53 protein-coding genes, 1 tRNA gene and 1 pseudogene (2 of these 55 cut by a window edge) are annotated in these 56,213 nt (G+C 51.0%); 27 read left to right on the forward strand and 28 right to left on the reverse strand.

From position 1 onward, the window contains the following. The 3 genes from CFLAV_RS11065 to CFLAV_RS11075 form a co-directional block, all read left to right on the forward strand. On the forward strand, window positions 1–296 hold the 3' portion of the coding sequence (locus tag CFLAV_RS11065) for a YcxB family protein (RefSeq protein ID WP_007414805.1). Its footprint begins 253 nt before the window's first position; 296 of the gene's 549 nt are visible here — the last part of the coding sequence; the start codon falls outside the window, past its left edge; its stop codon occupies window positions 294–296. 62 nt (window positions 297–358) lie between these two features. Beyond that, window positions 359–622, forward strand: a complete 264-nt coding sequence (locus tag CFLAV_RS11070; RefSeq protein WP_007414806.1) for a DUF7336 domain-containing protein — start codon at window positions 359–361, stop codon at window positions 620–622. 373 nt (window positions 623–995) lie between these two features. Beyond that, window positions 996–1,298 carry a hypothetical protein gene (locus CFLAV_RS11075; protein WP_007414807.1) on the forward strand — a complete coding sequence of 101 codons (303 nt, stop codon included), beginning with the start codon at window positions 996–998 and terminating at the stop codon, window positions 1,296–1,298. A gap of 221 nt (window positions 1,299–1,519) precedes the next feature. On the opposite strand, the gene CFLAV_RS11080 is transcribed toward CFLAV_RS11075, so the two are convergent. The 3 genes from CFLAV_RS11080 to CFLAV_RS11090 all read right to left on the reverse strand — a co-directional run bounded on the left by CFLAV_RS11080 (window position 1,520) and on the right by CFLAV_RS11090 (window position 4,090). Continuing rightward, window positions 1,520–1,810 (reverse strand): hypothetical protein, encoded by a 291-nt coding sequence (locus CFLAV_RS11080; RefSeq protein WP_007414810.1) that lies wholly within the window; start codon window positions 1,808–1,810, stop codon window positions 1,520–1,522. A 248-nt stretch (window positions 1,811–2,058) separates the two neighbouring features. Then, a complete protein-coding gene (locus tag CFLAV_RS32180; RefSeq protein WP_007414811.1) occupies window positions 2,059–3,177 on the reverse strand; it encodes a prepilin peptidase in 1,119 nt (372 codons plus the stop codon). Then, window positions 3,167–4,090 carry a shikimate dehydrogenase family protein gene (locus tag CFLAV_RS11090; protein WP_237712392.1) on the reverse strand — a complete coding sequence of 308 codons (924 nt, stop codon included), beginning with the start codon at window positions 4,088–4,090 and terminating at the stop codon, window positions 3,167–3,169. Before CFLAV_RS11090 ends, CFLAV_RS32180 begins: the two co-directional genes overlap by 11 nt. Before the next feature lie 182 nt (window positions 4,091–4,272). Between CFLAV_RS11090 and CFLAV_RS11095 the strand changes: the two genes are divergently transcribed. Further along, window positions 4,273–5,121 carry a hypothetical protein gene (locus CFLAV_RS11095; protein ID WP_040548021.1) on the forward strand — a complete coding sequence of 283 codons (849 nt, stop codon included), beginning with the start codon at window positions 4,273–4,275 and terminating at the stop codon, window positions 5,119–5,121. Window positions 5,122–5,258: 137 nt separating this feature from the next. Here the strand turns inward: CFLAV_RS11095 and glnA are convergent. The 4 genes and pseudogenes from glnA to CFLAV_RS11115 form a co-directional block, all read right to left on the reverse strand. After that, window positions 5,259–6,691 (reverse strand): annotated as a pseudogene (gene glnA, locus CFLAV_RS11100) (type I glutamate--ammonia ligase). 209 nt (window positions 6,692–6,900) lie between these two features. Further along, on the reverse strand, window positions 6,901–7,119 hold the full coding sequence (locus CFLAV_RS11105; RefSeq protein ID WP_007414816.1) for a hypothetical protein: 219 nt from the start codon (window positions 7,117–7,119) through the stop codon (window positions 6,901–6,903). A 69-nt stretch (window positions 7,120–7,188) separates the two neighbouring features. Continuing rightward, complete coding sequence (locus tag CFLAV_RS11110; protein WP_007414818.1) at window positions 7,189–7,527, reverse strand: P-II family nitrogen regulator; 339 nt, start codon at window positions 7,525–7,527, stop codon at window positions 7,189–7,191. Window positions 7,528–7,591: 64 nt separating this feature from the next. Continuing rightward, entirely contained in the window at window positions 7,592–9,508 is a 1,917-nt protein-coding gene (locus tag CFLAV_RS11115) for an ammonium transporter (protein ID WP_202796884.1), read from the reverse strand. Window positions 9,509–10,054: 546 nt separating this feature from the next. Here CFLAV_RS11115 and CFLAV_RS11120 point away from each other — a divergent pair. Next, entirely contained in the window at window positions 10,055–11,320 is a 1,266-nt protein-coding gene (locus CFLAV_RS11120; protein WP_007414820.1) for a sodium:proton antiporter, read from the forward strand. A gap of 171 nt (window positions 11,321–11,491) precedes the next feature. Beyond that, window positions 11,492–12,493 carry a magnesium transporter gene (locus CFLAV_RS11125; protein ID WP_007414821.1) on the forward strand — a complete coding sequence of 334 codons (1,002 nt, stop codon included), beginning with the start codon at window positions 11,492–11,494 and terminating at the stop codon, window positions 12,491–12,493. A 16-nt stretch (window positions 12,494–12,509) separates the two neighbouring features. On the opposite strand, the gene CFLAV_RS11130 is transcribed toward CFLAV_RS11125, so the two are convergent. Beyond that, window positions 12,510–14,363 carry an amino acid permease gene (locus CFLAV_RS11130; RefSeq protein ID WP_007414822.1) on the reverse strand — a complete coding sequence of 618 codons (1,854 nt, stop codon included), beginning with the start codon at window positions 14,361–14,363 and terminating at the stop codon, window positions 12,510–12,512. Between the two features lie 227 nt (window positions 14,364–14,590). On the opposite strand from CFLAV_RS11130, the gene CFLAV_RS11135 reads away from it, so the two are divergent. Further along, the gene (locus CFLAV_RS11135) at window positions 14,591–15,607 is read left to right on the forward strand and encodes a glycosyltransferase family 9 protein (protein ID WP_007414823.1); all 1,017 of its coding nucleotides are present in this window, start codon (window positions 14,591–14,593) and stop codon (window positions 15,605–15,607) included. A 129-nt stretch (window positions 15,608–15,736) separates the two neighbouring features. Here the strand turns inward: CFLAV_RS11135 and CFLAV_RS11140 are convergent. Continuing rightward, window positions 15,737–15,813 (reverse strand) — tRNA-Pro (locus CFLAV_RS11140). Between the two features lie 118 nt (window positions 15,814–15,931). On the opposite strand from CFLAV_RS11140, the gene CFLAV_RS11145 reads away from it, so the two are divergent. Beyond that, complete coding sequence (locus CFLAV_RS11145; protein WP_007414824.1) at window positions 15,932–17,155, forward strand: 4-hydroxy-3-methylbut-2-enyl diphosphate reductase; 1,224 nt, start codon at window positions 15,932–15,934, stop codon at window positions 17,153–17,155. 67 nt (window positions 17,156–17,222) lie between these two features. Continuing rightward, complete coding sequence (locus CFLAV_RS11150) at window positions 17,223–18,374, forward strand: deoxyguanosinetriphosphate triphosphohydrolase (protein ID WP_007414825.1); 1,152 nt, start codon at window positions 17,223–17,225, stop codon at window positions 18,372–18,374. A 14-nt stretch (window positions 18,375–18,388) separates the two neighbouring features. Here CFLAV_RS11150 and CFLAV_RS11155 read toward each other — a convergent pair whose 3' ends face one another. The 6 genes from CFLAV_RS11155 to CFLAV_RS11180 form a co-directional block, all read right to left on the reverse strand. After that, the gene (locus CFLAV_RS11155) at window positions 18,389–18,982 is read right to left on the reverse strand and encodes a TlpA family protein disulfide reductase (protein WP_007414826.1); all 594 of its coding nucleotides are present in this window, start codon (window positions 18,980–18,982) and stop codon (window positions 18,389–18,391) included. Window positions 18,983–18,990: 8 nt separating this feature from the next. Next, a complete protein-coding gene (locus CFLAV_RS11160; RefSeq protein WP_007414827.1) occupies window positions 18,991–19,665 on the reverse strand; it encodes a hypothetical protein in 675 nt (224 codons plus the stop codon). Window positions 19,666–19,729: 64 nt separating this feature from the next. Continuing rightward, a complete protein-coding gene (locus CFLAV_RS11165) occupies window positions 19,730–20,563 on the reverse strand; it encodes a carbonic anhydrase (protein WP_007414828.1) in 834 nt (277 codons plus the stop codon). A 19-nt stretch (window positions 20,564–20,582) separates the two neighbouring features. Beyond that, window positions 20,583–21,323: a J domain-containing protein gene (locus CFLAV_RS11170; protein WP_160164556.1), complete on the reverse strand. Its 741-nt coding sequence runs from the start codon at window positions 21,321–21,323 to the stop codon at window positions 20,583–20,585. Window positions 21,324–21,726: 403 nt separating this feature from the next. Then, complete coding sequence (locus CFLAV_RS11175) at window positions 21,727–23,298, reverse strand: flotillin family protein (RefSeq protein WP_007414830.1); 1,572 nt, start codon at window positions 23,296–23,298, stop codon at window positions 21,727–21,729. Between the two features lie 13 nt (window positions 23,299–23,311). Further along, window positions 23,312–23,872, reverse strand: coding sequence for an NfeD family protein (locus tag CFLAV_RS11180; RefSeq protein ID WP_007414831.1), 561 nt, complete (start codon window positions 23,870–23,872; stop codon window positions 23,312–23,314). 197 nt (window positions 23,873–24,069) lie between these two features. On the opposite strand from CFLAV_RS11180, the gene CFLAV_RS11185 reads away from it, so the two are divergent. Together CFLAV_RS11185 and CFLAV_RS11190 are read left to right on the forward strand one after the other, a co-directional pair. Next, on the forward strand, window positions 24,070–24,600 hold the full coding sequence (locus CFLAV_RS11185) for a phage regulatory CII family protein (RefSeq protein WP_202796886.1): 531 nt from the start codon (window positions 24,070–24,072) through the stop codon (window positions 24,598–24,600). A gap of 9 nt (window positions 24,601–24,609) precedes the next feature. Continuing rightward, window positions 24,610–26,193, forward strand: coding sequence for an FAD-dependent oxidoreductase (locus tag CFLAV_RS11190; protein WP_007414833.1), 1,584 nt, complete (start codon window positions 24,610–24,612; stop codon window positions 26,191–26,193). Between the two features lie 11 nt (window positions 26,194–26,204). Here the strand turns inward: CFLAV_RS11190 and CFLAV_RS11195 are convergent, their stop codons facing one another. Continuing rightward, the gene (locus CFLAV_RS11195) at window positions 26,205–27,107 is read right to left on the reverse strand and encodes a D-hexose-6-phosphate mutarotase (RefSeq protein WP_007414834.1); all 903 of its coding nucleotides are present in this window, start codon (window positions 27,105–27,107) and stop codon (window positions 26,205–26,207) included. A 94-nt stretch (window positions 27,108–27,201) separates the two neighbouring features. Between CFLAV_RS11195 and CFLAV_RS11200 the strand changes: the two genes are divergently transcribed. The 4 genes from CFLAV_RS11200 to CFLAV_RS11220 all read left to right on the forward strand — a co-directional run bounded on the left by CFLAV_RS11200 (window position 27,202) and on the right by CFLAV_RS11220 (window position 32,288). Beyond that, window positions 27,202–28,236, forward strand: a complete 1,035-nt coding sequence (locus CFLAV_RS11200; protein WP_007414835.1) for a TIM barrel protein — start codon at window positions 27,202–27,204, stop codon at window positions 28,234–28,236. 132 nt (window positions 28,237–28,368) lie between these two features. Next, a complete protein-coding gene (locus CFLAV_RS11210) occupies window positions 28,369–29,715 on the forward strand; it encodes a hypothetical protein (RefSeq protein WP_150107363.1) in 1,347 nt (448 codons plus the stop codon). A 60-nt stretch (window positions 29,716–29,775) separates the two neighbouring features. Continuing rightward, window positions 29,776–31,593 (forward strand): sensor histidine kinase, encoded by a 1,818-nt coding sequence (locus CFLAV_RS32185; protein ID WP_007414838.1) that lies wholly within the window; start codon window positions 29,776–29,778, stop codon window positions 31,591–31,593. Window positions 31,594–31,595: 2 nt separating this feature from the next. Continuing rightward, the gene (locus CFLAV_RS11220) at window positions 31,596–32,288 is read left to right on the forward strand and encodes a response regulator transcription factor (RefSeq protein WP_007414839.1); all 693 of its coding nucleotides are present in this window, start codon (window positions 31,596–31,598) and stop codon (window positions 32,286–32,288) included. A 2-nt stretch (window positions 32,289–32,290) separates the two neighbouring features. Here CFLAV_RS11220 and CFLAV_RS11225 read toward each other — a convergent pair whose 3' ends face one another. From CFLAV_RS11225 to CFLAV_RS11240, 4 genes are all read right to left on the reverse strand, one after another. Then, window positions 32,291–32,905, reverse strand: coding sequence for a DUF4337 domain-containing protein (locus tag CFLAV_RS11225; protein ID WP_007414840.1), 615 nt, complete (start codon window positions 32,903–32,905; stop codon window positions 32,291–32,293). Between the two features lie 66 nt (window positions 32,906–32,971). Beyond that, the gene (locus CFLAV_RS34055) at window positions 32,972–33,298 is read right to left on the reverse strand and encodes a rhodanese-like domain-containing protein (protein ID WP_007414841.1); all 327 of its coding nucleotides are present in this window, start codon (window positions 33,296–33,298) and stop codon (window positions 32,972–32,974) included. Between the two features lie 23 nt (window positions 33,299–33,321). Next, the gene (gene trxB, locus CFLAV_RS11235; protein ID WP_007414842.1) at window positions 33,322–34,251 is read right to left on the reverse strand and encodes a thioredoxin-disulfide reductase; all 930 of its coding nucleotides are present in this window, start codon (window positions 34,249–34,251) and stop codon (window positions 33,322–33,324) included. A gap of 71 nt (window positions 34,252–34,322) precedes the next feature. Next, complete coding sequence (locus tag CFLAV_RS11240) at window positions 34,323–34,718, reverse strand: hypothetical protein (protein WP_007414843.1); 396 nt, start codon at window positions 34,716–34,718, stop codon at window positions 34,323–34,325. A gap of 20 nt (window positions 34,719–34,738) precedes the next feature. Here CFLAV_RS11240 and CFLAV_RS11245 point away from each other — a divergent pair, with 20 nt between their 5' ends. Further along, on the forward strand, window positions 34,739–35,428 hold the full coding sequence (locus CFLAV_RS11245; RefSeq protein ID WP_007414844.1) for a methyltransferase domain-containing protein: 690 nt from the start codon (window positions 34,739–34,741) through the stop codon (window positions 35,426–35,428). Between the two features lie 5 nt (window positions 35,429–35,433). Here CFLAV_RS11245 and CFLAV_RS34060 read toward each other — a convergent pair whose 3' ends face one another. Continuing rightward, on the reverse strand, window positions 35,434–36,120 hold the full coding sequence (locus CFLAV_RS34060) for a glycosyltransferase family 2 protein (RefSeq protein ID WP_007414845.1): 687 nt from the start codon (window positions 36,118–36,120) through the stop codon (window positions 35,434–35,436). Window positions 36,121–36,291: 171 nt separating this feature from the next. Between CFLAV_RS34060 and CFLAV_RS11260 the strand changes: the two genes are divergently transcribed. Further along, complete coding sequence (locus CFLAV_RS11260) at window positions 36,292–37,317, forward strand: radical SAM protein (protein ID WP_007414846.1); 1,026 nt, start codon at window positions 36,292–36,294, stop codon at window positions 37,315–37,317. A 48-nt stretch (window positions 37,318–37,365) separates the two neighbouring features. Here CFLAV_RS11260 and CFLAV_RS11265 read toward each other — a convergent pair whose 3' ends face one another. Both CFLAV_RS11265 and CFLAV_RS11270 read right to left on the reverse strand, forming a co-directional pair. Next, a complete protein-coding gene (locus CFLAV_RS11265; protein ID WP_007414847.1) occupies window positions 37,366–38,937 on the reverse strand; it encodes an NAD(P)/FAD-dependent oxidoreductase in 1,572 nt (523 codons plus the stop codon). 16 nt (window positions 38,938–38,953) lie between these two features. After that, window positions 38,954–39,544, reverse strand: coding sequence for a hypothetical protein (locus CFLAV_RS11270; RefSeq protein WP_150107364.1), 591 nt, complete (start codon window positions 39,542–39,544; stop codon window positions 38,954–38,956). A 119-nt stretch (window positions 39,545–39,663) separates the two neighbouring features. On the opposite strand from CFLAV_RS11270, the gene CFLAV_RS11275 reads away from it, so the two are divergent. The 5 genes from CFLAV_RS11275 to CFLAV_RS11295 are packed head-to-tail and all read left to right on the forward strand — an operon-like array spanning window position 39,664 to window position 44,239. Next, window positions 39,664–40,905, forward strand: a complete 1,242-nt coding sequence (locus tag CFLAV_RS11275) for a beta-ketoacyl-[acyl-carrier-protein] synthase family protein (protein WP_007414849.1) — start codon at window positions 39,664–39,666, stop codon at window positions 40,903–40,905. Next, the gene (locus CFLAV_RS11280; RefSeq protein ID WP_007414850.1) at window positions 40,902–41,936 is read left to right on the forward strand and encodes a beta-ketoacyl synthase N-terminal-like domain-containing protein; all 1,035 of its coding nucleotides are present in this window, start codon (window positions 40,902–40,904) and stop codon (window positions 41,934–41,936) included. The genes CFLAV_RS11275 and CFLAV_RS11280 overlap by 4 nt, the downstream gene beginning before the upstream one ends. A 14-nt stretch (window positions 41,937–41,950) precedes the next feature. Further along, complete coding sequence (locus CFLAV_RS11285; protein ID WP_007414851.1) at window positions 41,951–42,682, forward strand: SDR family oxidoreductase; 732 nt, start codon at window positions 41,951–41,953, stop codon at window positions 42,680–42,682. A gap of 8 nt (window positions 42,683–42,690) precedes the next feature. Further along, a complete protein-coding gene (locus CFLAV_RS11290; protein WP_007414852.1) occupies window positions 42,691–42,969 on the forward strand; it encodes an acyl carrier protein in 279 nt (92 codons plus the stop codon). 13 nt (window positions 42,970–42,982) lie between these two features. Then, window positions 42,983–44,239 (forward strand): NAD(P)/FAD-dependent oxidoreductase, encoded by a 1,257-nt coding sequence (locus CFLAV_RS11295; RefSeq protein ID WP_007414853.1) that lies wholly within the window; start codon window positions 42,983–42,985, stop codon window positions 44,237–44,239. A gap of 59 nt (window positions 44,240–44,298) precedes the next feature. Here CFLAV_RS11295 and CFLAV_RS11300 read toward each other — a convergent pair whose 3' ends face one another. Genes CFLAV_RS11300 through CFLAV_RS11315 form a run of 4 tightly spaced genes read right to left on the reverse strand, consistent with a single transcriptional unit; the run spans window position 44,299 to window position 49,158 of the window. Next, the gene (locus CFLAV_RS11300) at window positions 44,299–45,513 is read right to left on the reverse strand and encodes a DUF4340 domain-containing protein (protein WP_007414854.1); all 1,215 of its coding nucleotides are present in this window, start codon (window positions 45,511–45,513) and stop codon (window positions 44,299–44,301) included. 49 nt (window positions 45,514–45,562) lie between these two features. After that, window positions 45,563–47,425 (reverse strand): GldG family protein, encoded by a 1,863-nt coding sequence (locus CFLAV_RS11305; protein WP_007414855.1) that lies wholly within the window; start codon window positions 47,423–47,425, stop codon window positions 45,563–45,565. Between the two features lie 21 nt (window positions 47,426–47,446). Beyond that, a complete protein-coding gene (locus tag CFLAV_RS11310) occupies window positions 47,447–48,196 on the reverse strand; it encodes an ABC transporter permease (protein WP_007414856.1) in 750 nt (249 codons plus the stop codon). Next, complete coding sequence (locus CFLAV_RS11315; RefSeq protein ID WP_007414857.1) at window positions 48,193–49,158, reverse strand: ABC transporter ATP-binding protein; 966 nt, start codon at window positions 49,156–49,158, stop codon at window positions 48,193–48,195. The genes CFLAV_RS11310 and CFLAV_RS11315 overlap by 4 nt, the downstream gene beginning before the upstream one ends. A 152-nt stretch (window positions 49,159–49,310) precedes the next feature. Between CFLAV_RS11315 and CFLAV_RS11320 the strand changes: the two genes are divergently transcribed. The 4 genes from CFLAV_RS11320 to CFLAV_RS11335 all read left to right on the forward strand — a co-directional run bounded on the left by CFLAV_RS11320 (window position 49,311) and on the right by CFLAV_RS11335 (window position 54,446). Beyond that, on the forward strand, window positions 49,311–49,844 hold the full coding sequence (locus CFLAV_RS11320) for a hypothetical protein (RefSeq protein WP_007414858.1): 534 nt from the start codon (window positions 49,311–49,313) through the stop codon (window positions 49,842–49,844). Further along, window positions 49,841–53,203, forward strand: a complete 3,363-nt coding sequence (locus CFLAV_RS11325; protein ID WP_007414859.1) for an LpxL/LpxP family acyltransferase — start codon at window positions 49,841–49,843, stop codon at window positions 53,201–53,203. Before CFLAV_RS11320 ends, CFLAV_RS11325 begins: the two co-directional genes overlap by 4 nt. 202 nt (window positions 53,204–53,405) lie before the next feature. Next, window positions 53,406–53,969, forward strand: coding sequence for a LolA family protein (locus CFLAV_RS32190; protein ID WP_160164557.1), 564 nt, complete (start codon window positions 53,406–53,408; stop codon window positions 53,967–53,969). Between the two features lie 21 nt (window positions 53,970–53,990). Further along, complete coding sequence (locus tag CFLAV_RS11335; protein ID WP_007414861.1) at window positions 53,991–54,446, forward strand: 3-hydroxyacyl-ACP dehydratase FabZ family protein; 456 nt, start codon at window positions 53,991–53,993, stop codon at window positions 54,444–54,446. A gap of 22 nt (window positions 54,447–54,468) precedes the next feature. On the opposite strand, the gene CFLAV_RS11340 is transcribed toward CFLAV_RS11335, so the two are convergent. Further along, on the reverse strand, window positions 54,469–55,737 hold the full coding sequence (locus CFLAV_RS11340; RefSeq protein ID WP_007414862.1) for a class I adenylate-forming enzyme family protein: 1,269 nt from the start codon (window positions 55,735–55,737) through the stop codon (window positions 54,469–54,471). Window positions 55,738–55,787: 50 nt separating this feature from the next. On the opposite strand from CFLAV_RS11340, the gene CFLAV_RS11345 reads away from it, so the two are divergent. Further along, window positions 55,788–56,213, forward strand: the beginning of a protein-coding gene (locus tag CFLAV_RS11345; protein ID WP_007414863.1) for a hypothetical protein. 438 nt of this gene lie beyond the right edge of the window; the window shows 426 of its 864 coding nt (coding positions 1–426); its start codon is at window positions 55,788–55,790; its stop codon lies off the right edge, out of view.

The raw sequence follows: 56,213 nt of genomic DNA on the forward strand, positions 1-56,213 counted from the left end.
TCGGTTCGATCACCATGGTGATGCTGGCTTGCGTCGTCATGTTCAAAAAATTTCGCGGGTCTCTGTGCGATCACGAATTGGAGATCAAGGACGAGGGACTGGTTGAACGTACCGATGTAAACGAGACCTTACATCGCTGGTCAGGCTTTCATAAGATCGTCCGCACGGGCCGATATCTCTACATCTACGTTACTGATAACAACGTTCGCATCGTTCCCCGACGTTACTTCTCGTCAGAGCAACAAGAACGGGCATTTCGAGAAACCCTTGAAAGCCACATGCGTTCGGCAAAATGAGCGCGTCGCAAGCTCTGAGATAATGTGAATCCAATACTGAAAAACCTTCACCGTTGCCGCATATGAACAGCCAATCAACAAACACTGTCTTCGTTGTTCAACATCTGCATAGCCTTCTAGGAGGAAATGAAGACATCAAATTGATTGGTATCTATCGCTCAGCTAAATCCGCGCAAGCAGCCGTTGAACGCCTGAAGATTCAACCCGGATTTCGTGATTACCCGCGTCTCATCAACCCGGATATTGATGAGGACGAACAAGGCTTTTACATTGATGAGTATACTCTGGACTCAGACCATTGGCCTCTTGGCTTCGTCACGATATAATGTGAACAAAATTCTCAAAGACCTTCATCCTTGTGAGTTGATGACTTCACCAATCCCGCTTTAGACAAACCAACGACCTCCTAAGGCCCGGGGGACCGGCCTGTTTATAGTATCAGTTGCAAAAAATTTCCCGCTTCGGCCTACGACTCCAAACAACTCAACCCACGCAACCCGAAGCGGAACCAATCAATGCAACAAAAAAGTCAGGCGCAGGAGCTAGAAAGGCAAATGCTTCCATCCGGATCAGTCCATCAACAACCAACCAAAAATCTTGCTGCTTGTGGGATATAAGTGATCCGCACAAGAACGCACTTGCGTTTCCAATGAAAGGCCTAAATTTACTTAAGTTGGTTATCAACCAAAGGAGGTAATTATGTTTGCAAGCATCAGACGTTACAAAGCCACTGCTCCGGCCGAAGCCGCCCAACTCGTCCGCGAGGGGCTGCTGCCTTTTATGGGTGAGATTGAAGGGTTTGAAGGATATTACTGCCTGGACTTTGGCAACGGGGAGATGGCATCCGTCAGCTTGTATGATACACGAGCAGGTGCGGAGCAATCCAATCAACTCGCCAAGGAATGGGGGTCCAAGCACACTGTCTCACTGGTCACCGAAAAAGCTGCGCCCCAGGTCGGCGAAGTCGTCGCCCACAGATTGGCCCCACACGCCATCGCCTGAAATCAAAACAACCGACAACACTCCGGCAAAAATAACTTGAGTCCAGGCTAACTCGAAAAAAAATGCTGCCGAATCCAAAACTGACCCGGTTTCACCCCACCGGGCCATTTTTTTAAGGCCCAACGTGCCGCACTCATCTCAGCCCAGACCATCGGTCTTGAAATCTGGGAACCGTCCCACAAAATTCCCGGCGGTTCCGCCCACGATATTAACAGCATCACTTACACGCATCCGAAGTGGAACTCACCCAACCGCAAATGCCCATCAGGCATTCGCCCTATTGCTTCAATTCCACTCAGGGCTGATTTTTCATCAACAAGGAGGTACAAAAAAATGAAAATTACCGCAATAATGATGTTGCTCGCATTTGGGATATTGGGCTGCAAATCCTCACATTCCGGCGCTCCGCCTTCTGGCTCTGAAACCACCAGCGGAATGGGTGCAAGTTCAACTGCAACTACTACAACTGAAACGTCAGGCTCAACCAGTGCTGGCACTAATGGTGTGGTCATTGAACCCCCGGGCAAGCAATTTCACTTCGGACCCTACTAATCGCTAAATCGATCATGTGATTTTAACTCTGTGTGTGGCGTTAATTCAAAGACCAGTTTCAAAATGGAACTGGTCTTTTTTGGTCGCTCGCTATCCGATCCTTGGCGTCGCACCCCACCACCTGCAATAGGGCGTGCTAAATCGCACACACTCGCGTAGGCGGCTTTACATCACCCCATTCCAACTCCCTTGAGACGGTCCGCAAAGTTTAATGCAAATACCGCGCCACCCACCATTGCACAAAGTGCATTCCGCCGAACAACCAGATGGCGGCTGCCAGTGCAATGTATGGCCCGTACGGTAATCTGCTCGACCACGCCTGCTTTTTGAAGGCAATTAATGAAACTCCGACGATCGAGCCAAGAATCGAGCTGACCACCAGTGAAAAAATAACTGCCTGCCATCCCAGGAACGCGCCGATGGCAGCCATGAACTTCACGTCTCCAAGTCCCATCGCTTCGCGTGGCAGCACGACTTCGTTGGTCACCACCTCCAGGTACGGAACGTCATTTGTCGCCAGTACATCCTCACCAATCTGCAACTTTACAGGGGTCAGCCGCACATTGACGTCACGATAACAACGATCAGTCAGCTCGACCTTCGCCGCCACAAGTTTGATAACGTCGGAATCCCGGTAAAATAGATCTTCGTAGAGCAACTCCTGCCCCGGAAGTATGATCGAAGTCTCTGTGAATAAAATTTTCGTGTCTGCCTGCAGCTCCAGTTTTTGCCGGCCAAAGGCCAGTTTTCCCAGGCGAAGAATGCCATAGATAAGACCGCCGCCGACCAGAGCTCCCACGAAGCTTTGCTTCATCGAATCAGGAATGCTTTTGGTGTGATGCATGGCAGGCACAATAAAGGAGCAAAAGATACCCACTGCAATTCCACCAATCGTAATCTCATCGGGAATAATAAAATGTTCGAAGTCGATGAAGGTGGCTGCGATCAGTCCGGCGAGAAAGAGGCAGTACACCAATGCCAGCATGGCGGATTGTGAGCCGTAAAACAGCCAGCAACTGAGAAAGACCAACCCGGTCAGTAACTCAACCAGGAAATAGCGAATAGAGATCGGCGCGCCACAATTGGCACATTTTCCACTCAGGTAAAGCCACGTAACCAACGGAATGTTGAGAAACCACGGAATGGAATATTTGCAGTGGGGGCAATGAGACGGAGGCCTTACAATGCTTTCACCGATTGGCATCCTATGAATGCAAACATTCAGAAAACTCCCCACCATGCTTCCGAAAACAAAGAAGACCACCGACCAGAAATGAAATGGCACAGCAACCCAATTCCGTGAATCGAAAATGGCGTTAATTCCCATAAATATTTTTGACTAATGCCGCACGCATAACCTCGACCGGCGCCTTCTGACCCGTCCAAATTTCCAAAGCCTTCGCCCCCTGATAAAGTAGCATTCCCAATCCATTCGCCACGCGACATCCGGCTTCTTTCGCTGCTTTAAGAAATGGCGTTTCCGCCGGACGATAAATCATGTCATACGCCGCGGAGGCATTTCTGAGTGAAAATTTCTTTTCATCAAGCGGTGAAGCATCGCCCGGTCTCAGCCCCAGGGAAGTGGCGTTCAAAACAAGATCAATGCTCCCCGCTGGATAACCAACTGCAACTCTGATTTGCGGGAAAAGCCTTTTGATTTCAGCAGCAATGATTTCGGCTTTGCTGCTGGTGCGATTCACGAGGTATAACTCAGCGACCTTTTCCGCAGCCAGTTTCAGCGCAGCCACCCGCCCTGCTCCGCCAGCTCCGAGTAGTAAGACTTTTGCACCCGCCAGATTCATCCCCAGATCTTCCCGCAAAGAACGGGTGATCGCATCGGCATCCGTATTGAATCCCCGGGTCCGTATCTTCTCTGGAATCGAATCCCCAAAATGCACCAATGGCTTCCATTGACCATCCAAGTCCTGCGCTTCAAAGCGAATCGTATTCACTGCTCCCCAGATGCGCGCGGACTCATCCAGCACATCCACCATCTCCATGGCCAGCAGCTTATGCGGGACTGTAAGATTCAGTCCCATATACTTCATGGCCTTCGCCCCCTGGATTGCGTCTCGTAAATGATCCGGATGCACTTCATGAGCGATATAACACCAGTTGAGCCCCAATGTTGCGATTCCTGCATTTTGCATCGCCGGCGATGCCGAGTGCTTGATGGGATGCCCCAGCACCGCGCAAAAGCGCGTGGCAGCGTTGATTGGTTGTTTCAAAACTTCCAACACGCGGTGGTTATAAGGTTCTCCGGGAAAAGTTCAAAGCCCAAAGTCCGACACACTTGGCATCCAAAATGTTATAAAATATTGCCGGATTGACTTTATCGGCACGCGGTCGGTATGCTGCCGGCCGTTCCGTAAGCGAGATTCACAATAATTCAGAACCATGAAAACCATTCTTCGCTCCATGCTTGTCGTGGCTGTGGGCCGCGCTCGGCACAAATGCATTCGCAGCCTCGTCTATCGATGCCGCAAACCGCTATGCTTATGGCGCGAACATAGGTTGGATGGATTTTCGTGGAGATACCGCTAACGGGGTTGTCCTGGGTGAGTATGTTTGTTCCGGATACATCTACTCAGCCAACGTGGGCTGGATTAATTTAGGAAGTGGTTCTCCTACGAACGGCGTGCAATATTTGAATCTATCCTCTAGCGATTTTGGAGTGAATCATGACGGACTCGGCAACCTTCGTGGTTACGCCTATGGCGCGAACATAGGTTGGATCAACTTTGAGAATACCGGTGCGCCGAAAATTGATTTAAAAACGGGAAAACTCAGCGGCTCCATTTACTCCGCCAACGTCGGTTGGATCGGTTTGAGCAATGCCTTTGCTTTTGTGCAGACAGATTTCATTCAAGGTGGTACCGACTCTGACCATAACGGTCTGCCCGACGCCTGGGAAATTCAACACTTCGGTCATATTGGCGTGAATCCTGCCGCCGATGCCGACGGCGATGGCATGTCCAACTTGCAGGAGTACCTGGCGGATACAGACCCGCTGAATTCCAATGACAAGTTGGTCATCACCTCCTATGCCACCTCATCGGGTGGTACCAGTGTGAATCTAAGCTGGTCCAGCCACCCCACGCGCTCTTACTACGTCCAAAAACGGTTGGACCTTAACCCTTCGACTCTTTGGTTTGATAGCGGTCTGTCACTAGTTTCTGCCACTGGAACAACTACCAGCGCGGGCTTCGGTGATACCAACGCTCCTTCCCGATTACATCGTGTTCAGGCCATCCGCCCCTTGGCTCCGTAGTTTTTGTTCAGCAGAGCTTGGTATGGTTCTGGGCGACAAAAGCCTTCCAGCCAACCTTCCTTGACCTTTCAAAACTAAAACGGCGTGAGTTTTCACTCACGCCGTCTCGTTCTCATTACCCTTCTGAGGCAATTATTCTACACGTCGTAGTAGAGGAAGAATTCGTACGGATGGGGGCGCAGGCGCAGGGCATCATGCTCCTTGCGCTTGTGGGTGACCCACATTTCCAGGAAGTCCTTCGTGAACACATCCCCCTTGAGCAGGAACTCGTGGTCCTTCTCCAGGTGATCCAGGGCCTCACCCAGGCTGCCGGGCACATTGGGAACTTTTTTAAGCTCCTCGGGCGGCAGCTCATAGATGTTCTTGTCCAGGGGCTCGCCGGGATCAATTTTGTTGAGCACCCCGTCCAAGCCCGCCATGAGCAGGGCCGTGTAGGCCAGGTACGGATTGGCCGCCGGATCCGGCGGGCGATACTCAATGCGCTTGGCCTTGGGGCTCTCGCTGAAGGTGGGGATGCGGATGGCCGCACTGCGGTTGCGGGCCGAATAAGCCAGGTTCACGGGGGCCTCATAGCCGGGCACCAAACGCTTGTAGCTGTTGGTGGTCGGGTTGCAAATGGCGCAGAGCGCCTTGGCGTGCTTGAGAATGCCGCCAATATAGTAGAGGGCCATCTCCGAGAGCCCGGCGTATTCCTTGCCGGCAAAGAGGGGCTTGCCCTTCTTCCAGAGGGACTGGTGGGTGTGCATCCCGGAGCCATTGTCCCCAAAGAGGGGCTTGGGCATGAAGGTGACGGTCTTGCCGTGCTTGCGGGCGACGTTCTTGATGATGTACTTGTAGAGCATCATCGTGTCGGCCGTCTTGACCAGCGTGTCAAAGCGGAAGTCAATCTCGGCCTGCCCGGCCGTGGCCACTTCATGGTGCTGGCGCTCGACCTTGATGCCCAACTGCTCCATGACCAGGCACATTTCCGTGCGGATGTCCTGCTGGGTGTCGGTGGGGGCCACGGGGAAGTAGCCCTCCTTGTAGCGGGTCTTGTAGCCCAGGTTGGGCATTTCATCGCGCCCACTGTTCCAGATGGCCTCCTCGCTATCCACGCTGTAGAAGGTGCCGTTGGCCTTGTGGTCATACTGCACGTTGTCAAAGATGAAGAACTCGGCCTCGGGACCAAAGACGGCCGTGTCGGCCAGCCCCGTGGAGGCGAGGTACTTTTCCCCCCGCTGGGCAATCCCGCGGGGATCGCGGTTGTAGGCCTCCTTGGTGCCGGTCTCGGCAATCGTGCAGGTCAGGCTCAGGGTGGACACGGCGCAAAGGGGTCAATGAAGGCCGTGCCCGGGTCCGGCATGGCCAGCATGTCGGAGGCTTCTATGCTCTTCCAGCCCCGGATGGAGGAGCCGTCAAAGCCAAAGCCCTCGGCAAAGACCTCCTCGGTGAGTTCGGCCACCGGCACGCTGAAGTGCTGCCAGGTGCCGAAGGTATCCACAAACTTGATGTCTACCATCCGGGCCCCCTGCTTCTTGGCCAGATCGATGACTCCCTTGGGAGTCGCTGCTTTTACGTTTTCGTTTGCCATATTTTGTTATGAGTTGGTTAGGAAGATCGCGGGCATCCTGCCAACCACTCTGTAGGCTGGAGTGGCGACAAGAGCCGCGAAAATTATATTTGGTTGTTACTGGATATAGGACAAAAATGCTCCGAGGCGATATTACAGAAGGTATTATACTTCATTTAAAAAATGAACTGGGAACCATTCTGCTCACTGTGCCTGCTCAAATTCGCGTCTCACGATTTGGCGGCATAATAACGACGCATTCCCCTCACGAACGTGCGGACGAGAATCACGTTGACGAACCATCCAATGGCACGGTGGCCCCAGGCCGCCCGGTCGGCTGGCCAGCCCATGTTGTATTCCAAAACCATGGTGATGGTTGCCCAAGTGATAAGAACTGCGCAAACCGTCCAGAAAATGGTGTGCGGATAAGATGCTTTTTGTGCGGTCATAAGAAAAATTGGTTAGTTCTGTTGGTTAAGGTGGCGGAGCTTTTCTCCGCCACCTTTTGGATTCGGGAATTAAACGGCTTTTTCGCCTTTTTCTTCAGTGCGAATACGTATGGCATCCTCCACTGTGGAGATGAAGACTTTTCCATCCCCAATCTTTCCAGTCTTGGCTGCCTTGACGATGGCACTGACCGCTGTTTCGACGAGGGCGTCCGTTGTAACCAGCTCAATCTTTATCTTGGGAAGAAAATCAACCGTATATTCACTCCCGCGATAGATTTCGGTGTGGCCCTTCTGACGGCCAAAACCTTTGACTTCGACCACCGTCATACCCTCAATGCCGACTTCGGCGAGGGCGTCTTTAACTTCTTCCAACTTGAAAGGCTTAATGATGGCTTCAATTTTTTTCATATTAAGTTATTTCGTGTGAAGCAGCCCGGCCCGGAAATCCGCAACCGGGCTGCCTCGTTTAAGGTTAGTTGCTCACGCGTGGCGAGGACTTATCGGTCAATTGGTAGTCAGGATAAGCTTCAGCACCCATTTCCGGCATGTCACAGCCGGCGAGTTCGTCTTCACGCTTGGAGCGGATTGGGATGATCAAGTTGGAAATCTTGAAAAAGACGTAGGCGAAAACACCCACGAATACGATACAGGTAAGAGTTCCAATGGACTGAGCCATCAGTTGTGATCCGTCGTTCATGGGCGAACCAAACAACTTGCCGAAGAGGCCGCTGACGCCCACATCCGTCCAGCCACCAGCCACGAGCTTGTTGTAATCAGCAATGGAGGCGGCTCCATCGTTGTTGATAATTTTGACCACGCCGTCCTTGATGAGCTTGTGCACACCACCCCAGCCCTGGCCGTAGCTGCCATTGGCCAGCAACCCAACGCTGATTACGCCCCAGGCACCGTTCACACCGTGCACGGAAATCGCACCGACCGGATCATCAATCTTCAGTTTGCCTTCGACAAAGAAGACCGCGAAAACGACTAGCACCCCGGCAACCGCGCCAATAATGCAGGCGCCAATGGAGTTAACGAATGCACAAGGTGCAGTGATGGCGACCAACCCAGCCAGCATGCCGTTGCAAAGCATCGAAGGATCGGGTTTGCCGAACTTCATCATCATGACGATGTAAGTGGCGAGCGCTCCAGTGGCCGAGGCCAACATCGTGTTCACCGCCGCGACAGCAATGCGGTTGTCAGTGCCAGCCAAAGTGGAACCGGGATTGAAGCCGAACCAGCCAAAGGCCAGGATGAATGTGCCCAGGATCACGTATACAATGTTGTGGCCGGGGATTGGGCGGGGCGTGCCGTCCGGGGCAAACTTGCCCAGGCGCGGCCCGATTACCGCCGCACCTGCGAGGGCAATGACACCACCACACAAATGCACCACCGATGAGCCGGCGAAGTCGACGTGACCGTGGCCCAGTCCGAAATTCATGCCGAGTTGGGCCAGCCAGCCGCCACCCCAGACCCAGTTGCCGAAGAAGGCGTAAGGAAGCGCGCCCACCCAGAAACCGTAGATCATGAAGTTACTGAATCTCCAACGTTCCGCCATGGCACCAGTGGGAATCGTGGCAGTGGTATCCATGAACACCATCTGGAACAGGAATAAGGTGAAGATGGCAGTATCAAATACGCCCGACCCAAGGAAGAATCCTTTCCCACCCATGATACCGCCAAGGTGAGGAATGGAGATTTCCTTGTCGAGAAGCATCAAGCCTTGCCCCAAACTCGGCTGCCAGCCAATAGCCACCGGCCCGGCAGCATAGCCGCCGAACATGATGGCAAAGCCGCAGACATAGAAACCAAGCATGCCCAGCACATAAATCATGAAGTTCATCGTCATAACGTGCGCGGCATTCTTGGCTCGGCACAGGCCGGTTTCCACCAAGGCAAAGCCAGCCTGCATGAACATCACCAGAAAGCCGGTAACCAAGGTCCATACGACGTTAATGGAAACCTTGTTGTGGGCCACGTTTTGGATCAGCTCATCATTGCTCGGTTTTGCATACAGAGAAGCGGGCGCATTGGTCATCGCCAGATTCTCAATGGTCTTGGCCGGCACGGGCCAGGTCAGGTCCTGTTCATTGCCGGCATTGGCACCGCCCGAAGCGATGGAATCCGGCTGTTGTGGTGCTGGTGCAGGCGCTGCAGCGGCAGCCGCATTGGTGGTAGCTGAAGTTGCGGCCGTAGCGGCGCTTGCAACAGCATTGCTTGCACCGGTTGCTGGCTCATCGGCCGCCTGGACAAGAAAAGGCGCGGCGGCAATAACAGCCAGCAATGACCATTTCATCGTTGCACACCGGATACGACCAAGCGCTGTCGACCTGCTTTTTAGAGCCGGGCCACCCTGCTCCGCCAAAGCGTCTGGCTTTAGTCTTGGCATCCTGATTTCTAGGTTCCCTTCGGGATTTTTCATAGTTTGGTTAACGAATATTTCACTGCATTTAGGTTGGTTTATTAAGTAGGTTGGCGCGGGAAGAAATTTTAACATTGTTAAATGAGGGACATGTTCGGAAATATTCTTTTTGTTCGTGTCACACCTCCATAGCACTCACAATGCCACCCGTTGTTTTACAACTGCACGACTGCATTAAAGCCCTTTATTCACAAGGGTTTTGTGCGTAGTTTTTTTTCGTCCAGATTCATTTCACCGAGCTGCTTCTATGACGAATTGACCACACTGCATCCTTTTAACCACATTAAAATCTTATTAAAATTTAATTTATTTTAAGCGTGTTTAGCCTCCACAAACTCGCCGTGATACTTGACACCGCAATCTGGAATCTATCGAATGTTCTGAAACAAATAGCCTTGCTGAGCAGAATGCTGTTCCCATTTAGAAACGTCTGCGTGATGACTCCCAGCGGTCTGTCAGTACTCGCGAACGCTTTGAATACCCCGGAGGCATGTAAAATGCTTCCCGCCAAACATGGAAAATGCAATCGTCCCACATCCACTGGCCATGCTGCCATTCAGTCTCCTTTTGGCTGCCATTGCGCTGGCCCCCCTGTTCTTTGCCGATTGGTGGGGAAAGCACTATCCAAAAATCTGCCTTATCCTCGCTTCAATAGTAGTGGTCTACTACTGTGTTGGACTTAATGCGTCCTCGAGTGTTTTACACACAGCCAGGGAATACATAAGCTTCATTGCTCTCGTAGGTTCACTATTTGTTGTTTCCGGCGGCATTCACATTGGAGTAAAGGGAGAGTCGACACCACTGGCGAACGTTCTGTTTTTATTAGTTGGTGCATTGCTGGCAAATGTCCTCGGAACAACGGGCGCTTCGATGCTTTTGATCCGACCATGGATTCGGATGAATAAGTACCGGATTACGACTCATCACATCACCTTTTTTATTTTCATCATTTCAAATGTGGGTGGTTGTCTGACCCCCGTGGGAGATCCACCGCTCTTCCTCGGTTACCTCAGTGGAGTGCCATTCTGGTGGGTGATGCTACAAGGCTGGCCGATCTGGCTGACCGGAGTCGGCATTCTTTTGGTGATGTTTTACTTTGTTGATTCCCACAACTATCATCGCGCACCCAAGCCCGTCCGTGAGCATCTCACCGGGCATGAAAAGTGGACTATCACCGGCACCACCAACCTGCTCTTCCTCGCCATAATTTTCGCAGCCGTATTCGTGAGCCGCCCATTTCTGTTGCGTGAGATGCTGATGGTCGCCGCCGCGACTGCCTCCTATTTCATCACCCGAAAGGAGGTTCACGAAGCGAATCATTTCAACTTAAATCCAGTCAAGGAGGTCGCGATCCTTTTCATTGCCATTTTCGCCACCATGCTGCCAGCGCTGGATTGGTTGGCGGCAAATGCCTCAAAAATCTGTGGCGCCGCACCTGCCACATTCTATTTTGGCAGTGGAACTCTTTCCAGCGTCCTCGACAACGCACCGACTTATTTAAGTTTTCTAAATGCACTGTTTGGAGTCACCGGAACCCATGATGTTCATCTCTTGCTTGCTCAAAGCCCAAAAGTAATTCTAGCCATCAGTATCGGCTCGGTCTTCTTCGGAGCCAACACCTACATTGGCAATGGCCCGAACTTCATGGTCAAAGCCATTGCCGATCAACAACACGTGCACACCCCAACATTCGGGGGCTATATCCTGCGGCACACAATTCCCTTCATGTTGCCAATGATTTTGATTGTTTGGTTCATCTTCTTTCGCCATGCCAATTGAACATTTGGCGGGTGTTGTATAAGGTTCCAATTGCCACGAGCAGACACCTTGAACCTTAATAGGGGCAGCAGATAATTACTCTCAAGGCTGAACGAAGGCATTTAAGGATCAATGCCTGGCAATGGAGGTTTTGAAAGGTTCGGGTCCTGTGCGACAATAGGATTGAAGTGTATGACCCGGGAAGAAGCACATTTGGAAGAGCCGATCCTGCTGCACGTGCGCAGGGATTTCCCATTGCTCAAGCAGCAACAAACTATTCAGGCTGCATTGGACACAATCCGTCAGGAAGGCATAGGAGAAAAAATCATTTATTTTTATGTGGTCGACGAGCACGGGCGCTTGCAGGGTGTACTGCCAACCCGGCGGCTTTTAACCTCCCCTGCGGAGAAAAGGATTTCGGACTTGATGATAACCCGCATTATTGCCATTCCATCCACCGCAACTCTGTTGGAGGCGTGCGAATTGTTTGCGCTGCATAAATTCCTCGCATTTCCCGTGGTGGATGCAGAACGTCACGTGGTGGGGATGGTGGATATTAATTTGTTTACCGAGGAGGTGCTGGACATGCCGGAACCGAAGGAAGGCGACGATTTATTCGAAGCGTTGGGTTTTCACATTTGGGAAATTCGAGGCGCCTCACCATTCAAGGCTTATCGTTTTCGATTCCCCTGGCTGCTCACCACCATTGCGAGTGGCACTGTTTGCGCCCTGATCGCGGGTGCCTACGAAGCGACTTTGGCTCAAAGCCTGATCCTGGCTTTTTTTCTGACGCTGGTTTTGGGTTTGGGTGAAAGCGTCAGCATCCAATCCATGAGCTTGACCATCCAGGCTTTACGGGTGACACAACCAACATTGCGATGGTATTTGAAAACGTTAAAACGCGAATTCCAGACCGCGCTGATGATTGGCCTGAGTTGCGGACTGGTGGTGGGATTGATTGTTTGGATTTGGAGGAGAGACGCAATGGCCAGCCTTGCGATTGGAACCAGCATTCTTCTATCCCTGTTTATGGCAAGCTTGCTCGGCCTAAGCGTTCCATCCCTGCTCCATGCTTGCAAATTAGATCCCAAGATCGCAGCCGGGCCAATCACACTTGCGATTACCGACATGCTTACGCTGCTGTTTTATTTCAGCCTGGGAACGTGGCTTTTATTGAAACCACTCACTCACTAGCAACGGCGTAAACAGTTTAACCATGAATCACCAACTGAATGTTGGGGGGCAGATTGTTGGCAACCTCCGTTACGACGTTGCCCTTCAGGAGCATTGCCAGGGTCTGACGATGTGGCGCACCTAAAATCAGCAAATCGATTCCCAGTGTCGCTGACAAATCCAAAATGGACATCGAAGGGTTGTCGCTGACGGTATATACGGGAACCACCTGCACTCCGAGTTCGCGGCCCAACTCAAGCATCCCGTACATAATTTCAGCGGCACGCCGATCCTCCTGCCAACGGGGGCGTTCGGTAGTACCAACCGGACCAGGAAGATTGACTGCCAGCTCCTTGACATAGAGAACGTACAATGGCCCCTGCCTCAACTTCGATTCCTCCAGCGCGAATCGGAGTACCGGAGTAATCCCACGCGCAGCCACCATGACGGATTGTCCGGAAGAACTAAAATTCAGACGGATATTTTCCCATCTTTCTGGCACTACGGCCGCAGCCAGTTCCTTCTTCACCGTGAGGGTTTCCAAGCCTGCTCGTTTCATTGAATACGCCCGCAACGCAAAGCCGATGCCTACAACACAAACCGCGAAAAACAATGCTGCCGGCTTGGTTTTTGCAATAGTGATTTCAATGGCGAACAACATCAGGAACGTGATCCCCATGATGGCACGCTCGTACCAACTGAGCCCAAGCTTTTTATTGTACCAGCAGGAACCCAGGTTTACAGCAATGGCTCCCACTACTCCGATGGCATACATATCGGCCAGGGAATCCAAATCCTCTGTGAAAAGTGTCAACACGAGTGGCAGTCCAACCGCAATGAACAAAGGTGCCCACGGAACTCCATGCGAATTTAATTTGGTGAAGGACTTCGGCATTTCGCCATCACGGGCGAGCATGTAAATGAGCCCAATCATGGCGCTGACGGCAGTATTGACAGCGCTCAAGAGCAGCAGTCCCACCACAATGCCGATGAGAAGTCCCACTTTATGGCCGATAAAGGCACCGCTCCAGCCGAAGAGCCCGCCTCCATATTGATTCCAGGTCAGTTCACCGTAATGCTCACCGAGAAAATTGAGCATGACTTCGTAATTCTTCTTAATTTCAGGAGTGTAGCTTGGTGGTATGGAAAGCATCGCCCATCCAAGGAGAGCTGTTCCACATACTACTTCGATTGCGACTGGAAGAATCGCCTTGCGTGCTGTTTTAGCCACAATCGGCACCTCATGACTTGATCCCTCATCCAACTTCAAGACGCCGGTTAAGTTTGCAATTGCTTCCACACCGCTAAGAGCAAGGATTACACCAACGAAAGCGACCCAGTTGGCTTTGGTTACCAGTCTCGCTCCATGATCCATGAATTGAAAGGTCAGATGCGGAAGGGCCAGCAGAATGATCAGCACCACCACAAAAACCATCGGAATGGCCAGGGAAACAGCCAGGCTGCCGCTGTGCTTGGGACCAAAATAATTGAGAAATCCGATGAGAACGATAACACCCAAAGTCGAGATCTTTACATATTGCGGCGGCACATGCAGGTAGCGCATGGCATCCCATCCACTTAACGCCGCCGTCACTATGAAGTCTGCCAGCAGCAGCAGGGAACCTAACACCGCCAGCACTCTGCTCTGGTCACGCGCCGCCGAATAAACTCCCCCGCCATCCGGGAAGTGCTTGCAAACTACAATGTAATTATAGCCCACCAAACCTGTGAACAGACAAACTGCCAGGATGATTGGAAAGGACGAAAACTGAACAGTTAGAAAAGCCAGGCCGATAACGTAGGCCTTGCTGGTGCCCCAGTCACCGTAGAGAAAGGACGCGGCTCGAGCCCAACCGACGTTGCGGGGACGATGAACACCGGGCGCACTCATCAGTGACAACCCCGTAGTAGGTTAGGGGCGATAAAAGCACGAAACAACATTTTGGCCGTAGATAGTTGCGGAAAAACTTATGCCACGTCAATTCATTCCGAAAATACCTGCATTGCGATAACTTCAATATCGAATACTTTCATTTACAATTCCCCCCTGCCGACTATTATCAGCGATGGTTCCGTCGAGGAACCTAAATTGCGCCCAGGAACGATGTGCTAAACTCGATGGAAAATATTCTTTTGATCAAGCTAAAGTGCATGGGCGATGTGGTTTTCACCATTCCCGCCGTGCATCTGCTCCGCGCCAATTTTCCCAAGGCTCGGATCACCTATCTTACCTCCCAGGAAAACCGTGCCATTGTGGAGCAATTCGACGGCGTGGACGAAGTCTGGTCAATTGATCGAGCAGTGTTCAAACGTGGCGACCTGAAATGTGCGTTATCATCCATGTTGAACCTGCTGGGGCGGCTTCGCAGAGCGAAATTTTCCCTGGTCATAGATCTCCAAAGCTATGGGGAAACTGCTTTGCTAACCCGGCTGACCGGGGCGAATGAACGTTGGGCCTGGGTTTTAGGCGATAGATTTCGTCGCCATGCTTATACAAAAGTGATTCCACGACAGGATCATCGGCACCCGGTCGACGTTAACCTCGACTTACTGACTCAATTCGGACTTAAAACAGCTCCCGTTTGTAATAAACTTTCAGTAGTCGGAGAAGGCCAGGACGCGGCTTATCAATTCTTTGCCCGCAACCAGCTCGATCCTTTGAAGCCGACAGTGGTTATTCAGGCATTTACCAGTGCGGCGCACAAGAACTGGCCTTTGGAACATTACCTGGCTGTTGCAAAGCACTGGAGGAATCAAGGAGTTCAAATAATTTTCTCCGGGGGAATGAAGGAGAAACATTTGTTCGGAGCTGTGGAAGCCGAAGGCTTTCCTGTCTGTATCGGAGAGTCCTTTCGCACCCTGTCTTGGATCATAAAACTTTCAAAACTCGTTATCGGTGGAGATACAGGACTTCTGCACTTGGCCTTGTCAATTGGAACCCAGGTGGTGGTGTTGATGGTTCCGTCAGGCACAGGCTCGCCCATTCCTTATAGCCATCCGGAATGTGTTGTGAAGCCAACTGTTGGTGACGATCTGAAGACTATCACCATCCAGATAGTCAACGATTCCATAGGGAGGGTATTACTCTGTAGAGAGCTGTCAGCGAACCTTCCAAACCAACCGAGAGTCTGGTAAGTTAATCAGACTGAGAATATTTCTTCGAATTTTGAAATGTAGGAGCAAGCGGTAGTAAAAGTATATCTGCGCGTCGAGGAACAATTTGCACAATCGATTAAAACGCAGAAACGGATCTTTAGAAGAAAGTGGTCGGAGCGACAGGATTTGAACCTGCGACGTCTTGGTCCCAAACCAAGTGCTCTACCAGGCTGAGCTACGCTCCGATAATGTATCGGGGTGTTAATAATCACCAAAACGCGCGGTTACGCAATCTATATTTCAAAAATTCGCAACCGGCTTTCCACTGGACGCGCTTTTTATGCATGTTAGAGTCTCCTAAGTATGTCAACTGAAGCGCCTTCGACGCCACAAAAAATCAACCTTCGCCGTCCGGATATTATGGAGGCGGTTCAGGCACAGGTACTTTCCCATTATCGGAGTGAGTTGGTGGAACGTATTCGTGCTAACGGCAACGTCGTGTCCGCGGGTGGATTAACAGTGAAACTCGCCAAAGAATTTGGTTTTTGCTACGGCGTCGAGCGAGCCATTGATTTGGCGTATGCAGCCCGCAAAGTCTTTCCAAACCAGCCAATCTACATTCTTGGAGAAATCATCCACAACCCCGAGGTAAATGACCAAATTCGTGCCATGGGTATCAAGTCTTTGTCCGGTAAGGAAAAGGACGCGGATGTGGATGATCTTAAAAAAGATGACATTGTTATCATCCCTGCTTTTGGGACTGAAGTTGCCACGCGTGAAAAGCTTCAGGCTAAAGGTTGCCGCTTCGTGGATACAACCTGTGGAGACGTAATGAGCGTTTGGAAGCGTGTTCGTCAGTATTCCAATGATCGCGTAACCAGCATCATTCACGGAAAAGCCTGGCACGAGGAAACCAAGGCGACCAGTTCCCAGACCACCAACCGTGGTGGACATTATCTCGTCGTTTTCACGCTTGCAGAGACGGATTACGTCTGCAATTTCATCTTGAAAGGTGGCAGCAAGGAAGAATTTCTGAACAAGTTTAAGGGTGCCTATTCGGAAGGCTTTGATCCCGACGTGCATCTTCAGGCCATCGGTGTTGCGAACCAGACCACGATGCTGCGTGGCGAAACCGAGGAAGTCCAACGTCGTTTGCGCAATGCGATGACGGAAAAATACGGTACTGATAAAGTGGAGCAGCATTTTCGCTTTTTCGATACGATTTGCGGCGCGACGCAGGATCGGCAGGATGCGCTTGAAAAGTTACTGCGCGTTCCCATTAACCTGTTGCTGGTGATTGGAGGATATAATTCCTCGAATACTTCGCACCTCGCCGAAATGGGTGAGGCCAAACTTCCAACCTATTTCATCAAGAACGCTGCGAAGATGGTTTCAGACAAGGTAATTTTCCATTACAATCAGCACATTGGCAAGGAAGTGGAAACCAGCGATTGGTTACCCTCCGGAAATATTACAGTGGGAATTACTGCTGGAGCTTCCTGTCCAAACAATCTCATCGAAGATACTATCCGCCGTTTGTTTGAACTTCGCGGCATCTCCGTTCAGGATCTTCTTGGTGCCAAGTAATAGAAGGATGCGGACATTCACAAGTTAAACTCCGGTAATTTTGGTCTGGAGGAAGAATTCAAAGATTATGCCTCGTACGCGTGCAGAATTAGAGCAGATTGAAAAACAGACTTTGGCTCCTTACGCCCAATTCAGTGCCGATTCCCGTGGGCGCAAATACAAGGAAGCTCCGCCTGAATGGCGCACCCAGTACCAACGTGACCGGGACCGGGTCATCCACTCACGGGCCTTTCGTCGTCTCGAATACAAAACCCAGGTGTTTTTGAACGGCACGGGAGATCATCTCCGCACGCGTCTAACTCACACGATTGAAGTTGCTGCCATCACGCGAAACATCACACGTGCATTGCGGTTGAACGAAGATTTGGCCGAGACGATTGCCCTGGCTCATGACCTGGGACACTCTCCATTCGGTCATAAAGGAGAGGTGGTTTTGAACCGCCTGATGAAAAAACATGGCGGCTTCGAACATAATCGGCATAGCTTGCGCATCGTTGAAGAAATCGAACAGAAATATCCCCTCTTCCCCGGTTTGAATCTGAGCTGGGAAGTCCGCGAGGGTTTGATCAAGCACTACACCAGTTACGATCATCCCAGCAAGCGCAAGGGTTTCGATGCCAAATCCTCTGCCTTGGAGGCGCAGGTGGCCAATCTCGCTGACGAAATTACTTACTACAGTCATGATCTGGATGACGGGTTGGATTCGGGCCTGCTCTCTGAAAAACAGTTGAACAAGGATGTCCGCATCTGGCGCCAGGCGACACGGACCGTGGAAAAGCAGTTTGGTGATTTGGCCGACGAATGCCGCCGTTACTTTATTATCCGCTGCATTATCGACATGCAGGTCAAGGATGTGGTTGAAACCACAGAAGAGAAAATCCGACGCGCCGGAGTGCAGAGCGCCGATGACGTAAGGCTCCAATCCAAATCTCTCGTCCAATACAGCCCCGAAAGACGCGAGCTGAATCTTGAACTCCGGGATTACCTTTACCAGAATCTCTATTACAATCCGGTGGTTCACGGCCCCAACCTGCGCGCCGTCAAAATGCTGGAGGAATTATTTAATTACTACCTGAAGCATCCTGAGCAAATTGGCGATCAAGCTCGCAAGCGGATGCGCAAGGAAGGCAGGCGGCGGGCCATCTGTGATTATCTCGCCGGAATGACGGACCGCTACGCCATGCAGGAACATGAAAGAATTTTCGGCCCCAGTCCCTAGCCCGGTGAAGCGGGCTAATGCTCCTTTAACAACTCCTCAATTTTTGCCTTCAAACGAGCATAGTCCTTATCGCCTTTGACATATTCGCCGCCGGGGTGGATGTATCGAATGACGCCTTTCCGATCAATAAGGAAACTGACACTGGTAAAGTCTCTTTTTTCAGCATCCAACCACCATCGGTGCAATGTCTTCCAGTCTCGGTCGATCGCAACTGGAAATTTAAAATTATATTCTCCTGAATATTTTTTAACCCAGTCCTGCGTGAGCGGTTCGTCAGATTTGTGATGGTAAAAGCCAATCACCTCCAACCCGGTCTCACGATACTTTTCGTAAAATTCGTTCAAAGCCGGAGCAGTCGCGCGACAAAAAGGACAGGTTGGCGCTGTCCACCAGCGCACCAGAACCACCTTGCCTTTTAAGTCACCCAGCTTTAATGGAGCAGAGTTGATCCAATCAGTTGCTTCCCATTCTGGCGGGACGGTTCCAATCAGCTTATCAGCTCCCAGCACAGGAAATACCTGGACGAGCAGCAACAACACCAACGCGCTCCAGCGGATCCTCCAACCAGATGCCTTAACGCGAGGCTTGGCCACAAGTTTAATATCCATAATGCGCCTCAATGCTGTTTGGGATAAATAACCACGGTGCCGTTGGTGACCTCAACCCTCTCGTATTCCTTCATATAAAGCCGATTCGTGGGATTTTCATTTAAGCTCTCAGCAAAATTTACCTGCTGAAGCTGTTGCATATATTGCGACGGCAGCGGATTGCCTTTCACATCGACCGAGGACAGGCCAATAAATAAATCGTCATTGGTCTTAAAGACCCGGAACAAACCACTGCCGTTCAGGTAGCGACCTTTTGTATCTACATAGGGGATTCGAAAAATGTTCTCCAAAGGCAGGCTCAGCTCGCCACGAACCTGATTGTTGGAAACCGTGATATAAAACTTATCCCTCAAATCTTTCATCTCGGGTGAGTTTGCCAATAGAACATTAATGTCGGGACCAGTCAGAATGAGCGGCGGAGTATTTGATTGTGAAGTCACTGCCGTGTTGAACTCCGCTATTCGTTTTTTCAAACTTTCACGATCAGCAGCCGACACTTCGGACTTTGGAAGTGGCATGGGCTTGGAGTCAGTATATTCGGCAATAGTGGAATTAATGCGCTTAAAAGCCAGTCGGAATCCCAAAAACACTGCGGTGCCAAGAAGTATCAAAAACACCAGGGAAACAATACAACCGTAGAAAAAGCAGCCGCGCGGTTTTTTAGTTTTTTCCTGGTTTGTCATGATTTATGGTCAGCATACGCTTTTGTTAATAATTGTAACGGCAACTTCTTTTGGAAAACAATGGTTACTTTTTCGGCATCTTAAACTTGGGTCGTATCGGTGGAGGGATCGGTATCCGTCTGGGATTGCTTTGATTAATTGGTGGAGGAGCGCTTATTTCATTAACCTTTGATTCCACCCGTTTCGTTTCCTCAGAAATCAAATTCGTAGTCTTGGTGACCACCTCCCCGATCTGGCTTTCGGGAAACTTCATCTCCCCGAGCTTGAAATCCTCAAGACCTTTAAATGCATCCATCTTTTGGTTTGCAAAATCCACAGCCTCCTGCAACGGAGAACCGCTGGTCGTGTCCAGTGATTGGTATCCGTTTACGAGCCACTCCAGGTTGCCTGTATTGATATCCACCAGGAGCCCGTGCACAGGAATCCCGCGACCTATCAACGGGCTCTGGCGCACAAAATCAACCGCTTTGCTTACATTTTGCCTTTCGCTGGCAAACAGTCCGAAGAACTCGGTCAGATTCTCCGGCAGCATCGCACGATTCACTCCCAGGGCCTGAAAGGCATTGGTCAGTTGCATCATCGAGGTTTTACAAACCTGGCAATCCGTGTGTCCGATGATGGCAATCTCCCTGGCTCCTTTGACCGCACACGCTAATGCGAGCGATCTAATGGTGCTGCTCGTAGCTCCCGTAATGATATTCCCGGCATTACGAAGCCAGATAAACTGTTCGTTCGGCACTCCTAATATTCCTGGAAAAAACGCGTTTAAACGGGCGTCAATGCAGGTCAATCCCGCTATTGGCAGTGACTCCGAATGCTCCAAGGGATGCAAGCCTGCCGCTTTATCTCCGGCAATGGCTCGATGATTGGCTTCAACGATGGCTTCAAAAAGGCGCATAGGTTGTATCGATTTAATTTTAATTCATTCCAGATCGCCCTGCCATAACGCTTTCGTAGGCGGCGTTCAAAAGCTTCGCTCGTTCCTCGGCCATCCGCCGCCACTCATCACCGAACACGTTAAACTTGTCAGGATGACATTCTTTAATTTTTTTACGGTACGCGGATTTAATTTCCTGCAACGTCGCTTTTTCCGTGACTCCAAGCAAGAAGTAAGGGCTTTTCTGGTCATCAACAGTGGCAGAGTCTGCTTCCGATTTTTGCTGGTTTTCCGAACGGTCCTCCTGGGTTGCCTCCTCAACAATGGGAAAGAGCCTGAATAGTTCGCTTCGCAGATCGGATGTCAGGCTTATGCCGGCAGGATGCGAAGGCAGGAATACCACTCCTTCAATGTTATGAAGTTGGGCAAACACTCCAAGCGAATGTCCAATGCCGGTTTTCATCTCCACCTCTTCAAAGGAAAAACGGGAATTGCGGGATAAAAGGACACAAATAATTTTTGCACATGCCCTGGTATCCAGGCTCAGTTGCTTATAAGCGGTGTTTAATAGTCCAAAAGTCGCCAGGAACAGTCGCGGCCCCAGATACAACAAATCCTCTATATCCTTCCATGGAGTCGTTACATAGGTTGAAAAAATCCTTTCACCGCGTGCGTTGCGCCTCATGTCAAACCGCACATCAGCGGCATGTTGCCCTTTGGTGAGAGCGCTTCCCACAAACAGCAACCCAAGAAATATGCCGGCAAAGACACACGCTTGCATTTGCGTATGGTCGAAAGCTACGGGTGAAGCTGGTCTCCCGCGATGCATTAAGGAAAGCAACAACAGGAACAATAAAGAGGCACCCAGAAACATAAATCCTAGAACCAAAAGGCTCCCTAACAGCGAAACAAACGACAACCCTGTGTTCAGCAATGCCTCCAGGCTCAATCTCCTCCGAAGCCAACGCTCGACTGCTAAAGTTCTTTCGTTTTGTGACGAGGTGCGCATCTAGGTTTCCAGGATCTACACATGCATTACCCCAGCATTCCAGGCAAACCAGGTTTCCTCTGGTGCCGTGCAAGCTTAAACCTTGCATGCCCGTCCAGCAAAGAAATAGATAACCGCTCCCAAAAGGTGAGTAAGCTCAATAACGAACATTCAGACCAATCCCTCCCTCTGGCCTCTAAGTCTTCTCCTCGTTATTTTCAGAATTGCCCTTTTCCATCGCCTTCCTGAGAGCAGGCACCTGTTCCAGTAACTTTTCAAACTTGATGCCGGTCAAACTTTCGATCACAGGAGGCAGTTGACTTATGATCTGAGTGACATCCCCGGTCAGCTTGCTGGCTCCGCCCCCGGAACCATCCCCACTATTGATGATCACAATCTTCTCAGTCTTGGACAAAGGCTCGCTGATCTTGCCTGCGACCTCAGGCAATATGCGCACTATCATTTCGATTATGGCAGCCTGGTTGTATTGCTTGAATGATTCGGCCTTCAACTTCATGGCTTCGGCTGTAGCAGTTCCCTGAGCCTCAATAATGGCGGCTTCAGCCAGACCGCGCGCTTTGTTCGCTTCGGCTTCAGCCATACCAGTCGCTTTCGCCACGTCAGCATTGGCAAAGCCCGTTGCCTTCGTAGCAGCAGCAGCACCCGCTGCTTCGGTCTCAAGCTGGAATTTCTTCGCGTTCGCCAATGTTTCAACCCGATAACGTTCGGCATCGGCCGGCTTCTGCACCATGGCTTCCAACTCACGCTGCTTGCGTAAAATTTCCTGCTGTTGCAGTTCGATCTGCTTTTGCTTCTCAATAATGTTGACCTGCACTTCTTCCGCCTTTACCAACTGGCCCGTTTTGAATTTTTGCAGGTCATAAGCGAGGTCTGCTTCGGCTTTCTTCTGATTAACTGCCGCTTGGTACTGCGCCACATTGGATTGATAATTCCGTTGCGCTTCCGCGATCTTGGTATCAGCCACGAATTTAGCCTCCTGGCCTGCCTGCGTGGCTTGAGCGGATCGAATCATGGCATCACGGTCCGCTTCCGCCTGCGCAATTTGTGCATCCCGCTTTACCTGGGCGATACGAGGTTTACCCAAGGCTTCCAGATAGCCTTGTGAATCACGAATGTCCCGAATCGTGAAACTCACAATGGACAAGCCCATGTTGGCCATATCCCCCGCGGCAACTTCCTGCACTTTGGAAGCAAAAGCATCACGGTTTTGGTAAATGTCCTCCACTGTCATCGTGCCGAGAATCGCACGCAAATGCCCTTCCAGAGTTTGGGTGGCAATGTTTTTGATTTCATCGGTCGCCTTGCTAAGAAATTGTTCTGCTGCGGTCGCGATTGAAATGTCATCTCCTTTGACTTTGATCTGCGCGACCCCGTCTACTTTCACTGGCACGCCTTTGCTCGTGTAAACCTCGGGCGTTTGCACGTCGATGGTTAGCAACTCCAGTGACAGAATATCAACCTTCTCCACCACCGGCAGCACGAAGGTGCCGCCGCCTTTAACGATGCGAAATCCACGAGTGGCAACAGTGCCGTCCGCTTCGATGACTTTGTGTGGACGTCCGGAAACAACCAGCACCTGGTTCGGGCCAACTTTTGTATAGCGGCTGAACCAGGTAACCAAAACCACCATCAGGACCAATACAATGGCCAAAATGGATATCACAATCTTTCCACCGGACAGGACGGAACCGAGATCAGCCAACATGGGGAACAGATTCATAGCTGGATTAAGGGTGAGAATATGCATGAATGTTTATTGCTTATAGGGCGACGACGTAAAACTGAGAACCAACTATCCGAACAACCTTTACAGTTCTGCCATTCGGAATGGGCATGCCACTGTCTTCACGCGCGGGCGCTGTGTAACGCGTGCCCCCGTGTACGTAGGCGATCTCCCCCACCCCGTTCTCAGGAATGGGACTGATAACATGCGCGGCTGCACCCACAACAGCACCAACTTTGGATTCACTCGTGCTCTGCGTCTTTTTGAATACCTGTCGCAGAAACAGCAGCAGCATGTAAGCGATGGCAAAACCTCCCGCAATGGCAAGCGGAGCGCTGATAAATGGACTTTGGGTCGCAGGAATTTGTTTGAAGATGATGCCCAGCCCGCCAAATGCCGTTATGAAGGCGGCGATCATGCTTGGGCTGAACGCAGAAACGCCCGGCATATCACTGGAATCCGCGCCAGCCTCCGCGTGACCATGACTTCCGCCCACATGGGCGTCATGCCCGCCGCCAAACACATGACCGAGCAGTGCGGTGACCAGCATGAATACGAGACCGACACCCAGACAGATAAGATAAATAATTGAGTCCATAGCTACCAGCCTCTTGATTTCCGTACATATTCTTGAGCCAAACCTGCAAACCCAGCAAGTTTATTCACTTGGGCCAAACAGCCATGTTCCATTGGAAAAACGATATAAACGCATCCCAATGTCCGCACTTATAATCTCAGGATTCGTTTATAATCCCTCCTTCACGCTTGCCAAGATAGTCAGGGCTTAGCATTTTGATGCCTATGCAATCCCATGAGTTGTTGCGTGAAGTGTTCCAGAAGTGCAGCGCCAAGCAGGTCGCGGCTGAACTGGGGCTTTCCCTTTCGATGATCTATAAGTGGGCTGAACCGCCAGACGAGGCAGCCGGCAGCGGCACCTCAAATCCCCTGGACCGGATTGAAGCGTTGCAACGTTGCAGCGGGGACCCACGGATCGTGCAATGGATTTGCCAACGCTCGGGTGGATTCTTCATCAAGAATCCCAAGACCCACAATCCGCATCCGGAATTCCTGATTCCTGCCACGAACGAAATCATCCAGGAGTTTGCCGATTTGCTCGCGGTCATTGCAAATGCAGTGGCTGATAATAAAATCACGCCTGAAGAAGCCAGTAATATTCGTGCACGCTGGGAGGAATTGAAATCCGTTACTGAAGGTTTTGTTCAGTGCTGCGAAGCTGGAAATTTCCGCGGCCTCAAAGACCAGGCAGCCACAGTTCATCCACCTGGAACAGCCCCGGGCAATCCGAAGCAGAACCCGCGCAAGTAAGTTGTATCTATGCTCAAAATTATCGCGCTCTATGGCTGCCTGTTGGCCGGCAGTCTGCCAGCCGCTGAAATCATCAATGCTGACATATGTGTGTACGGAGGAACTGCGGGGGGAGTTGTCGCTGCTGTTGAGGCCAGCCGTTTGGGTAAAAAGGTAGTCCTGACGGAGTTTGGGAACCACCTCGGTGGCATGACTTCGGGTGGCCTGAGTCAAACAGATATTGGTAACAAGGGAGCCATCGGTGGCATTTCCCGCGAATTTTATAGTCAGATGGGCCGCCGCTTTGGAAAAGAAGAACAATGGCAACTTGTACCCAGCGTAGCAGAACAAATATTCTTCGACTTCGTAAACGAGGCGAAGGTGCCGGTTTATTTTCAGCAACGTCTTGCCCATGTGAAAAAGGATGGCCTTCGGATCACGGAGCTCACCATGGAGAACGGCAAAACTTATCGCGCCAGGGTGTTCATCGATGCCAGCTATGAAGGTGACCTGATGGCCAAAGCGGGAGTTTCATACACTGTGGGTCGCGAAGCAAATTCGAAGTACAAGGAAACCCTGAATGGCGTGCGCGCAACAACCCCCAAGCATCAGTTTGGGGTATCAGTTGATCCCTATGTAAAACGTGGTGAATCATCGAGCGGGTTGATTCCTTTAGTTCAACCTGGCGATGGAGGCATGCCTGGAGCTGGTGATCATGCAGTACAAGCTTACAACTTCCGCATGTGCATCACTCAGAACCCTGCGAACTGGCGTCCAATTGCCCCGCCTCCAAACTACGATCCTGCCCGTTACGAATTATTGGCGCGATATGTCGAAGCCCAGATCGCTGCCGGCAAATCGCCCAAGCTCGGTGAATTGATGCACATTCAGCCCATGCCCGAGGGGAAGACAGATATTAACAACAATGGTGCCTTCTCCACCGACTTTATCGGCGCGGATTACGAATACCCGGATGCAGATTATGCGACGCGTGCAAAGATCTGGAAGGAACACGAGGATTATACCCGTGGATTTTTCCATTTTCTCGCCACCAGCCCACGCTTGCCGGAAAGCCTTCGCAAAGAGATGCAATCATGGGGTCTGGCGAAGGATGAGTTTTGCGACACCGAAGGATGGCCACATCAATTGTACATACGTGAAGCGCGGCGCATGATCTCCGACTATGTGATGACGGAACACAACTGTCGCGGCGAGATTAAGGCCGAAGATGTAATTGGCCTGGCTGCCTACACAATGGATTCGCACAATTGCCAGCGGCTTGTGAAGAATGGGCATGTGGAAAACGAAGGCGATGTGCAAGTCGGCGGCTTCCCTCCCTACCCCATTTCCTACCGTTCAATCATTCCCATGGCAACCGAGTGTGACAATCTATTGGTCCCAATTTGCCTTGCCTCTTCTCACATAGCATATGGTTCCATTCGCATGGAGCCGGTCTTTATGGTGTTGGGGCAATCATCGGCAGCTGCAGCCTGCGAAGCCATTGATGAAAATGCTGCCTTGCAAAAAATCGACCTCAAGAAATTGCAACAGCAGTTGCTCGCAGAGAATCAGGTGCTTGAGTGGAAAGGCAATCCACCAAAGCAGAAAAAATGATCCGTTGGGAATTATAAACTGCTGCTGCTGGAGATTTCCACCTTCAGAACGGCGGATTTTCCGGGTGCAAGGCTTACCTTGTTTTTTCCCAAATTGCCCGATTCAACACAGACCATTTTTTGATATTCCTCATTGCCGAAATCCGGCAATGCCTGCGCTTTGGCAATCCACGGATTCCAAACCACCGTCGATGTGGAGTTTTCTTTTTCAATCCGGATTTTTCGGCGAAGGGCAGGATCATGAATTTCCACAGTGCTCAATGTGTCCATGTAAACACGATCGACCTCGGAGCTAATCTTGATGATCTCTGCCGTCTCGGTTTTTTCCGCAAAGTCCGCTACCTTGTCCCGATAATTCACGCCTTTGAGGCCACTGATACCAACGGAATTGACGCCTCCAATATTAAAGTATGAATGCAGGCAATCCTCATAAACGAACTCTCTGTCCGGGGATTTGTTTATGACAATCAGCCGGAGTCGCAAAGTTTCACCGACCGACACCGTATAGTCCAAATCAAACGGAACCCCTTCCGGTTTTTCGCTGTCGGGCAGGCTGAAATGCAGTTCCACGCTGCCTTCGCGAGTCATGACGATCTCCTTCAATACCCAATCCTTCACTCGCGCAAACCCGTGGGCCGGAAATCCCTCTTTGGCGCCAAACCATGGGAAGATTATCGGTATGCCTCCTCGAATGGCCTGGCCTTCCTCAAATCGGCTCTCCTGGCTTAGGAAGAGCAACGGTTCTTCATTCTTCTTTTTAAAATGAGTGATATGAGCGCCATGGAGATAAATCTCAGCAGAACTCCATTTCGTCGTGATGCTGAGCTTCGCAAGATCGCCAGTGCCCTTCAGAAAACACACGCGTCCAGACACATCCAATTTGTTTTTGAACTCCAATTCCTTGCCAGTAGCCATAATTTGTTCCACAACTATTTATCAATCTGACTCCGCATTCCAATCATTTTCCCTTTCCATTTTTGCGCAAACCTCGCTACTTTCTCGGCACGTTATGTCCCAAAAATATAAATTTTGTTTCGGACCTTGGAATCTCAGCGAAGGTTGGGACCCCTATGGCCCCACCACCCGCCCGCCTCAAACTTTCGATTGGAAACTGGGTGAACTGAAACGTCTGGGTTTTGACGCGATGATGTTTCATGACGATGATGCTGTGCCCGATATTGACTCCAAATCGGAAGCAGAAATCCGCAAGGCAACCAGGGAGCTAAAAAAGAAATTGGACGGCGAGGGTATTGCCGCCGAAATGGTGGCGCCACGACTCTGGTTTAGTCCCAACACTATCGATGGCGCTTACACGAGTAACAACCCCAAGCATCGCCAATATGCCATTGATCGTTCTCTGCGAACCATCGATATTGCCCGTATCCTTGATACCGACTTGATCGTGCTTTGGCTCGCCCGCGAAGGTACTTACGTGCGCGAATCCAAGAATCCCCGCAAGGGCGTGGAGTATTTGGTTGAAGCAATGGACAAGATGCTTGCTCACGACAAGCGCATCCGACTTGCGATTGAGCCCAAGCCGAATGAGCCCATGGACCACGCCTATGTTCCTACCATTGGCCATGCGTTGGCCATCGCTCAACAAACCCGTGATCCAAAACGGGTCGGAGCTTTGATCGAGAGCGCCCACTGCACATTGGCTGGACTGGATCCTTCTGACGAAATTGCCTTTGCCATGTCGTTCGACAAGCTTTGGTCCCTCCATTTGAATGATCAGAACGGCTTGAAATTTGACCAGGACAAACCATTCGGCAGCACGAACCTGCGCAGCGCCTTTAACCAGGTTCGCGTCTTGGAGCAAAACAAATATGGCAGCAATGGCGAGTATGTCTGTTTCGATGTTCACCCCTTCCGCACCACCAAGCCGGAACATTGGGTGGCGCATCTGGATAACAGCCGTCGCACCTTCCTTAAGTTGGTGGAGAAGGCTCGCACTTACAACGAATCCAAAGCCAGACAGATGATTGCGGATCGTGATTACCAGGCCTTGGACCAGCACGTCATTGAGCATTTGCTGGGCAAGTAAACCATCAACCAGTCTTCAGCAATATGGGCGCCTTCAAGGCGCCCTTTTTCGTTCCATCCAGTCTTACACTTTTTTTACAATTCATTTACCGGCTGATGACATCTAATTTCGAACCGCAAGTTACATTGAGGTATGAAAGCAAAACTTTTCTGCGCGTCGTTACTCTGCAGTCTTGTATTGGCATGCGCTGGTTTCATGGGCAGCCATAAAGATGATATTACGGTTCATGAATGGGGCACTTTTACCTCGGTGCAAGGGGGAGATGGTATATTGCTGAGCTGGAAACCATTGCAAACCTCGAAGCTGCCAGGCTTCGTGCATAACTGGACGAAGCCAGGATTGAACCTCCAGGCAGGTGGGCTGTTCGCATTTGGCAAAGGTTCCATGATGAGCCTGCAACGGATGGAAACCCCCGTGATATACTTCTACGGCAAGCAGGAACAAACTGTGGACGTAACTGTTCAGTTTCCGCGCGGGATTATTACAGAATGGTACCCTCAAGTCGCGGAGATAGGCCCTTCATTCGTGCCCAGAAATTCGACTTTAACATCAGCCGACAGAATGATCCATCAAGTTGGGGCGCTGACAAACGTGTCCTTGGCTGATTACTTTGGGGCAAAGGATGTAACCAATAGCATGGCCCATTGGGCCAACATCCAAATCAGTCCCAAAGCTTCATCACGAGGCGCAAGTTCAGAACTGCTTACCGATGCTTCGGGAAGTCATTATTTTGCCGCCCGCGCGACTGATTCCCTGTTGGCTCGGACTCGATCTCTTTCGCCTACCAACTCAGCTTATGAATATGATAAATTTCTCTTTTACCGTGGGGTGGGCAACTTTGCCACACCTCTAAAAGTGACCATGCCTTCTGAGGACCACATCACGCTTACGAACAATGACGCTTCGGCTCTCCCCCATCTCTTTGTGATTACGGTAAGCGGCCAGAGCGGAAAGTTTAGTCATCTTGCCAGCCTGGCGCCGCACCAATCCATCTCTGTGCCCTTCGACAAAGCTGCCAGCCTCTTACCCATGGAAACCTTCAAAAAGGATTTAGCCAAAGAGTTGGCATCATCCCTGGTTGCGCAAGGTTTGTTTCCCAAGGAAGCAAAAGCGATGGTAAACACCTGGAAAGATTCCTGGTTGGAGGAGGAAGGCATGAGGGTGCTGTACATTCTTCCAAGACCATGGACGGATGGCACCTTACCCATCACCATCAAGCCCCAACCGAAGGAACTCGTTCGTGTTATGGTGGGCCGCGCTGAAATAATTCCGCCTGACATTCAACATAATCTTGCTGCCAAACTGCTTAAAGCCGGTCAAGGTGATGCGCAAGCAGGAGACGAAGCTCAAGCCGCACTGAAGAAATTGGGACGATTTGCTGAACCGGCATTTTACAAGGCTCTCGAAAGCATTTCCTTCACCAACATGGACAATTCCCGGCTGCAGGCGCTCCTGACCAAGGTGAAAGCCAGTGATTAATTTGTCCTGCTCACAGACTGGACTAATGGCAGAAAACCTCCGACTATCACCCCGAGTGCCATGAAAAAAGTAGCGCTCGTATTTATTGCCGCCGTGTTTCTGCCCAGCCTCGTTCTTGCCTGGCTGGCAGTACGTTCTTTACGCGACCAGCAATTTGTCATCGAGCGTCAGCAATCCCTGCTTTATCAACAGGTAACAGACGGCCTGGCGAAGGATGCGGAGAACGTTCTGGCTGAGATGCAACATCAATTCGGACAGCAGGTGGAAGCGTTACTCGCTGAAGATAAAACCAGAACCCTTCCCACTTCCTTTAACGACAGACTCCGGACAAATTGGTCCATAAGCGAAATTGGCTTTGTGGTTACTTTGGAAGGCAATATCCTTTGCCCCACTCCCTATGCCAGTCCGACGGCACGGACCTTTCGCGAACAGAACAGCAAATTCTTGTGTAACTCTGAAAGTGCCGAGGTTTATTGGAATGCAAGCAAGCTTAATAATTTGGGCAAAAACTATAGTAATTCATCGCAACCGGAACAGCAGCCGCAACTTGGCAACAATTTCCTCAATTTAGGCCAAAATTCCTCGAGCCCTGTTGATTACAAGAACACTTTAAAGTCCCAGGGCATGCGCAACGTCATGCCCCAACAGCAGGCATCCCAACAAAACGAAAGCGACTCGCAACTGTATTCCAAGGTTTCCGCATCGGAAGCTGAGTTTCGTCAACTGGTTGGTGATGCTACGGAGGGCACCATTGCCCGCTTCGTGGATAATCGTTTAAATGTCCTGGTGTGGTATCGCCCTCCCGGAACGCCACAAATGATTTTTGGATCTCAGCTTTCCTTGCTTAGGATCAAGCAGGAACTCAAAACGATCATCGATCATTTGGAACCCGCCCTGCGCGACGAGATTGCAGTGGCTTTGCTGGATGACAACGCCCGGCCGGTAACTACCTCCCGGGAAAAATTTCAAACCGTTTGGAAAAGACCTTTTGTAGCCACTGAAGTTGGAGAAGCCCTGCCCCATTGGGAAATTGCCGTCTATTTGCTCGACCCGGCCAAAATGAGTCAATCTGCCAGGACTCTCAAGCTGACGTTGGGACTATTGATTGCGGTTTTAGTCTGTGCCATCGGCTTTGGAAGTTTGTTGATCGTCACCGACCTTCGTCGCCAGCTTGCCGTTGCCCGGAAAAAAACTGATTTTGTGAGCAACGTATCGCACGAGCTGAAAACACCTCTTACCTCGATTCGCATGTTCTCCGAATTACTGGCGGAAGGACGAATTGCCGACCCTGTAAAGCAGAGGTCCTATCTTCATATCATCACTGCTGAAGCGGCCCGATTAACGCGCCTCATCAACAATGTGCTCGATTTCTCGCGCATGGAACGAGGCGAAAAGAAGTACAGCATCCAAAAGCTCGACCTGCTGGAACTGATCACTGAACTGGCGGGAAATTACCGCCATCATCTTGAAGCGAATCATTTTCAACTCAATTCCAGCCTGCCGGATGCTCCTGTTTTTGTGAATGGTGATCGCGACGCCTTGGCACAGGTCATCGTCAATCTGCTTTCCAATGCTGAAAAATATTCCGCTGAGAATAAGGAGGTGTCGATCATACTGGATCGCAAGGAGGAACCATTACCTTATGCGGAAATCCAGATCTTGGATCGTGGAATCGGAGTTCCGAAAGGGTCCGAGGATAAAATCTTCGAGCAGTTTTATCGGGCTCATGACTCCCTGGGCAGTGGCATACAAGGCTCTGGCCTGGGGCTTACTCTGGCCCGTCAAATAGCCCGAGCTCATGGCGGCGATGTAATCAATCAGAGTCGTGAAGGCGGTGGCAGTTGCTTTACATTGCGACTGCCCATCATTCAGGAATAAACATGAAAACCCGGATACTCATCATTGAAGACGACCCGCACATCGCCTTGGGATTGGAAGAAGTATTGAAGAGCGAATCCTATGAGGTTGCCCTGTGTAATCGGGGCGATAAAGCGATGGAAGCCTTCAATCGGCTGCACCCTGCCCTGATCGTGCTGGACGTCATGCTTCCAGGTCTAAGCGGATACGATGTCTGCAAACAACTCCGGGCAAAAAAAATAAATACTCCCATTCTTATGCTCACAGCCAAGGGACAGGAGATTGACAAAGTGATTGGCTTGGATTTGGGGGCGGACGATTACGTCACGAAACCCTTCGGCGTCCGTGAACTGCTGGCACGCATTCAGGCCTTGTTGCGCCGGATAGAGAAACCTGCGGCAGAATCGATAGGAAAAGAATCATTCACAATTGGTGACGCAACGATCGATCCGAGAACTTTTGAATTGCGACGAGGAAAGGTCCAGGAAGAACTTACCGCCAGAGAACTAAAACTGCTCCAGCTCTTTCACGGCCACCCTGGAGAGGTCCTCTCCCGTGATCGCCTTTTAAACGACGTTTGGGGTTACGGCTATTACGGCACTACACGCACATTGGACCAGGTGATTGTTCAACTCCGAAAGAAGCTCGGTGATAACGGCGCTGAACCGAAGCACCTGGTCACCGTTCATGGTGTTGGTTACAAAATGGTGGTCTGAAATTAATGCATCCAAACGCTTACCATCTGCCACGTGGCGCCTGCTGCGAGCAATAACGACAGATACCAAAGCCATTTCTTTTTCGTAACCAAACAGATCGAGCCCATGGCAATGGAAATTTGAAAGATTGAGGTTGCCATTCCCATGCCGCTGCCATGTTTACTGGAATCCAGCGCCTTCGCCTTTGCTTCGTCTCTTTGCTGCTGTAAGACCTCTGCTTTCTCCTTCTGGTCCTTTTTCAAGGCTTCGTACTTGGCTATTTTTGTTTTAAATAAATCCGAGCCTTTTGAATCGACGGCCATCGTCTCCTTCGGCGCTATTTCATGCAGGGCTTCATATAAATTCTGCTTAATGGAGTTGGCCTGGTAATAACCCCATTCACCAGAGGCTTGGGCTTGATCGTAAGTTGAATTGTTCAACTCAACCAGAGTGCGGCTGGAATACTTGCCGGCCCACTGTGTGGCAATGGCCGCAAGCACCGCGATAAAAACCAGCGACATTGAGGTATATTTAGTCCACGACTCTTTCTTTTCCTTTTCCTTTTGGGCGGCGCGATCCGCCTTCAAATCGGCTATGAACCCTTTTAGATCGTTAATCTCATTGTCCAACTTATCCATATGCAAAAACCTGGGAGTGAATTTTTTAAATTGAATGATAAGGCTTGGGAACCACGTAAACTGGAATTAATACCTCGGCTTCGAGGAATCGACCTCGACCGACCATGCATCTATTCCGCCATGCAGATTTCGCAAATCGGTAAAACCCAAAATCTGAAGCCGGGAAATAGCGTGCATACTTCGCATTCCATGATGACAGTAAACAACCACTTCCTTGCCCTTCCACGACTCGATCTCAGCCGCTCTTTGCATAATCTCGCCAAGGGGAATCAGTGTCGAATCAGGGAGCGAAACAAACTCGTGCTCCTCCCGTTCGCGAACATCCAACAGCAAAGGTTTCTCGCCTTTTTGCAATTTGGCGGCGAGCTCGGAAGCTGATATCTGAATATCCATGTGGTTTGGGTGAAGAATCTGTTTTACTCAGACCTGGCAGCGAGATACCGCTCCGCTTCGATCGCTGCAGCACATCCTTGACCGGCGGCCGTGATGGCCTGGCGATATACCTGATCGGCGCAATCACCAGCCACAAAGACTCCTTCCACATTAGTCCTGGTTCCCTCTTTTGGGAGAATGTAACCGGCCTCATCCATGTCAATGATCCCCTTGAAAAGCTGTGTGTTTGGCACATGACCAATCGCCACAAACACGCCGGCACAATCCAGTTTGCTTTCTTCGTTTGTCTTAAGGTTCTTCAGCCGAACACCCGTCACCTTGTCCTGTTTAACATCCATGACTTCCGTAACGACAGAATCCCAGACTGGCTTGATTTTGGGATTCGCCAGAGTCCGATCGGCCATGATCTTTGAAGCACGAAGGGAATCGCGACGATGAACGAGATAAACGGTGGAAGCAAACCGGGTCAGGTACATGGCTTCTTCGCAGGCGGAATCGCCCCCGCCCACCACCACCAAAGGTTGATGCCGGAACATCGGCAAGGCACCATCGCAAGTCGCGCAATATGTCACCCCTTTCTTTTCCAACTCGGTTTCACTCTCGAGTCCAAGGTGGCGATGCCCGGCGCCACTGGCGATAATCACAGTTTCCGCCTGCACCGTTTCACCATCGATGATGAGGGTGTAAGGCTGTTTGGTAAAATCGACCTTCTCCACCGTGGCAAATTTGATGCGCGCACCAAAGCGCTCGGCTTGTTTCTGCATGCGGACCATTAATTCGTAGCCATCGATGCCCTCAGGGAACCCTGGAAAGTTTTCGACAATGCTGGTTGTCGTCAGGAGTCCACCGGGATGCAAACCAGTCAATACCAATGGCTGCAGGTTGGCACGAGCAGTATAAAGAGCCGCGGTTAATCCGGCACAACCCGTCCCAATAATGACGACTTTTTCCATATAAGGAGGCGAAAGGTAAATTTAACCTGCAAAAATGGCAAGTATGGATACACAATCCATAACCACGATAATTAAGGAGATCCCCTGTCCTTCAGGACCTGCGCTCCGCCCGATAATTGCTTCTTCCGCCATCTATTCACGCGCCAAAAGAACACCCCGAAGAAAATGAGTCCGCAACCGTTGACTCCCACGGTATAGCCGAGCTTATAGGTTCGGCCAGTATTGTTGGCTGCATAGATTGGCACATCGTTTCCAATAACAAGATTGGGAAGGGCCGCCGGCATTAACGCCCCATGTACTATGCCGCGCGCAAATCCCGCCGGCCCGGCAGGTTTGTTCGCAAAATGAATCGCAAAATTAATTATCCATCCAACGATTGCCGCAAAAATCAGAAACGATAGGATGCGGGTGAGCACCCGGCGCAACAAAGTATGTTGCGGAGCGACTTTAGCTTGTGTGTCAGTCATTGTGTCCGTACAGCAAGAGCATGTTTTTGAAACGCCGCACCCTGCAAGCAGAATATTTCGATGAGCCTGACCGGCCACAGGCTGATCTGGTTGAGGGTTATCGAATTCTCGGGCGTTTTAACCGTCTTTTCATGCTTGCCCGTTCTTTCCAGACTTTGGTGCCCCATTTTCTGGGGGAAATCAGATGCCGGAAACTCTCCTTGTTGGATCTTGGTGCTGGAGATGGTTTCCTGACCAAACAACTGGCTGGATGGGCATCGGAAATGGGTTGGGACTGGAAAGTCACCAATTTTGATTTAAATCCTCGCGCGCTTAAACTTTCTGGAACTGATGGTTGTGTCGCGGGCTCTGCGCTTGCGTTGCCTTTCCGCGAACAATCATTCGATGTTGTGATTGCCTCACAAATGACACACCACTTCATGGCAGATTCAGAGGTGCGTAACCATTTTAAAGAGGCTTGGAGAACCACTGGAGGGCTGCTTTTGATCACCGACCTGCATCGGAACCTGGCTTTTTACCTCGCCATGCAGGCTATTTTGAGAATCTCCGGAGTGCCAGCTCATTTCAGATCAGATGCTCTTCTTTCCGTCAAAAGAGGATGGCGTGTCAACGATTGGAAATCCCTTGCCGACGAAGCTGGCATTCCCGAAGCAAAGGTCTGGCTGTACGCAGGCACAAGAATCATGCTCCAGGCGCAAAGAAAGTGCTAACCACTTCATCGTGATCGAATGCTTCTCCGAGCATGTCGCCACCAGCGCAGCCAGCGAATGGTATCTCTCACCGGGTGAATCTTACTCCGTTCTTCTTTGTAAATAGTCCTTACTGGTACAAACCTTACCAGAAGCTTTCTGCGGATAAAGCCCCAGAGCACTTCTGACTCAATCTCAAAATGGCTTGTCTCAAGGGATAAACTTGATAATGGCTCCATCCGCATCAAACGGAATCCGCACTGTGAATCAGGAATGGAAATACCGGCCAGTCTGGAGAGCTGTCCACTCATCCAACGATTCACCATCCTTCTTATCCAGGGCATGGTGTGAGTATCGGCCATTCGGTTCCCAATAATAAGATCTGCGCCACCTTCCTCGGCTGCGGAAAGCAGACTCGAAACATCCTCCGGGGCATGCTGCCCATCCCCGTCCATGGTTAACACCCAACCAACACCTTTTTGCCTGGCATATTTCGTACCTGTTTGTAATGCAGCACCCTTTCCAAGTGTTCTCTCATGCCGAATCACCTGGGCACCAGCGTTTCTGGCGTTTTGGGCGGTGTCATCATTGGAGCCGTCATCTACGACAACAATATGTGGCAAAACCCTTTTCACCTGTTCCACCAGACCGGAAATGGTTGCTCCCTCGTTCAAACAAGGAATGATTACGATACATTCAACCGGCCAATTCATGCGCAAAAGCTAGGGAACGCACCGGCAGTGTCGAGTGATTTCGCCACATTTATCGATGATTTGTCCGGGAGGTAAATTCCCCTCCCCATCTGGGGTGTTTCCCTCGCAGTCAATTTAGGGTTTGCGATATTTCCTTGTACACCTTTTACTTGCGGAGTGACTTACGATGCGATGATGCCAACCAGTGAGCAGATTTGGTCTCAAGGTGAAGCACAAGAAGCGCTACATTCACGCGCAACAAAGATTGCTGCCGAACAGTTTGGAAACGCGGTGTTCCTAAGAGGAGTCGTGGAGGTTTCCAATTTCTGCCGCGAAAACTGTGCCTACTGCGGCATGCGCCGCGACAACCGAAATCTGGCGCGTTTCCGGGCCGATCACGATAAGTTGGCGGAGTTGATTATTCACCATCGTCCCGCCAGCATTACTGACATCAACATACAGTCAGGCGAAGATCCCGTGGTGGTCAGAGAGGTCGTACTGCCACTCATCAACACGCTTCGACGCGAGACGCCCTTGGGCATCAGCGTCTGTCTGGGGACATTGGATGATTCGCTTTACACGGAACTGAAAAATGCCGGGGCTGGCATTTACATCATAAAGTACGAGATCGCGGATCCCGCTCTCTACTCGAAAATGACAGCACCTGGAACTTACAAGGAGCGAATCGAGCACATCCGCCGTCTGTCTGCTTCAGGATGGAAGGTGAGTTCAGGATTTATTTCCGGGCTTCCCGGGCAAACGAAAGAGGAACTCCTCTCAAATTTTGCGCTGGCTCGAACACTTCCTTTGGATGGCTGTAGCGTCAGTCCTTTTATACCTGGCGATGAAACTCCGCTTTCCTCGTCACCTCTTGCAAGCATTGACCTAACCTTAAATTGCATGGCCGCTTTGCGTCTGATGAAACCAGACTGGGTCATCCCCGCGGTCAGTGCTTTAAATCTCGCAGAGCCCGGCAGCGGTTACCGCCGGGGTCTGCGAACCGGTGCTAACCTGGTTACGATTAATATGACGCCTTCAGATGTGCGCGGCGATTACCTGCTTTATAAACGGGACAGGTTTATCATGACCGAGGAACGCATTCTAAATGCAATCGCAGCCGAAGGTCTAAAACCTTCCCGCCAGGGGCTTGCTGCCTTTTACAAGACGAGAGCTGGCTCCAACTCATGCGCAGCCAAAACGATCGCGACAGCAGCCTGATGTTGGAGAAAGATTAAACTGACAGGTAGAGTCGGGCAAAAGTAGAGACTAGGGCGAGGGTCTGACAATGGCTGTATCGTGCATGGGCCCAGGAACCGCAGACACCTTTTTTTTCGATTGGAACCAGGTTCTCCAACCCTCCTTCAATTCCAACAATCCCCATCCGGCGATAGCCTTCACAATAGGCATGGCACTACCGGGAGCAAAGCTGTAGCCTTTAAACATAAACCGGCGACCATTATTTTTTGCTCCAAGGCAGTTCCGGGCTCGCCGTGAGCGGGCCATTTTCGCAAATCTCCGATTATAGGTGCGGATGAAATAATAGAATGGAATTGACGGCGTTGTTGTAAATATAGGTTCCGTCAATCCAACAACTCCCCGTTTGAAAGGCTGGGAAGCCACTCCAAGGTAGTAACAACCAAGATCCATCAGGAAAGCCAGGCGAAGCAATTCATAATCCCCGATATACTCATATTTATCCTGATAAATAGCCTCGAACCAACGCTTGTACGAGTTGCTGAAGTTAAGATTGTTCATCTGGAGCTTTGCGGCAATTGATTCCCCTCGTTGCTGCGCCAAAATCAACTGCGCCGTACATGTGGCGGTGAAGGCGATCCAATCCATCCCCGGACTATAAAACGGATCAATAAACCCGGCAGCATCGCCAACCAACGAAAAACCGTCACCCGCGAAGGTCGTGCTCAAGTATGGAAGATTTTTCCGCCAATGAACGTCGCCCTCAGTCCATTCAGCATCAGCCATTAATTCCCTGGCAACGGGATGTTTTAACAGGAACTCCTTCAGGCGCTGGCCCATGGATCCTCCTTCCGGCCAGTTCACAATGCGCTGATCAAATACCACGCCAATACTTACATCGCCGCCTTTGAGTGCAATCATCCAGGCCCACCAGCCATCCCCCATCAAGTGGTTTGTGGCTGTTCCTCGAGTTCCGTAACAAGCCTTCGCCCAACAGGGAAATTTTTTCGCGAGATCAATACCATCCCAATCCTTTACGCCCTTCCAGCGGGACCATACTGAGGTTGTTGGATGCTCGGTATTGGCCCTCCACCACCCTTGCTGGCGCGCCAGAGTCGCAGCCACCCCCGAGGCATCAACCACCCACCGTGACTCAACTTGTTCCAGTCGATCCTGATATTTAATGCTGATTTTCTGATTGCCACCAGCTGCCAATTCGACTGTCTGCACGTTGGCCATTCGACACAGCTCTGCCCCCATCCCGCAGGCACGGCGAAGCACCTCTTCATCCATCGTGGCACGATCCACTAAAAAAGCCGGCACACGCGCCATGTAGCGGCCGCCTATCTCGCTGCCCTCAGCCAGTGTCTTCGACTGCTCATTTGCGAACCAAAACCTTAGGCCCTGCTTATTCAAATGAGTCTCATTCAAATACTGCATGAGCCCCAGGGAATGAGTAAGGAAGTAGGTACTGATCTCAACTGTCGCCTCCCCTACCCGGCGCGTAAAAGCCGCGGATTTTTCAACAATCAAAATCCGCAGCCCGGGACGTTCGCGCAGGAGCAGGATTGCGGTCGACGCACCAGACAACGCACCGCCGATAACTACCACATCATAAACATTTCCCCTGGTTGGCGCGGCCATCTGGAATTATTTTCCCTTAATCGACTTTGTTGATATGCAAATCACTGCGCACGACTTTGCCATCATCAGCTGATACATAAACATCGCCGACGTCAGCATCCCGCTCAGGATTTCTGAGTTTTGTTGCCCATAGGCGAACTTTCCAAACCGGGCCCTCTTCGCCGCGTTGCAGCCACATTTGCGAGGCTGTCAGCTTTAGATTCGCAAGCAAAGGCTCGCTCGTTGCGGTCTTTAAAGCCTTGTCGGAATCCACGTTCATTTTCTTGCGATCCAGTTTTTTGTCTTCACCCGTAACTGGTTCGAGCATGCGCATGGGGTGTTTTAACTCCAATTTCTTACCTGCGCCGAATTTTACCTGGGTTGCCTTGAAAGTAGCATCTGGATCGTAATAAACAATGTACCAAATGTTAGGGGTCAGAGATCCAACTGATTTTTCTGAACGAATTTGAACAACTTTGTCCTTTGATTCTTCGCCAATATAGCGATTCCCTTCCTTGATCAAATCAAAGGCTGTGAGGTCAGCCGCGCGCGCGATTTGACTCAGTCCCAACAAAATTACCACGCACGTCAGTAGTTTCTGGTGTAGATAGGTTTTGCTTGTTATCATGAAGTCATAATACGCAAAATGCCGTCTTATGACAACTTCATAAACCGTTGAGAAGTTTTGACTTAAAGCCTGTAAGTTCGGTAGCATCATTCAAAATTAAGAAAAACTGAGAGCTTTAAGTGCTGTTCCCCTCACCTGAAAAATCTGGTCCGCCTCCGCGCGTCGTCATTACCGGCGCAGGTATCGTCACTTCCCTCGGCCTTGGCTGGGATAATAACGCCGAAGGCTTCCGCACGGGCCGAGTTGCAATGAATGCAATATCTCTTTTTGATGTTTCCCGACAACGGGTCAAATCAGGCGGCGAAGTGCAATTGCCTAAATCACTCCCTGCCACTGGACTCAGCTCCCGGCAGGAAAGTCGTTTGGATCGAGCCACAAAACTCCTGCTCCTGGCCGCTCACGAGGCATGGCGGCAATCGGGCTGGCAACCTTCCTGTGACTTACCCTTGGTGCTGGGAACTACCAGCGGGGGCATGGGCCTGGGCGAAAACTATTATCGTCAGGCGCTTAACACTCCTCGGAATCATCGCGGCCAGCCTTCACGGGTAATCCAATATCAAGCGCAAACCCAGGCGCTCTCCCTCACCGATGCCTTTGGTTTCTCTGGTCCGGTGACCATCATTGCCAACGCGTGTGCTTCCGGTTCGAACGCCATCGGACATGCCTGGGAACTGTTGCGCGCAGGTCATAGTCAAAGGGTTCTCACCGGCGGATTCGATGCTCTCAGCCAACTTGTATTTGCCGGCTTCGACTCTCTCCAGGCTCTTTCCACGACTCAGTGTCGCCCCTTTGATGCAAATCGTGACGGCCTGGCGTTGGGTGAAGGGGCGGGCATTTTAACGCTTGAAACTCTCGACCATGCTCAAAATCGTGGCGCCAGTATTTTGGGCGAAATCGTTGGTTACGGTTCAGCCCTTGACGTGCATCATCTGACCCAACCACACCCGGAAGGAAATGCCGCTCTGGCATCGATGAATGCTGCGAGCCACATGGCGAACTTATCTCCTTCCAACATCCATTATGTCAATGCTCATGGTACCGGCACTCCTCTGAATGATGGTGCCGAAGCGCATGCGATTCGCCGCTGGGCCGGAGAGCGTGCTGCTACTTTGCCGGTGAGCTCAACGAAGTCGGGCATTGGGCACCTGTTGGGTGCCGCGGGAGCAGTCGAGGCCATAATTTGCCTGATGGCTCTGAAAGGCCAATGGTTGCCACCCACCTCAACCCTGCAAATCCCTGACACGGTCTGTAAGTTTCCCATAGTTCGAGAACCTGGTACCGCCCGATTGGAATATGTTTTGAGCAACTCATTTGGATTTGGCGGTGCCAATGCCACACTCATTTTTCGGAGGTGGTCATGAGTAGGATTTACATTGCCGGTTGTGGGGCCGTTTCGCCTGCAGGATGGAGTGTTCAGCAACTTTGCGATGCAATTCATGCCGCTGCACCAATCCCTGTAAAACCCCTGACACGACCAGGCTGGCCAAACCCGCTCACAGTTCGGCAAGTGGTTTCGGCCGATCCCAAACCCTCCTTCATGGGTCATGCACGGCTGCGACGCACCAGCCCAATAACCCAGTATGTCGTCTCGGCAGCATTGGAAGCTCTGGGTGACGACCTGGCATTAGTCAGGAACGGCACGTTACGATTGGGTATTGTGCTCTGCGTCATGTCGGGCTGCGTTAACTACACTCGACGCTTCTTTGACGAGACGGTGAAAGATCCTTCAACCGCCAGCCCGCTGATTTTTCCCGAGACGGTTTTTAATGCTCCCTCCAGTCATATCGCCACCCTGCTCGGGACGAAGTCGATGAACTACTCGATTGTCGGTGATCCCGGAACGTTTCTTCAGGGCCTGGCTTTGGGCGCTCAATGGCTTGCCCAGGGGAATGTGGACGGATGTTTGGTGCTGGCCGGGGAAGAATGTGATTGGCTAACTTCCGATGCATTCAGGCATTTTTCTCGTAAAATCATTCTTAGCGACGGCGCTGGTGCAATCTATTTGAAAGCAGGTGTTCCGGGAAACTCATCGGTTGAGTTGCGATCCATAACTGACTCCCATCTCTTTTCAAGGGACCACCGGAGAGACCAGGCCATTCAGCGCGTAGCCGAGCAACTGCCACCCTGCTCACCCGATCATCTCCTTTGCGATGGTCTTCAGGGCGTTCCTCGAATTGACGCCCCCGAAATCGCCGCCTGGAAAAGTTGGAACGGTGCGCGGGTTTCGCCAAAGAGTATCTTGGGCGAAGGATTGATGGCGGCAGCCAGTTGGCAATGCATCCATGCAATCCAGGCACTGAGAATGGATCTTTACCCGGCAGCCAGCGTGAGCGTGTTGGGCTGTAATCAACAAGCCATCGGCGCCCACTTTACCGCAACCAAGGGTGTCTGATATTCTTCTGAACCATGACAGCCAGAGTTATACTAATCACCGGAGCCAACGGCGGACTGGGTCAATCCATTGCCCGTTCTTTTCTGCAGGAATCAAAGGACAATTTTGTCTGGCTGGGGGTGTATAGTCGTCGTGATCGCGCTGAAGCGTTGGCAGCGGAATTTCCTGGAAGCTGCCGCGAGATTCAACTCGATGTCACTCAACCAACAGCCTGGCAGCAGGCCGTCGCTAAAATCACTAGCGAAAGCTTGCGCCTGGATGTGCTCGTGAATAATGCCGGTTTTCACGAGGACGGACTGTTGGCTACGCTGCCCGCCGAATCGTGGCACAAGGTGATTTCCTCCAACCTCGACTCCGTATTCCACGGATGCCAAGCAGTCATGAATACGATGATATCTCAACGAAGTGGACGCATTATAAATATTGCCTCCCTCAGCGCTCTGCTGGCTCCAGCGGGACAAAGTAATTACGCGGCCGCCAAGGCAGGCGTGGTTGCCATGACCCAATCGCTCGCCAAGGAAGTCGCTCGCATCGGGATAACCGTAAATGCCATTTGCCCCGGCTATATTGAAACTGAAGCAATTCGTGCTATGAATGATGACGAACGCAAAGCTGCCCAGGGGAAGGTTCCCATGCGGCGCTTTGGTCGCCCTGAGGAAGTCGCGGCCGCGGTGCGATTTCTGGCTTGTCCTGAAGCGAGTTACATCACAGGCTCTGTATTGAAGGTAGATGGCGGAATTTTTTAATTTTACACATGGAAGAACTAGCAATCCTTAAACAACGGATTAAGTCGATGATGGTGGAGAACCTGATGCTTCAGATCACCGCCGACGAGATTAAAGACGATCAGCCCCTTTTCGGACCTGAAAGCCTCGGCTTGGATTCAGTGGACGCGCTTCAGCTGGTGGTGGCGCTGGAAAAAAACTTTGGCGTCAAGATCGTCAGCAAGGAAGCCGCCAAGGACATCCTGCATACCGTAAACACCATCGCGGAGGCAATTCAGAAGAAGAAAGCAGAAGCAAGTCAGGCCTGATTCTCTCGACGATATGGAAACAGCGACTTACGACGCTTTGATAATCGGTGGCGGCCCTGGAGGCAGTGCCGCTGCAACTTATCTTGCCAAAGCGGGTAAACGCGTGCTGGTGCTGGAAAAGGAACATTTCCCCCGCTTTCATATCGGCGAATCGCTCCTACCCTATAATCAACAGATTTTTCGCGAAATGGGTGTTTCACCCGCCTTGGAAGCCGCCGGTTTCGTTAAGAAGTACGGCGCTCAATTTCACATTGGCAATGGTTCGAAGAGTATTGGCTTCGTTTTCCGCCAGGGCAAAATGACCCGTGAACCGGAGGCCATGCAGGTGGAACGCGCAGCCTTCGACCATCTCTTGATGAAGCATGCGCGCAGTTCAGGTGCAGAGATTCGTGAAGGCTGGACCGTGGCCAAATACAGTAGCGATTGTTGTGGGGTAAGCATCGATGCTCGTGACCAGTCAGGCCAGTCACAAATTTTCAAAGCGAAATTCCTGATCGATGCCAGTGGACGCGGCAACGTCACGGGCAATCAGGATGGCCAACGCCAGTTTCATCCCAAGCTCAAAAAGGTCGCTGTTTTTGGCCATTTCACAGGTGTCAAAGTTGATCCCGGTGAAAGAGGTGGTGATACCGTGATCGTTCGTCTTGAAAATAAGTGGTTTTGGCTGATTCCAATTTCCAGGGAAAAGACCAGCGTGGGTTGTGTCATGGATCAGGAGGAGTTTGCCGCGGCAAAGCAATCGCCAGCAGAAATCTTCAATCGGATTGTTCAATCCAGCCAACCCATGGTTCAACGGATGAGCGATGCAAAATCGGCTGGAAATTTCCAAACCACCACTGACTTTTCCTATACCAACAAGAGTTTTACCGGCCAGAGATTGATCCGCATTGGTGATGCGGCCGGTTTCATGGACCCAATTTTCTCCGCTGGTGTTTATCTGGCCATGTTCTCTGGAAAGCTCGCGGCTCAACTGGTCATCAAATCACTCGAGGGCCACCATGACGGCTCTCGTTTGATGAAGGCCTATGAGAAACGCGTCCGTTCTTCCATGCGATTCTACTGGGAAATGGTGGAAAATTTTTACACCAAACCGTTCATGGACATATTTTTCGAACCGCGCGAAAAGTTTAACCTGGTAGCCGCGGTCAACGCAGCCCTTGCCGGAGAACTGGAAGGCGGTTGGAAAATGCAATGGCGTATGCGCCTCTTCTTCTTCATTGTGCGACTTCAAGCCAAGTACCCTCTGGTTCCCCGCATCACCTGGGCCTAAAAGAAAAACTCTTCGAACGGATATTTTCTATCCGAAGAGTGTTAATGGCCAAACAGTGCTTATTTAACTTCGGGTGCCAGCGGCGCTAATGCGGCAGCCGAACTGGAATCCGATGAGTTGGCAGAGTCTTTCGCCTTCTCATCCTTCTTATCCACCATCAGATCCTTTCGGTCCTTGAGCACCGGATCGACATTCCAGGCAGGCAAAAGATAAGTCCAGCCTTCGAAGGCCTTCTCCTGCTTCAGGCGATCTTCAAGCTGTTTCTGCTTTTCCTTAAAAGCCTTCTCATTCTTATCCTTATCTTCAGGCTTTTCATCCTTTGCTGGCGTGCGTTCCTTAGGCAGGTTCGCAGAAACGGTCAAAGCAATAGGATAATCATCACCCGATTTCTTGCCTACTTTTACCGCATAAGTGAAGTCGTCGAAGGTATTTACCGTCACCACAGTTGGTTTGTCCAATCCAAGTTCTTCAGGTTTGGAACTGACATTAACATCGTTGAAAGAAGGCGACGCAAACGGACTGGAGACACCCGCAACTTTTCCAGAATCAAGCTGTTCTCCCGGTTTTACGTCTGCCAGTTTCCATTCACCAGCTTCAGAATCCCTGGTCAGCTTCCACGAATTCGTGCTGTTCTGAAATTCCACAACGATGGACTTTGGTTTCTCAATTTTGAAGAAGGCTTTATTGAGCCACTGCTCCGGTTTCGCTTCCACGTTGCTCAATGGATCTGCTACGAGCAACGCATTCTTTGTATCTGTTGAAACCATGACATAACGCCCATCAGCCATCCCTTCATCACCGAATTGTGATTGAGTTTCGCGCTGTGGCTTGCGGGAATGCTGCTTACCCAAAGTGAGTGCCTTAAGGCTTTTATCGTCTTTGTCCTTAAAGTCCACTACGACGCCAGATGTACCAGGTCCGGAGGCGAGTTCCAGGCGGGGCAACTGTGACGCACCAATTTCTTCCTTTTGCACCACCTTGAGGTCCTTTGCTTTCATCAGAAATTCACGAATGGCGTCAAAGCTCGCGTGGTAGTTGTTACGTTCCTTCACACGCCAAAGGTCATCCTTCTTGACCAGGTTGACTTCGCTGGTTCCCTGTTTGATGGCGAGACGCGCGACATCGTTTACTTCAAATTTGTCGCCCAACACCTTTTGGCCGGAGCCCTGCTCACCGCTATTGGATTCCTGCTGGTGACTATTTCGAAGCAACAACCCAGCTGCGCCCAAAACAACCAACAGAACTATGAGAATAAGAAATGTTTTCCGATTCATTTTGCTGATGTCCGTTTCTTTTTAACCACTGCGATACAAAGACCTGCCATCACAACGACAACTGGCATGCCGAGGATGTTTTCCATTTAAGTCGATTTTGCAGTCCCTCTTTTTCGCGAGCCAGCTGCTTTTTCTCGAGTTTTAACTGACGGTTCACCTCAACCTGCTTCTTTTTGAATTTATCCAATTCTGCTTGTTGTTCAGGAGACATGATGAAGCGTTGGCCATTGTTTTCCTTGCCACGTTGCAATTCGTTCAGTTTTGTTTGCGTCTCCTGAAGGCTGTCTTCCAGCCCCTTGATCTTGCTCTGAAAAGCCTTCTGAGCCCGTGCATCCATTTCACGAATACGGGTGAACGGACGGCTCATCGTCGCCCGACTGCGAACGTCGATGAGTTCGCTGGCCCCGGCGAGCTTTTCGACGAGGTTCTGAGCCATGCTCAGATTGCCATTCATGGCCTCAAGGGAACGTCCGAAAATGGTCTGCGTTTGTCGAACCGCAAACTGGTCATAAATAAAGTCGGCGTCACCAAAAAGAACCACGGCGTTTTCGTCCTTGGTTTCCTTAAGACTATCCGCAGATTTTAGAGCGGGCGCGGTTTTATCTTCCTTCTTGTCGTCCTTCTTATCTTCAGGTTTTCCGTTTGGAAAAGCCGTTTTGAATTTGCCGTTGAGTCGAATTGCGAGGGCATATTCCGTGCCTGAGGGTTTGAAGTCTTTAAGCACACTGTCTTCGGAAAGACTTGCCATCACCCCATCCACCAGAGCTGAATCCTTGGTGGTCTTCAACAGGATGGTTTCCTTCAATCCGGAAACGGGAGTGCCACTGAAAACGCCGCAGAACGGCAGCCAGACATTGTCGATCTCGCTGGTCGCGACATCATCCCCGTTGATTCCCTCTTTCGGAATGGAGAGGAATGCGGGTGCATCCGTCGGCTGACCATTTCTCCCCATTAACTGCATCTTGTAATTGAGGTCCGCGGCTACTTTCGTGTTTTCGAATTGAATGCCCCAGGCCTTGAACAATTTGTCCAGTGAAGACCCGCCTCCTGGCAATTGCATCATCGGATTCGAGCCGTTCTTGTCCACCAACGAGGTTGCATCCAGGAAGGCGATGAGCTTGCCGCCGCGCATGATAAACTGATCAATGGCGAATTGCGCTGTGTCGGAAATATCCTTGGGATGAATGACTACGAGGACTTTAACATTGTCATCGATTTTGTCGGCAGTCATTTCCACCTGTTTCACCGTATAGTCATTCTTCAGCTCGCTGATAAATATCCAGGGATCCTGTCCTTGCTGCTGCTGTCCCATGCGCGCCATCATTGGATTGGCAGGCGCTCCAAATACCGGCAAGGGACTCATCACCCCAACGACTGGCTTTTCCGGTGTGACCACCCGCGAAATGGCGCGGGACAAATCATATTCCAACAGCCGTTCACGTTCCGGTGTAAGGAATGGAAGCGCCTCTTTAGCATCTAACATGCTGACCGAGAGACCTAAATAGAACTTTTCTCCGTCCGGCAGCATCTGACCTTCCACACCATCCAGCCGTGCTGAATCCTCGGCATCGGAATCCGGTTGTGGGTCGAATTTCTCGATTATGAGTTTTCCCTTTGCGATCTGCTTGTACTCGGAAAGCAGGTCTTCCACATTTTGGGCATAAGTCTTTAACCCCATCGGCACCGAGTCGCCTCCGTGTGATTGTGAGTAGTAAAAACGAACCTTCACCGGCGTATCCAGTTTGGATAAAATCGCCTTGGTTCCCGAGGAGAGCGTGTAAGCCTTCTCCTTCGTTAAATCGACGCGTTTCTTGACCGTGCCGGTAACCGCATTGAATGCGATCAACACCGCAAGTAATACCAGCACGCCGACCACTGAATAAATAAATGTCTCAAATGCTTTCTTTTTCATCGTAGTAGGAAAATAGTTTGTTTAACCAGCCCGATGCTCACGGATGATCACTCCAGTGGTAAACAAGGAGAACAACATCACGGACAAGAAGAAGATCAGGTCTCGGGAATCCAGAATGCCCTTTTGGAATCCATCGAAGTGCGTCATGAAACTGAACGAGGCGACAGTTTCAACCACGCCCGGACCGAAGTTCATGACCCGATATAAAAAGTTCGTTACCGGAGGATACCCCACCAGAATCAACAGGAAGCAAATCACCACCGAGATGATGAAACTGACGACCTGATTGCGGGTCATCGCCGAAGTCATGCTGGTGATTGCCAGATAGGCGCCGGCCATCAGAAAGCTTCCCACATAGCTGGCAAAGATGACTCCGTTATCCGGACTTCCAAGATAGTTCACTGTCATTGCAATGGGGAATGTCAACGCCAACGCAATCCCGAGGAACAACCACGAAGCCAGGAATTTTCCGACGATGGCCTGCCACGGAGTAATCGGCATGGTCAAGAGCAGTTCCATGGTCCCCTGCCGTCTTTCCTCTGACCACAAGCGCATTCCAACCGCCGGCACCAGGAACAGATATAGCCACGGATGCCAGGTGAAGAAAGAAACCAGGGAAGCTTCACCGCGTTCGAAGAAGCCACCGAGCATGAACGTGAAAAATCCGTTCAGGAGGAGGAATATCACGATCACCACATAAGCGACCGGGGAGGCAAAGTAAGCAACCAACTCGCGCTTGGCTACGGTTTTGATATTACCGAAGGCACTCATTTCGTTGCCTCCTTCTCTTTTGCAGTGTCGGGCATGGTGATATTTCTAAACACATCGTCCAATCGTCCTTCTTCGGTATGCAATTCTTCAATCTTCCAACCTTGTAGCGTGTCAGTGATGCCTTCAGCCAAGGCGCCATTGATTCCCGCCGTTTTCGGGAATACTCGCACGGTGACGCTGGCAGCCCCTTCCTTGACAACGACCGCCCGCTTCACGATGGGCAATTGTGAAAGTTTTTGAGTGAGTGAATTGGCTGCAACGCCACTCACGCGCAAGGTCACCGCCCCGGCAAATTCCGATTTCTGTCGAAGCTCCTGCGGCGTCCCGTTGGCAACCACTTTGCCACGATCAATGATCATGGCCCGCGAACAAACCGCATCCACCTCTTCCAGGATATGTGTGGAAAAAATAATCGCTTTCTTCTCACCCATCCTGCGAATCAGCGTGCGCACCTCGTGTTTTTGATTTGGGTCCAGGCCGTCGGTCGGCTCGTCCAGGATCAGCACTTCCGGATCATGAATGATCGATTGTGCAAAACAGGTGCGATGCCGATAACCTTTGGAAAGCGTGTCGACACTCTGATGCAACACATTTTCCAGAAAGCACATTTCCACCACGCGATAAACAGCCTTCTTTTTGGCATCCCCTCGCAATCCGCGAATTTCTGCGGCAAAGTTCAGGAAGCCATACACCGTCATATCGGTATAAGCGGGCGCATTTTCCGGCAGATAACCGATGAGCCGCTTGGCAGGAATCGGGTTCTCGACCATGTCGAACCCACCCACATGAATTGTTCCGGCTGTTGGCGGAATGAAGCCCGTGATCATGCGCATGGAGGTGGATTTACCGGCGCCGTTGGGCCCGAGGAACCCGAGGACTTCGCCTCGTTCCACGGAAAACGAAACGCCGTCTACAGCTCTTTTAGCGCCAAATGTCTTGGCCAGGTTTTGAACCTTAATCATTAGTCGTTCTCCATTTAGTTTCCAGGATGAACTCTGGACATAACCTCTTCGGGTTCAATTGTAAACAGTTTTTCACAAACCATTGTTATTATTCATTTTGTGTTCTACAGTCCTGAATCATGTTCCGGCAGTTTTGACAATATAGAAAAAAGATGTTCAAAAAAAACTTAAATTGGCGTCTTGGATTTCGGGGAAGTTCAACAGCCAGACGACTTTCCGTTTATCGCCTGGCTTGGACCACTTTCTTCCTGTTGCTGGTCGCGGGTTTGACTGCCTGCAATACAGTAAAGAACATGCCTCCCGCGAATCTTTCCGAGCCCGGTTGGACTGTTCTTCAAGGTCAGGCGGTATGGCGTCCAAAGCTGACTGCTCCGGAAATCGCTGGGGATCTGTTGGTTGCAACCAACCTGGATGGACGCAGTTTCATTCAGTTTACCAAGACACCTCTCCCCATCGTTGTCGGCCAGACCACGAGCAATTCATGGAAGATCCATTTCGTTCCCAATAACCAAACGTTTTCCGCACCGGGACATCCCCCTTCGAAAATTGTCTGGTTGCACCTGCCACGCGATCTTGCTGGCGCGAAGCCACCCAAGTTCTGGCATTTCACAAAGAAAGAGTCCGGCACTTGGCACTTGGAGGAGCATTTCACGGGTGAATCTCTGGAGGGATACTTAAATCCATGACGCGCAGGGTTTGGTTCTGGATTTTATTAATCTTCAGCGCGTTGGTAATCGCCGGAGCTTTCCGGCTCAAATTTGACGTCGATGTCCTCAATCTTTTGCCGGGCGATCTCCCAGTGGTTCAAGGTCTCCGCCTGTATCAGAAAAACTTCACCGATTCACGTGAGCTGATCGTCACCATCAAATCCGCCGATGCTGCGAAAACTGAATCCAGCGCTCGCACTCTCGCACAGGCGCTCCGTTCTGAAACCAATTTGGTTGAGTCCGTCATCTGGCAACCGGTCTGGTTGGAACGTCCGGCTCAAGCAGCCGAGCTTATTGGCTATCTCTGGCTCAACCAGCCTCCCGATGTTTTTGGTGAACTTACAAACCGCCTGAGTGGAACGAACATCCAGGCGACTTTGAATGATGCCAAGGAGCAGCTCGCCACTTCTCTCTCCCCAATGGATCTGGCCCGTCGCGGATACGATCCGTACAACCTGATGAAACTGCCGGACGGCGTCAGTGGTGGTGCTGCAGCATCCTTCGGCGAGGGCCAGAGCTTGTTTACCTCCCAGGACGGCACCTTTCGCATTCTCTTCGTTAAAGCCAAACCTGATCTTTCCAGTTACCGCGCCTGTATCTCATGGCTGAACGGCGTGAAGGACATTGTTGCATCACTGCAGAAGCGCGGTGAATTAGCTCAGGAAGTTAAAATTGGTTTCACGGGCGGTCCCGCATTTAACGCTGAAATCTCCAGCGGAATGGAACATGACATGACCAGTTCCGTTGGCATCACCTCCGCCATCATCGCCATTTTATTTTGGATCTTCCATCGACGCTGGGTACCCATGCTGTGGCTGCTTGTTCTACTGGGAGTCATACTGGCCTGCACGCTTGCATTTGGCGGGCTTTTGTTCGGCTCCATCAATGTTGTCAGCCTTGGCTTTGCCGGAATTCTACTGGGCCTGGCCGTCGATTATGGCGTCGTCCATTATCAGGAAGCACTGGCTTCGCCAAACGCCATCATTCCTGAAATTCGTCGTGCGATTGGACCCAGCATTTTCTGGGCTGCCGTCACCACCATTAGCGCCTTCCTGGTCTTGAACTTTGGCGGACTGCCGGGCCTCGCTCAACTCGGCTCTCTCGTCGCAATAGGCGTGATGCTCTCTGCTTTGGTAATGCTTTTTGCCTTCCTGCCCCCCCTCTTCCGCGATCGCATCAAGAAGCGGCAGGAACAAACCGCCTCCAGTTCACTGACGAAAGCCGCCAGTGCTCGTCACGACATTCCGGAACCTCTTACTCCACTAAAAAGAAATTTGAGTTTCGGTTTCACCGCTATCCTTGTTTTGTCATGCGTTATAATCTTAAGTCTCGGAATTCCAAAACTTGATAACACTGCCAACGCTCTGCGCCCACAACACAGTCCTTCCTACACCGCCCTGGATGAGATCAAGGCAAACCTCGCCCAAAATCGTGAACCACTTTGGCTTATAACCCGCAGCACGAATACTTCAGAAATTGCGCGTCGGTTTGATGTCGCCCAACCGATCCTCGAACAAGCGATTTCGAATCAGACCATTGGCAGTTTCACGCTTCCAACGATGCTCTGGCCGCGTCCGGAAAACCAATCTGCGAATCGCGAGGCAGTCGCTCAAATTCTTTCCCAACGAACAGCTCTTAAACAAGCCGCTGTCGCTGAAGGATTCAGCACGAATTCCACGATCATGACGGACCATATCCTCGACACTTGGCATGCCGCATTGGACCAACAGGGCGTATTCTGGCCCACCAACGAAATGAGCCAATGGATCTTGGATAAGGTGGCAGCTCGCAATCATGGAGAACTTCTCGCAGTCGGGTTTATTTTTCCTAAAACCAACGCTCCTTCAACGGCTGCCTTGGAGGATTTATCGCAGCAGCTGTCTGCCAAAGGCTTCATCCTGTCAGGTTGGGATCTGCTCGGGTCCGCCATTCTCAAACGCGTGCAACAAAACATGTGGAAAGTTATTCTCCCCATGATTGCACTGGTACTGCTATCACTCTTTCTGGCGTTCAAGCGTCCCACGGAAATTCTGCTCAGCATTGCTGTTCTCACCCTCAGCGGTCTCTGCCTCCTGGCAGTGATGCACATAGCCGGTTGGTCGTGGAATCTTTTGAATCTCATGGCTCTGCCTCTGATGCTCGGCTCGGGCGTTGATTACAGCATCTTCATGCAACTCGCCCTCCGTCGCCACAACGGCAACATGGCTGGAGCTTACCATTCCGTCGGTCGCGCGCTCCTGCTCTGTGGAGGCACCGCTGTTGCGGGATTCGGTTCGCTTTCCTTCTCCACCAACGCCGGCATGGCCAGCCTTGGTCAAGTTTGTGCCATTGGCATAGCAGGCAACATGCTCGTTTCCGTTTTCCTCCTTCCCATCTGGTGGCGGGCTCTGGTCTTTAAAAATAATAAACTCTCATCCAATTCGACTGCTTCACGAGCGGCTGGCCCATCGTCGCTTTATTGTTCAGTGTTGTGGAAACTCGGCCTCGTTCTTGTGCGCAGTTTGCCCAGAAGTGTTTGTGCAAAACTAAGTCACTTACTGGCTGAAATCTATTGGAACTTCGCCGGTCATCGCCGTGAAATCGTCATTGAAAACCTTCTGCCAGCAGTCAATGGCGACCGGAAACTTGCCCACAAAAAAGCCCATGAGCTCCTGCATAATTTTGCGCTCAAAGTTGCCGACCTGTGGCGTTTCGAAAGCGGTCTGCCGGTGGATAACCTCTTTGGTGAATTTGCAGGTTGGGAACATTTTACAAAGGCTCAGTCGGAAAAGCGCGGAATTCTGCTGGTTACTCCGCACTTGGGAAATTGGGAGTTTGGCGGTCCGCTGTTGACTAAACGAGGTGTAAATCTACAAGTGATTACCCTGGCAGAGCCTGGAAGCGGATTTACCGAGATGCGCCAGGCTTCGCGCGCCCGTTGGGACATAGAGACTCTGGTCATTGGCGAAGATCCATTTGCCTTTGTTGAAATCATTCGTCGATTGGAAGCAGGGGCGACCGTTGCACTCCTCATTGACCGCCCGCCTCCGACGAGCCAGATTACTGTAGAATTGTTTGATCGGCCGTTTGCTGCTTCCATTGCGGCATCCGAATTGGCGCGCGCATCTGGATGTGTGCTTTTACCAGTTTACCTGCCGCTCACCAGCAAGGGTTATGCAGCACACATTTTGCCTGCTATTCCATATGACCGGGGAGCATTGCGCAAGCGGGAAGCACGCCAACAGCTCGCCCAGGAGATTATGTATGCTTTCGAGAAGCCAATCTTGGAGCACCTTAACCAATGGTACCATTTCGTTCCCATTTGGCCTGCTCGGTCGAACCCTGATGATTCACATTAAATGTATGTTATTCGCGCCTGAAAAGATTCCATTTAAACCACGGACCCGTTTACCTGGATTAAAGTTAAGCCAAAAAGCCATTTCGTTCCGTTTTATAATCTTTTTGCTTTATGCAGCCCTTTGCCTTCTAGGTCGCCATGCAGGAGCTCAAGGAACTGAATCGGATGCTCTGGTGACCGGCTGGCTGAACGCTCAGACAAACATGCAGACCTGGTCTGCCGATTTCACTCAAGTTCGAACCCTCAAATCCTTGACACAACCCTTGACCGCCACTGGTCATGTCTGGTTTGCCGCCCCCAACCGGTTTCGCTGGGAATTGGGAAAGCCACCCAAAACGATAGCCGTCCGCGAAGCTGACCAATTGATGGTCATCTACCCTCTTTTAAAACGAGCCGAGCGGTTCCCACTCAGTGGTAGTCAGGCGGGCCAATGGAAGGATACCCTGGCGCTTCTGGATGCAGGCTTTCCTCGCAGCCGAACGGAGTTGGAAAGCCGATTCAATCTTCTCTCTCAAACCACCAGAAATGGTGTGCATGAAATCGTTCTGCAGCCGAAGTCCACAGCAGCCAGACGTTTCATGCCGGAAATCAGGATTGCTTTCGAAACCAATACATTTTCACTGCGTTCCACGGAGCTTGAATTCAGCGATGGATCAACCATGAAAAACATTTTTACGAATGAGACGTTAAATCCCAAAATTGACGATTCATTCTTCAACCCTCAGCTCGGCAGTGATTACAAGATTACTGAACCATTAAAGAAATGATTACAACCAGGGATTCAGAGCATGATTGATCTCGCAGCAAAAGCATTGGAGGCATTGCCACACGGTCCAGAGTTTCGTTTTCTCGATAATTTATTGCGTTTGGAACCAGGCAAGGCTGGTGTTGGTGAATATACCGTGCGGGGTAATGAGTATTTCCTGAAAGGCCATTTTCCCGGCAGTCCTCTTTTCCCCGGGGTGCTGCTGGTGGAAGCATCAGCTCAACTGGCTGGCACGGTGGCACAGACTGATCCGGACATTCCCCCCATGTCTGGTCTTAAACTGACCGCAATGCGTGCCGTCAAGATACTTGGAAGTGCCCGCCCTGGTGAGGTGATTCAGCTTGAGGCTTATATCACAGGCAGGTTGGGCAATCTTGTCCAGGCGCGCACGATGGCATTGGTAAACAAGCTCGTGGTAATGCAGGCAGAAATTACATTGAGCGGAGAGATGCCAATTGAAGGTTCCATGGAGTCTTGATGCAGCACGCGAACTAATCGAATCAGGGATGAGGCACTGAATCGCTTTTTCTTAAAGCGAGATACTTCTTCCTCCATTCAGCACGCGAAAGTTTCCCCCGCTGATTCGCTTCCATAGATTTCACAAAAATCCAATCGCGCGGAATTTGCCACGCGGGAAGTCTTTGCAGGAGGAAATGTTTCAGTGACTGCTCTTGGAGTTGTTCCTTTCCAACCAGGCAGGCTACGATTATCTCCTTTCTTTCCTCGTCCTTGCTTTCGACCCCAAAGACCAGGCATTCGTCAATCGAAGGATGAGACAACAAAACTCTTTCAATGCTTTCCGGTGATACCTTTCTTCCGGCAACATTGATCTGATCCCCTGCCCTCCCGCGGATGTAAACCAGACCATCGGAAATCTCTGCGAGATCGCTCGTGTGAAAATATCCTGGCACTAACCTTGCAGTAGCCTCCGGCCAGTAAGTCAGGCCAGTCGCGTTGCTCCGCACCTCAAGGCAATAATCCTGGCCCACCGACAGTGAGACATTTCTCATCGGTGCGCCCGCACACGTCACATCCTGTCTTGGGACATCGGAAGAATCGTATGCAATGCCACCGCATTCACTCGACCCGTAAAAGTTGTGAATCTTTATTCCCTGCCCCTCGTACACCGCCTCCTCCAAACTCAATGACAAGGGGGCGCCGGCAGAAATGGCCAACCGAACATTTTTCGGAATGGCATTGGCGCCATGCCAGGTGCGCCACAACGCCGGGACAGCAGCAAGGGTGATCGACTCAGCCATGCCGGAAGCAATTCGCAAAGTCTCCGGTAAAGGTGCATCCACCAAGATGAGAGGAATACCATGTAACAAAAGTGGAAGAACGAGATTGGAAAATCCGTAGGAATGCGCCAGTGAAATGGTGCCAAGATTTGGCCAATCGCGGCGCAAGCCCATCGTCGCGACGATATTATCGACGTCAGCCGCGAGTTGTTCCCCAGTAAAAGTTATGAGTCGGGGTTGTCCTGTCGTGGCTGACGTAATCTTTAAATGATCACACTTAGGCAGACCAACCAAATTGGGCGGGTTCTGCTCAACCTCCAAAGGACAGGTTGCCTTGCCCAAACGCCAGCCAGCCAAAAGCGTTGAAATGAAATTGTGCCCTTGCGGAAATGCCACCAGATCCGAAATTGAAATATTTTCCGAATCAGCCAGCAACTGACCAAAAGTCCACCGCTCACCCCTTGCCACATCGTGCAGGGCGATTTCATTACGATATTCTTTTGCTATCTGGCACCAGCGTTCGTAAAGCATTGTTGTCAGTTTCAGATCCCACAGTTAGTTTAGGAGCGATTTAATATTTTATGCAGAATCAGGCTCTGAGTTCAAACTCGAAAGTCCAGCCCGTCCACCTCGTGCTGTGGCGGATGCTTCAGTGCAGTCCGGCGGGCTTTTTCCTGATTGCATTTGTTTCCATAATCTCCGGATGCACAACCTCCAATCAGGTTCGAGCCACATCGGACCGACCTTTTAATTTTCAAACGGACACCTTTGCCTATCCCAATCAGTTGGTCTGGGATTACTATTTTGATAACAGCGGTAAATGGGTCAGCAGGCCGCACGAACCAAAACCAGATTATTCCCATCACTGTTTCGTCGTATCCAGGTCTTCCAAACAATTCTTTCAGAATGCAAAATTTGACACGAACCAGCCTGTAGCCGACGCCGCCACCTACCAAAACCTTGTCAAACGCATCGTTTCCCTCAGCCCGCGTCATGTTCCTCCGGAT

The sequence above is a fragment of the Pedosphaera parvula Ellin514 genome, assembly GCF_000172555.1.
GTDB lineage: Bacteria > Verrucomicrobiota > Verrucomicrobiia > Limisphaerales > Pedosphaeraceae > Pedosphaera.

What these genes read in the sequence shown, in the direction of transcription:
- CFLAV_RS11070 (WP_007414806.1), top strand. Translation starts at nt 359, where the DNA reads ATGAACAGCCAATCAACAAACACTGTCTTCGTTGTTCAACATCTGCAT.
- CFLAV_RS11075 (WP_007414807.1), top strand. Translation starts at nt 996, where the DNA reads ATGTTTGCAAGCATCAGACGTTACAAAGCCACTGCTCCGGCCGAAGCC.
- CFLAV_RS11080 (WP_007414810.1), bottom strand. Translation starts at nt 1,810, where the DNA reads ATGACCACACCATTAGTGCCAGCACTGGTTGAGCCTGACGTTTCAGTT.
- CFLAV_RS32180 (WP_007414811.1), bottom strand. Translation starts at nt 3,177, where the DNA reads ATGGGAATTAACGCCATTTTCGATTCACGGAATTGGGTTGCTGTGCCA.
- CFLAV_RS11105 (WP_007414816.1), bottom strand. Translation starts at nt 7,119, where the DNA reads ATGACCGCACAAAAAGCATCTTATCCGCACACCATTTTCTGGACGGTT.
- CFLAV_RS11110 (WP_007414818.1), bottom strand. Translation starts at nt 7,527, where the DNA reads ATGAAAAAAATTGAAGCCATCATTAAGCCTTTCAAGTTGGAAGAAGTT.
- CFLAV_RS11115 (WP_202796884.1), bottom strand. Translation starts at nt 9,508, where the DNA reads ATGCCAAGACTAAAGCCAGACGCTTTGGCGGAGCAGGGTGGCCCGGCT.
- CFLAV_RS11120 (WP_007414820.1), top strand. Translation starts at nt 10,055, where the DNA reads ATGGAAAATGCAATCGTCCCACATCCACTGGCCATGCTGCCATTCAGT.
- CFLAV_RS11125 (WP_007414821.1), top strand. Translation starts at nt 11,492, where the DNA reads ATGACCCGGGAAGAAGCACATTTGGAAGAGCCGATCCTGCTGCACGTG.
- CFLAV_RS11130 (WP_007414822.1), bottom strand. Translation starts at nt 14,363, where the DNA reads ATGAGTGCGCCCGGTGTTCATCGTCCCCGCAACGTCGGTTGGGCTCGA.
- CFLAV_RS11135 (WP_007414823.1), top strand. Translation starts at nt 14,591, where the DNA reads ATGGAAAATATTCTTTTGATCAAGCTAAAGTGCATGGGCGATGTGGTT.
- CFLAV_RS11145 (WP_007414824.1), top strand. Translation starts at nt 15,932, where the DNA reads ATGTCAACTGAAGCGCCTTCGACGCCACAAAAAATCAACCTTCGCCGT.
- CFLAV_RS11150 (WP_007414825.1), top strand. Translation starts at nt 17,223, where the DNA reads ATGCCTCGTACGCGTGCAGAATTAGAGCAGATTGAAAAACAGACTTTG.
- CFLAV_RS11155 (WP_007414826.1), bottom strand. Translation starts at nt 18,982, where the DNA reads ATGGATATTAAACTTGTGGCCAAGCCTCGCGTTAAGGCATCTGGTTGG.
- CFLAV_RS11160 (WP_007414827.1), bottom strand. Translation starts at nt 19,665, where the DNA reads ATGACAAACCAGGAAAAAACTAAAAAACCGCGCGGCTGCTTTTTCTAC.
- CFLAV_RS11165 (WP_007414828.1), bottom strand. Translation starts at nt 20,563, where the DNA reads ATGCGCCTTTTTGAAGCCATCGTTGAAGCCAATCATCGAGCCATTGCC.
- CFLAV_RS11170 (WP_160164556.1), bottom strand. Translation starts at nt 21,323, where the DNA reads ATGCAAGCGTGTGTCTTTGCCGGCATATTTCTTGGGTTGCTGTTTGTG.
- CFLAV_RS11175 (WP_007414830.1), bottom strand. Translation starts at nt 23,298, where the DNA reads ATGCATATTCTCACCCTTAATCCAGCTATGAATCTGTTCCCCATGTTG.
- CFLAV_RS11180 (WP_007414831.1), bottom strand. Translation starts at nt 23,872, where the DNA reads ATGGACTCAATTATTTATCTTATCTGTCTGGGTGTCGGTCTCGTATTC.
- CFLAV_RS11185 (WP_202796886.1), top strand. Translation starts at nt 24,070, where the DNA reads ATGCCTATGCAATCCCATGAGTTGTTGCGTGAAGTGTTCCAGAAGTGC.
- CFLAV_RS11190 (WP_007414833.1), top strand. Translation starts at nt 24,610, where the DNA reads ATGCTCAAAATTATCGCGCTCTATGGCTGCCTGTTGGCCGGCAGTCTG.
- CFLAV_RS11195 (WP_007414834.1), bottom strand. Translation starts at nt 27,107, where the DNA reads ATGGCTACTGGCAAGGAATTGGAGTTCAAAAACAAATTGGATGTGTCT.
- CFLAV_RS11200 (WP_007414835.1), top strand. Translation starts at nt 27,202, where the DNA reads ATGTCCCAAAAATATAAATTTTGTTTCGGACCTTGGAATCTCAGCGAA.
- CFLAV_RS11210 (WP_150107363.1), top strand. Translation starts at nt 28,369, where the DNA reads ATGAAAGCAAAACTTTTCTGCGCGTCGTTACTCTGCAGTCTTGTATTG.
- CFLAV_RS32185 (WP_007414838.1), top strand. Translation starts at nt 29,776, where the DNA reads ATGAAAAAAGTAGCGCTCGTATTTATTGCCGCCGTGTTTCTGCCCAGC.
- CFLAV_RS11220 (WP_007414839.1), top strand. Translation starts at nt 31,596, where the DNA reads ATGAAAACCCGGATACTCATCATTGAAGACGACCCGCACATCGCCTTG.
- CFLAV_RS11225 (WP_007414840.1), bottom strand. Translation starts at nt 32,905, where the DNA reads ATGGATAAGTTGGACAATGAGATTAACGATCTAAAAGGGTTCATAGCC.
- CFLAV_RS34055 (WP_007414841.1), bottom strand. Translation starts at nt 33,298, where the DNA reads ATGGATATTCAGATATCAGCTTCCGAGCTCGCCGCCAAATTGCAAAAA.
- trxB (WP_007414842.1), bottom strand. Translation starts at nt 34,251, where the DNA reads ATGGAAAAAGTCGTCATTATTGGGACGGGTTGTGCCGGATTAACCGCG.
- CFLAV_RS11240 (WP_007414843.1), bottom strand. Translation starts at nt 34,718, where the DNA reads ATGACTGACACACAAGCTAAAGTCGCTCCGCAACATACTTTGTTGCGC.
- CFLAV_RS11245 (WP_007414844.1), top strand. Translation starts at nt 34,739, where the DNA reads ATGTTTTTGAAACGCCGCACCCTGCAAGCAGAATATTTCGATGAGCCT.
- CFLAV_RS34060 (WP_007414845.1), bottom strand. Translation starts at nt 36,120, where the DNA reads ATGAATTGGCCGGTTGAATGTATCGTAATCATTCCTTGTTTGAACGAG.
- CFLAV_RS11260 (WP_007414846.1), top strand. Translation starts at nt 36,292, where the DNA reads ATGATGCCAACCAGTGAGCAGATTTGGTCTCAAGGTGAAGCACAAGAA.
- CFLAV_RS11265 (WP_007414847.1), bottom strand. Translation starts at nt 38,937, where the DNA reads ATGGCCGCGCCAACCAGGGGAAATGTTTATGATGTGGTAGTTATCGGC.
- CFLAV_RS11270 (WP_150107364.1), bottom strand. Translation starts at nt 39,544, where the DNA reads ATGATAACAAGCAAAACCTATCTACACCAGAAACTACTGACGTGCGTG.
- CFLAV_RS11280 (WP_007414850.1), top strand. Translation starts at nt 40,902, where the DNA reads ATGAGTAGGATTTACATTGCCGGTTGTGGGGCCGTTTCGCCTGCAGGA.
- CFLAV_RS11285 (WP_007414851.1), top strand. Translation starts at nt 41,951, where the DNA reads ATGACAGCCAGAGTTATACTAATCACCGGAGCCAACGGCGGACTGGGT.
- CFLAV_RS11290 (WP_007414852.1), top strand. Translation starts at nt 42,691, where the DNA reads ATGGAAGAACTAGCAATCCTTAAACAACGGATTAAGTCGATGATGGTG.
- CFLAV_RS11295 (WP_007414853.1), top strand. Translation starts at nt 42,983, where the DNA reads ATGGAAACAGCGACTTACGACGCTTTGATAATCGGTGGCGGCCCTGGA.
- CFLAV_RS11300 (WP_007414854.1), bottom strand. Translation starts at nt 45,513, where the DNA reads ATGAATCGGAAAACATTTCTTATTCTCATAGTTCTGTTGGTTGTTTTG.
- CFLAV_RS11305 (WP_007414855.1), bottom strand. Translation starts at nt 47,425, where the DNA reads ATGAAAAAGAAAGCATTTGAGACATTTATTTATTCAGTGGTCGGCGTG.
- CFLAV_RS11310 (WP_007414856.1), bottom strand. Translation starts at nt 48,196, where the DNA reads ATGAGTGCCTTCGGTAATATCAAAACCGTAGCCAAGCGCGAGTTGGTT.
- CFLAV_RS11315 (WP_007414857.1), bottom strand. Translation starts at nt 49,158, where the DNA reads ATGATTAAGGTTCAAAACCTGGCCAAGACATTTGGCGCTAAAAGAGCT.
- CFLAV_RS11320 (WP_007414858.1), top strand. Translation starts at nt 49,311, where the DNA reads ATGTTCAAAAAAAACTTAAATTGGCGTCTTGGATTTCGGGGAAGTTCA.
- CFLAV_RS11325 (WP_007414859.1), top strand. Translation starts at nt 49,841, where the DNA reads ATGACGCGCAGGGTTTGGTTCTGGATTTTATTAATCTTCAGCGCGTTG.
- CFLAV_RS32190 (WP_160164557.1), top strand. Translation starts at nt 53,406, where the DNA reads ATGCAGACCTGGTCTGCCGATTTCACTCAAGTTCGAACCCTCAAATCC.
- CFLAV_RS11335 (WP_007414861.1), top strand. Translation starts at nt 53,991, where the DNA reads ATGATTGATCTCGCAGCAAAAGCATTGGAGGCATTGCCACACGGTCCA.
- CFLAV_RS11340 (WP_007414862.1), bottom strand. Translation starts at nt 55,737, where the DNA reads ATGCTTTACGAACGCTGGTGCCAGATAGCAAAAGAATATCGTAATGAA.